Origin of the sequence: Synechococcus sp. CC9311 (genome assembly GCF_000014585.1) — a bacterium.
Classification (GTDB): Bacteria; Cyanobacteriota; Cyanobacteriia; order PCC-6307; family Cyanobiaceae; genus Synechococcus_C.
In genome coordinates this window covers 2,134,628-2,190,065 of the sequence record NC_008319.1, presented here as the reverse complement: position 1 = coordinate 2,190,065, position 55,438 = coordinate 2,134,628, and the positions used below count along the sequence as shown (strand labels likewise).

The window sequence follows — 55,438 nt, the reverse complement described above, 5'->3', positions numbered from 1 at the left end:
CCTGGGGATCTTGAGCGAGGTCACCCGTGGTTGGGACGTAGCTCTCGAGATACACCCTCAATGTTGCTCCCTTGGTGCCGGTGCCAGACAGGCGCAGCACCACCCGGCTTCCATCGTCCAGCAGGATTCGTAGTCCCTGCCCTTTGGTGACGGATTGGTCAACGGGATCGGTGTAGCTGAAGTTGTCAGCAGCACTGATGCTGCGGCCCGCGAAGGGTTGACCAATGAGACTTGGAAGCATGGTTTCCAAGCGGTCATAAAGCCCATGTGCTGCTTCGCTTGCAACAGCTTCGTAGTCATGGCGTGAGTAGTAGTGACGCCCGTAACGATTCCAATGTTCAGTCATGATTTCGGCGACACTGCAGCGTCGTGTCGCCAAGATCTGAAGCCAAAACAACACTGCCCACAGACCATCCTTTTCGCGTACGTGGTTACTGCCTGTTCCGAAGCTTTCTTCCCCGCAGAGAGTGATGTCGCCGGCATCCAGCAGATTCCCGAAGAATTTCCAGCCAGTAGGTGTTTCAAAGCAGTTGATCCCCAAGTCTTTGGCGACAACGTCCACCGCAGCACTGGTGGGCATGGAGCGTGCAACTCCGGCGAGGCCTGAGGCGTAACCAGGGGCAAGGGTGGCGTTGGCCGTCAGGACGGCCAGGCTGTCGCTTGGGTTCACAAAGCAACGGTTGCCCAGAATCATGTTGCGGTCGCCATCGCCATCACAAGCAGCGCCGAATTGATAGGCACCACCGTCCATCAGAAGTTCGGCGAGTTCATGGGCGTAGGTGAGGTTTGGATCAGGGTGCCCACCGCCAAAATCTTCCAAGGGAGTCCCATTGCGGACAGTGCCAGCGGGTGCGCCTAAGACCTCTTCCAGCAATTTTTTGGCATAAGGGCCTGTGACTGCATGCATGGCATCGAAGGCCAACGGGAAGTCGTTGCGAATCAGAGCGCTAATGCTCTCGAAGTCAAATAACTGCTTCATCAACAACACGAAGTCATCGACGCCATCGATGACCTCTACTTGCATCTCGCCGATGAGATGGTGCCCCGGGGCCTGAAGGCTGATGGCAGGTGCCTCCACGATCGAATATTCCGTGAGGGTTTTGGTGCAGCTGTAGACCGCATCCGTAAACGAAGCTGGTGTGGGGCCGCCATTTGCTCCGTTCACCTTGACGCCGAAGTCACCATCAGGGCCACCAGGGTTGTGGCTGGCGGAAAGGATGATCCCGCCGATGGCTTGACGTTGTCGAATTAAATTTGAGGCAGCAGGTGTGGAGAGGATGCCGCCTGTGGTGACGATCACTTTTTGCAACCCGTGGGCAGCACCCATGCGCAAGATCACATCGATTGCGCGGAGGTTTCCGTAGCGACCATCTCCACCAAGAACCAAGGTTCCACCCTCCATGCCAGGGAGGGTACGGAAGGAGGCTTCGATGAAACTTTCTAAGTAGTGGGGCTGTTCAAATTGTTGGCTGCTTTTGCGAAGACCAGAGGTGCCTGGCTTTTGGTCGGTGAACGGCGCCTCGAGTTGCACCTGCCGCTGGGTTGGTTCCGTCGGCATTGAAGGGGTCATTACGAGGCAGCATCGATCTCCCAGAACCTAAGCCTGTGCAGGGGGGGGCATTGCCCTAGGTGAGGCCAGTTATCACAGCTGTTGATGGGTAGCTTGGTTGTTTTGTCCCTGAACGAAGAGAGTGATTTGTCTAGGGGCTAGATGCGTATCAATTTTGCTCAGGGCTTCACGTTTGACTAGCTGGAGATCCCGCTGAAGGGGGCTTGTTCGGCTTTTTGGGCTTTTCTGGATCAGCACAGACGACGGTGAGCCGGCGTGCGGGGCTGTCAATGCTGTCGCGACGTTGAGAGCTGTTGCTCGTAGCTGGCTTTGCTTCTTGCATGAGCTCCCAAACGGCGTCTTTGCAGGCTGTTGGGAGACGAGGATGATCCATGAGTGGATTCGCGATGTCACGAGTGCGAGTACAGCTGTCAACGCTGTTCTCTCTTGAACAGGCGTAGGCCAGCAGCTGCAGGGACCTCAATTCACTCGTTGTGGGAAACGGAACGTATTTCAATTGTGCGCGAACAGCACAAGGCGCCAGGATCGTTAACCCAAGAAGGAGTGGCGAGAGTCGCACGGGCAGAAGCGAAGTCATCGGGCCATTCTGGCCCCAGAATCAGGTTGTGGGCGCACGATGCCGCGCCGACTGTTGTATGAGTGGCGATCGAGCTTTTGGGCCTATGGGTTAGAGCATGAAGGCACAAGGCGTTGTGAAGATGAAGGTCACCCATCGATTGTCGCTGCATCGAAATGACCATCTAAAAGTTGTGTTTAGCGGCTTAAGAAGTCCCAATGCTTGCGATTGAGGTGCCGGTTGTAGGTCAATAAGGACTTTGCGCTTTTCGTAGAATGATTTGAATTGGTAGGAATGGCTCAAGCCCTTGTTAGAAATGCGCGCTGTGCGCCTGGGCTTGCGTCTGGGCTTATTTCAGCTCAGCCTCGGAATCCTCGGGGTTCTGATTCTTGGACTCTTGAATCGTCTCCTGATCACAGAGATTGGCGTCTCTGCCGCTTTGACGGCTTTGGCGATCGGTGCCCAGCAGTTGATGGGCTTTACGCGAGCTTGGTTCGGTAATCGCTCGGATCGAATGTCTTCGGGGCGATTGCGGCGAACCCCTTTCATTGTGATGAGTTCGCTTGCGATTTCGCTGCTATTCGGCTTGACGGGATGGGTAGTGCTTCAGCTAGCCAAAACAATGCCACTAGCCAATCAATCTTTTTTGGGTGGATGGATTGGGCTTCTGTTGTTGATCTCCATCGCAACCGGTACAGCAATTGCTGCTGGAGGCACAGCATTTTCTGCTTTGATTGTTGACCTCACAACAGAACAAGAGCGTCCTCGCGTGTTGTCTGTGGTGTGGGGCATGCGCCTGCTTGGGGTTCTGTTAGGAACCATTCTTGTGAATCAGATTTTTGGTGCAGCCTGTGGAACGCAGGCCAGTGGAGATGGCGTTGTAGCAGGGCTCGAACGGCTGATTGTTGTGACTCCCTTGCTCCTGTTTGGTCTTGGTGTGTCGTCAGTGTTCGGATTGGAGCGGCGTAATGTTGCAGATCAGTACTCCGACTATCAGGCAGTTGAGGGTCATCGAGATGGGCCTGACAACTTCAGAGATGTGCGGGAATCACTGACGGTTATTCAATTGCTAGATCGTTTGCGATCGATCCCTCAGGTCGGACGATTTACGGCTGTCTTGTGCCTGTTCACCTTCAGTATGTTTCTCAATGATGCGGTCCTTGAGCCCTTTGGTGCTGCTGTATTTGGCATGAGTATTTGTGCTACAACGGCACTCAATGCATTCCTTGCTGCGGGCTTTTTTGTTGGACTTGGTCTTAGTGGTTTTTGTTTAGTTGGTTGGATTGGTAACGTCAGTACGGCCAGGCTTGGTGCATTTTTTGCGGCGATTTCTCTCGCCCTGATGTTGTTGTCGGCACCATCACAGTCATTACCATTTTTGCGTTTTTCGCTAACAATTTTTGGCATTTCGCTTGGAATCTGTATCCATTCTTCTTTCACTTTGATGTTCACTTTTGTGGAGAAAGGAAGGGTGGGCTTATTGCTTGGTGTCTGGGGTGCGTTGTATGCCTATTCCAGTGGTTTAGCCACCATCAGTGGCGGTGGTCTTCTTACGCTGTTTAAAACACTCAATGGTGGTGATGTATTCGGAGCTTATAGCGGGGTCTTCTGTTTACAGATTGTGGGTTTCCTCGCCGCTTCTTTGTTGATGCAACGATTAGATGTGACTGGATTCCGTAGAAGTGTGCAATCCCGATTCGGAGATTTATTGCAAGTTGCAATGGATTAGGTTTTCAAGACTTTGGAGATAGTCAATCCTTCTAGGTCTAAGTCTCTGGATTGATGACAATTCCTCCTTGAGGTTCTAGCTGAAGCGTAAGTAGATTTAATTTAAGCTGCCTGCTGTTTGAGCTAAGAGATCATGTATATTCTTTCTTGCTTCTGATTTATTGATGACGGCCTGGAGAGTCAGTTTGTCGTTGGTTAGAGGAGGGAGACTTGCTATCCAGCCGGGCTAGGTGTCTTTGCGTTTCGGTCTAGGTGGTGAAGAGCTGCTCATCCTGTCGCAATTGGTCGTCAAATCAATGTGTCTCGTGAACGAGTGCGCCAACTTGAATCGAAAGCTATGTCGAATTTGAAATTAATGAAGGGGTCATTACTAGGCAGCATCGATCTCCCAGAACCTAAGCCTGTGCAGGGGGGGGCATTGCCCTAGGTGAGGCCAGTTATCACAGCTGTTGATGGGTAGCTTGGTTGTTTTGTCCCTGAACGAAGAGAGTGATTTGTCTAGGGGCTAGATGCGTATCAATTTTGCTCAGGGCTTCACGTTTGACTAGCTGGAGATCCCGCTGAAGGGGGCTTGTTCGGCTTTTTGGGCTTTTCTGGATCAGCACAGACGACGGTGAGCCGGCGTGCGGGGCTGTCAATGCTGTCGCGACGTTGAGAGCTGTTGCTCGTAGCTGGCTTTGCTTCTTGCATGAGCTCCCAAACGGCGTCTTTGCAGGCTGTTGGGAGACGAGGATGATCCATGAGTGGATTCGCGATGTCACGAGTGCGAGTACAGCTGTCAACGCTGTTCTCTCTTGAACAGGCGTAGGCCAGCAGCTGCAGGGACCTCAATTCACTCGTTGTGGGAAACGGAACGTATTTCAATTGTGCGCGAACAGCACAAGGCGCCAGGATCGTTAACCCAAGAAGGAGTGGCGAGAGTCGCACGGGCAGAAGCGAAGTCATCGGGCCATTCTGGCCCCAGAATCAGGTTGTGGGCGCACGATGCCGCGCCGACTGTTGTATGAGTGGCGATCGAGCTTTTGGGCCTATGGGTTAGAGCATGAAGGCACAAGGCGTTGTGAAGATGAAGGTCACCCATCGATTGTCGCTGCATCGAAATGACCATCTAAAAGTTGTGTTTAGCGGCTTAAGAAGTCCCAATGCTTGCGATTGAGGTGCCGGTTATACCTCAATGCATGGAGTTGTAGAGTATGTTAAACCCTAAAAATTTCTATGTGAGGCAAGAAGTTGATTATGGCAATTGTCTGAAAAAGTTTCGTCGCCATTCGTTTCCCATCTCAGACCAAGGAAAATAAGGTGCTGTCAATTCTTTTGACCAAGAGCGTAATTCGCTATGGGAGATTTCACATCCTTTGGATGCGGCTAGTTCGATTATGTGCTTGGGGGTGACTGCTGCCTTTACTTGAGACTGAAGTATTTTGTCTTCATTGAGTAATCTGCAGAATAATATTAATTGGTTTGGATTTGAGGTTGAATCTTCCATTTTGTCTGGTGTCACCTATGATTTTTGCTATGAAAAGAAGTATCTAATATTAGTTGGCTCATATTGCTTTTGCAAGTATCAGGCAATGCACAATGCAATGGCTGCATTGATGCTTTTTATGCGTGATGCGCATTGGGAGTGGTCATTTTTCTCGGGCGTAAGGAGATAATACGTTAGTGATGATGATGCTTGCAATCACAGGGTTTTATCAAAGTTCTTATTGGTTTAGAAGGAAGGAATTAGTTCACTATGAACTTTAGACTTTTCAGTGATTCGTTTCTTCAGGCATGATAAAAGTGATTGAATTTTTTGGTTGTCGATTAATTCCTTCTTCACTACCAAGCTTTCGCCGCTGTTCAGGTTAAGATCATAATTAAGAGTTGAAAGATTCTCCATTACTTCTAGCCCTAGGCATGTTGCATAGCTGAGTGTTACCTCATCTTCAGTTTTGCCTTCCCATAGCTCTTTTTTATACTTTTTCATCTTTGCTTCTGTGCACCACAATCCATGAGATCGTAGCGTCGCTTCAGTGCGTGGAAACCATCCTTTAGGTAGTGACAAAGAAGGAAACACTTCTAAATCTTGCTTGCTAATATTTTTTTTCTTTGCCAATGGGTGATTTTTATTCGCAACTAGCTTTACTGGAGTTTTGCAAAGATCAATGACGGTAAAAACAGGATCATCTTTCTCAGGCATGTCAGGTTGATAACTACTTATCCATGCATCGATAATTCCTTCACGGATGAGATGGAGTGGTCGTTTCATTCCAATATGATCCCAGACGCCATTAATCCATCCTTCTGGAGAAGGAGTTGCCAATGTTGGTCCGGCCCAGAATGTTGCTTCTAATCGAAGTTTCTCTTCATTGTTGTTGCATCTGTAAATCTGATGAATTATCCTTTCCATATCGATAAATTTTGTTTCGCCCTCTATTCTCCATTCGCCAAAATCATCTCTCCTCATTTTGAGTCCAAGTTTTTTTAATGTCTCAGTATTGCGACGAGAAATAGTACTTTGTGCAGTGAATAAGCGTTTTGCGCACTCTTCGCCTGACCTGAGCCAAATTTGACAGTCGAGATATCGTAAATCTTCAATACTTATCAACTTTAATCTCGATTCTGTCGCGATGATAATGATTCCTGTTGTCAAGCGCAATACCTTGGCTGGATTATGCAATTTACGAGTAATGTTTATTTTGCTAACTATTTTGTCCCTTAGCGCAATAGCTATATGAAGTTGATTCTAGTTGATCAAGAGGTTTTATTCTCTAAGCATGCAGCTGATTTCTTGTAAGATTGTTTTTGCCTGAAAATTGTAGCTGTGATTAAGACTCTTCCTTTTCGCCTCTCGTTTTATGGCTTTTAACGCGGCTCAGGCATTAGGTAGTGCTTGACACTAGTCCGATGATTTCCTGATAAGAAGTGGATAATTTATCGAGAAGCGGACGCTTCACCTGATCGTAAATCTTATTAAGATGCGAATTGTGCATAATGCTTTTTACGCTTTAGAGGCTGGGCTAATATAAATATTAGCTTGATTTGAAGATCAATAGCCAATTTTAAGGCTCCCATATGTTTGACACTTTTCGCTTATCTTGCCTTGATTGTCTTGTTTGGTTGCGCTCTGGCCAGGAAGCAGCGCTTCGGTTGAATTGCAATCAGGCGACAGTTTCTCGTAACGCGAAATATGTAGCTGATTTTCTTGAGCTTGATACGCGTAAATTGGAGGGCGAATGGCATTTGGGTGGAAACCTTTCCCTTTTAAATGCTGAGCGTAAGGTTCATCAGATTTATCGTTGGAGTCAGGGTAAATCGCTGAGGATTGACTCCAATTTTGGTGCTGGTGATCCTTATTTTGAAGAATGTTCTATTCCTTGGGTGTGCGGTCGTTCCAATTTCTTGAATACAAGCTATCCACTGACACTCCTTCGCGATTCGATCTTGGATGCTTGGTTGGGTTGCTACCCCGATGTGCCAGTAGATGATGATGAATTTGTTGTAATTAACCTCACTCGATATCCATCCTATTTTTTAGTTGACCGAATGCATCCCCTCTTGGAGCGAGAAGATGAATTGGTATTGGATGACCTACAGGATTACCCGCTCTTGTCACTACTTGATGGGGCTTTGCCTAAGATTCAGCATCATTTGGAAGGGCTGGGCTTTCAATGCTCAAGCGTTGGGGCAATACGGCATGAAGTCGGCTCTTGGGAGGAGCGCACGCAAGACCAGGTATCCATCAGCCATGGATGTATTCATACACTCCGAGGTTTTGCTGGAAAAAGTGTCCCCTTGCCTCTATCCACAGGTCTAACTTTGGGTGATTCGTTGGTGGTCAAGCGCTGCTTCGCGGGTTCTGACAGCTTTCGGCAGCTTCTGCTCTATCTGAGTGAACGCGCTCATTCCATTTCCGTATCTCTACGCGATGTTGAATGTTGTCCTGATCCATTTGACTGGTTATCGAATTCAACTTTCGGTTAGACTCCAGTCACTATATCGAGCCAATTTTGCCTCATTCCTGATACCTCAGTTCCTCTCCTCTCCATTCGCACTTGATAATGCTGACGTCCAATCTTATTGCGTATGTGAGCAGTAATCCCTAATTTGGCGCTCCTCCACAATCGATTTATCTCACGAGTAAAGTGAGTGGAAAGCTTGGGTGAGTGAATCACCAACAATGTTTATAGCAAGTGATTGTGCCCTATCGTTATGTCCATCAAGGAGTACTGAGCAAAAAAGAAATCCAGTAGTTGCTGGTACACCTCAAGACCCATGAGCAAAGGTTTTATCCCTGTCTTGTCTTATTGATGAGTACAGGCCTCGGATATTCAGAATTGAAGTCGAGTGAGATTGGAGGAGTAGGAACTAATGGATGTTTAAAAAATGATCTTCAATCATTTATTCCTGTGTTGAAGTCTGATGCTTCTACTATGAGGAAAACTTTTGAATCAAAGAGAAGTACAGAGGTATACCAATGATTATATTGAATGGAAAGGTCACTCCAAGTGCTGCAGATAGATAAAGACTTGGGTTGGCATTAGGTAAAGATGAGCGCATGGCAGCGGGAACAGCGATGTAAGAAGCGCTTGCGCAGAGAATGACAAATAAGAGTGCATTTCCAGGTTCCAAGCTAAAGAATCTGGCCAAGGCGATTGCAATGAATGCGTTAAAGAGTGGAAACAAAATCGAAAAAGCAATTAAGAATATGCCGCTCTTCCTTAATTCGTTGATCCGCGAGGCGGCAGAAATCCCCATCTCCAGTAGAAACAAGCAAAGCACTCCATAGAAAATCTGGTTGGTGAATGGTGCAATCTTTTCGACGCCCGAGTGATCAAAAAATTCGGACAGTGCGCCAACCACAAGTGCTCCTAGTAGCAAAAATACTGATGTATTTAAAATAGATGTCTGAATAATAGTGGCAAATTTTTTTTTCTTTCCCTGCTCATTATTTGGTGTTTGCTTTGATTTTTCATGCAGTATTAAGCCCATCACAATCGCAGGAGATTCCATCAAGGCGAGTGCGGCAATCATAAATCCGGAGTGTTCAACCGCAAGTTCATTGAGGAATGAACTTGCGGTGATAAATGTTACGGCGCTGATCGAACCAAATGATGCGGCGAGAGCAGCAGAGTCTCCAGAACTAAAGCGCTGCCTGAGGATTGGGAATGCATATACCGGTACTATCACTGCCATAACAAAACAGAGAAGAAGTATTTTTAGGACCGAGCCACTTAGGCCACTCACTATTAATTCCACGCCTCCCTTGAAGCCAATTGATATTAGTAGATAAAGTGATAGTAGCTTTGAGACTGGTTGTGGTATTTCCAGGTTTATCTTTAGGAAAACAGCCAAGGCGCCCAGAAGAAAGAATAAGACAGCGGGCGAAAAAATGTTTTCAAAAATCAAGGCCTGGTTCACCTGTCTAGTGCTTCTTTTTCTATGCTATCACGCTTACTGGTTAAGAGTATGTTTTTGTTGAATGCGATCTGCATCTGCAGTGAATGAGGATTTTGGGATGCAACTTCACTGGTCTTGCCTTGGATCTGTAGCCTGAAAGAGCTATCTTTTGGTATGGAGCAATTCGCTTAATGGTTGTGATGGTGCCACGACTATTGTTCATTGGAATAGGTATGGTTGTTAGAGCTCAGGGGAAGAGATTTGCGTTATGAACGATAATCATTGGGCATGCATTCGTTGAATGGCTACTGCCCACTTCTTGAGCTGCTTTTCAGCTACGTTCAGTCCTCTTCTCCCCACTCCCGCACTTGGCACGCTGACGTTCAAGCTTGTTGCGCATTCGAGCGTTAATTCCTAATTCCGCGCCTCTCCACAAACGATTTATCTCACGCGTGAAGTGTTTGGCGAGCAGGGGTGAATCAATTACTAGCAGGGTTTCATCGTTAGTGTGTGCTGCAGAGGGCGACCAATTGAAGGACCCCGTGATAACTGTTTTGTTGTCGATTACTGCGAACTTGTGATGCAGCTTGTCACCACGCGCGAGGCCGGGCGTGCCGATGCCCTTGAGCGGTTTGGTTAAGGGTTGATTGTCTGTCTCTAATTTGCAGAAGCGATCAGGAATTGCGAGGCCGAGGAGATCCAGCACTTCTGAAAAGGACCGGCTTGCAAATCCAGGGTCAGCAAGCAGGCGCAGTTTCACTCCAGCGGATATTCGCTCTGCAAGTTTGTTGGTGAGCTGCTGCGCAGAGAAGACGAATAAGGCAAGGTCAATCGTTTTTTTGGCGCTTTCTAGTTGATCCTCAATCAAATCAAGCCCATGGCCTTGATTTGATTTTGACTGGGGAGGAAACAGCACGCTGATGTTCATCGTGCCCATCTTGATTGTTTGCTGAGGCTGGGGCACTTTGTTGCGTCCAAAGTGGCTGTCGTTCGATCCGCCAGGGCCATCGCCCCACATCTGTGCAAACTCTTCCTTAAAGAGAGTGGCTAAAGCTGGGTTTTGAATACTGATCAGGTGATTCACGTTCCCGCGTGTTTGCGTGACTCCAGCGTCACCATGCATGCCGGAGTTGGTGAAGTTCGCGCTACCAGTGATCACGCGCTCGCCATCGATAACCACAAATTTGTGGTGCATCAGGCCGCTTCCCTTGCTGCCGTCTTCGGTGTCATCAATCCAAGAAATCTGTCCGGACTGAAGGATGAGTAGTGCATCGCTCTCTCGTTCTTCTTCTGGACTCACAACACCGTTTTGATCTTGATCGGCTAAGGCTTTTAAGCTCTGGAGTCTCTGGCGTTGATGACGACTGAGATCGAGCTCATGATGTTGGCTCCAGGGGGTGCTGTAGTTGTTTTCAAGAATGACTTTCACTTTTACGCCTCGTCGTAAGGCGGCAACAAGACTGTGGGCGATGCGAGGCAGAGATAGTTCTTGGACCGCTACCAAAATTTCTTCTTCAGCGGACTGGATCGCATCGATCAGCATCTGTTCGAGATTGTCGCCATTTCTCCATGCTCCAGTTAACGGACTTCGATATCGTTCACCCGCCCGGTGGTTAAACCCAACTTCGATGCCTACCGGCAAGCCCAGGTCGACCGGCTTCTGACCGAGCACAACTCCAGCTCGACTACAACCGCTGGCCAGCAGACCAGATAAGGCCGACGCAATTAAGCCACTTCGAGGGGCTTTGCGTTGCGATCGATTCACAGGACATGGAGCACACCTCAGAGTGAGGGTTCCACCCTCAGTGAGGCATCTCAGATGTCAGCAACATGGAGGCAAACCAAAGGGTGCTCAGAACGAGGGCGACCCCCACGCCTGCGCCGATCCCCACTTTCGCCATGGTTATTGGCACAAGAATTGGAAAGGCGATGGCGCCTGCCAGAGGAGTGATTGCAACAAGCCAACGCAACATTGAGGTGTTCAGAATTAGAACCACTCAGCGCGGGCTTCGCTGGCTGGATTGCTGTTGTCTTCAGGTGTTACACGCTCAAAATTGAGGGTGATATTGCGCTTCTGTTCCCCATCTGCGGCAGTGGCTTCAATGGCGTAAACCTGCTCGCCATCGCGGAATGGAACTTGAATGCGAAACGTTCCGTCGTTTGAAAGGGGCACATCCTCTTTGCCAATGGTGAGGCGTGCTGATGGATCAGTTGCGCCATAGACGATCAGCTCAGCATCGGCAACGAGCCAGAACGATCGCTGGCGTGGGGCAACTCCACCGAGGCCAGATTCATTGCGTCCGCTGGCCCACAAACCAACTCCTGAATCATTGAGTCCAAGCTGACCTGAGCCCATCGAATCGGCTTCATGAAGGATCTCAGAGCCAACGCGACGACTGCGGAAGTGGGTTGTTGCACTTTGGTAAAGACGCTCGTGCAACTTGCTGTCGGTTGGTTCTGGATCATGACCAGGGGTAGACATAGGCTGCAAGGGAGCTGCAGCTGGTGTGGCATCCAGGCTGAAAGGCACAAACTGATCAAGGATTTGATCGCTGGGGTGGAGTGCTGGCACCCTTGCTACTGAGGAGAAAGCCAGAGAGATCCATTTGTTTTCTGACTTGTATCCAAGTTCAACCCTGTAATCGCGATCGCAAAGAGGAACTGGTAGGTACCACTCTGTGCTGTGGCTATCAACAGGAACTTCCTGGAGGGTGTGAGGGTGGGATGAGCCGTTTTCGAGCCCGGTCACATCGGCGAGGCGCAGGCAAAGGAAAGCTGCTCCTTCTGATTGAGCTTGCCGTCGATCGCTATCGGATATTTCCCAAAAGACATAAGCCCACTGTGGGTCTCTGGGCAGGAAGACCACGCGAGTCGTTGCCTCTCCCATGGAGGGAGCATTGAGCTCTGCCTCCATGGCCACGCGATCGCCCTCACGACGGTCTTGGCGCTCCGCGATAGCGCTGACAAGGTCCTCCTTGCTTTTACGGCTGTAGAGGGTTACCCCCAGATCACTTGCCATCTGGCGGAGCTGACGCAGCGTCAGGCGGGCTAGGGATGAGAGGGCTTGCGTCACGGACAACCAACCGAGTTTCTTCGGGATCAGTTTGCAGCCAACTTCCATTTTTCAGGCACCTTTCTCTTCTGTGGTCAGCATCTTCTGACTCCAGCCCAGGGGCTTGAAGGCTTCAGTTGGCTGCTCCCACGAGCTGGACACACAAAAAAAGGGGGCCTGATGCCCCCTCGTCTTTCGCCGAATTTTTTTGGGTTCAGCGACCGATGCTGCGATAAGGAACCTTGGAGAGGTAATCCATGTCTGCACTTCCACTGGGAGCGATCCCATTGGTATTGGCCAAGCCACGAACCCAAGGGATGTAGTCCTCTGGGAACCCGCCACGCTTGACTTTGGCTCTCTCTGGAATGGTCTTGGCTTTGACCGAGTTTGTGTAGACAAACCGAGGGAACCCAAGGATTCCGCGGTAGTACTCGTCGTAACGAGGGCTTGTGACGTTGAAAGGTGTATCTCCCAGATCCCTGCCTGGAAGCACCCTGTTGCGTTGGAATGGAACTGTGTCGTACCCAAAGGCATCCAGGTATTCCTCGCTATCGAGCAGCGCGTCCACCATCCCGGTGATGCCCTTTGTGGCAATCAGGATGGACCAGGCGATCTCCTCAGATTTGCCGCTTGTTTTGCGACCTAGAAGCTTCTCCACAAGGTGGCGAACCACCTTGTAGTTGCTGTTCATGCCATAAAAGCTTCTCTGGAACGTGTCGGAGAGGCAGAGCCCACGAACAAAGTCGCGGACAGTGATCTGACCGTCTCGCAGTTGGGATTCCAGATTGACGTCCCGATCCGACTTGAAGGCGTGGAAATAAATCTGCCTGTAAGCACCTTCAATAACGGTCTTCAGGTTCTCTGCATCCATGGCGATGTCCATGGAATACGAGCGTGGAACCTCGTCGGATGCGACCCGCAACGCCGCCACCCTTGAGTTTTGGGTGATCGGTGCGTACTGCAATAGAGGAATGGCCACGCAATCTTCAACATCCTTCGCTAGCGATCGTAGAAGAAGAGTCCGTTGCGCCTCTTCCTCACAGGTCAGCACTCACAGTCCGTAATAGTTGCTGCCGGCGGTTCTCACCAGCCGAAAGGGGCTGAAAGTGGTTCCAATGACACATCCTTTGGCCCTGCTGGCGCCTCTGTGATGTCCTCTGTCTCTTCGCTTAAACGCGTTTCCATACAAAAGGATGCGTTGTTCGAAAGGCCTTCCACCGTGCTGGATCGCAGCCTGACGTTCGGGTTTGTGAACCAGAAGCGTTCCCAGACGGTCATGGTTTCGTAGCTGGTGCAGAGGATGAGACCGTCCTGCTGATCCATTTGGAAGGTCGAGGTGGCCGGTGCTTTTTCGGCGTAGCCCAAATCGCGAAGCAGGGTGCCGCTGCGTCCACCTTCCCCATCGGGGATCAGGCCAAAGACCGTTTCGCCGTCATGGGCATCACCGTTCTGATCCCATGCCATGGAGGCGCTCCAGCGCACAAAGCTCCCTCCTGCAATGCTCCCCGGGGAATGACCATGTTGTTTAGCCAGTGTTTGCAGCCGAGGGTCATTCGGATCGAGATCTTCCACAACGATGAGAGATCCACCCGCTTCTGCTCGTCGGTGCAAGAGGTGATGAACGCTGCGTTGTGATCGCCAGCGACCGCAACTCTGTTGAAAGAAATGGACAGCGTTGGTGATGGCCGAGGTCATGAGGGGAATGACTCTTGTATTGGATGATCGCAGTCCAAGGGATAGTTGTGTGGTCTCTCGACCCTGGCTTTGCATGCCTGGGTGCTGGCCTCAATGAGCTCTTCCAGGTTGAGTTCCAAAGGAGAGAGGTCTCGCTGTCTGGCGAGGTCTTCTAGCTGCTGTGCCGCGGCAAGAAATTGATTGAGGAGTAGGTCGCGGAATTGAGGCTCTTCAACCAATTGAGGCTGTTCCAACAGCCATTGCTCGAGCGAGCGTTGGTCTGGAAGTGGACCTGACTGACGTGGATTTGCGATGACTTGAAAGCTGCGTAGGCAGTGAGCTAGGAGGCGCAGGTGGTGGCGATCAAGGTTGGGAAGCAACGTGGCTTCAATCCGCTCGGCATCCGCTCGAGATAAGGGCCCTGAACCGAAGAGCGGCCGTTCAGCCATGGGTCAGTCCTGCTTAGGGGCGATGCTGAAGCCACAGGAATGTCCCGATTCCAGGCGCCAATGGACTCTCTCCACCAGGCAATCGGGAAAGGTGTGTCTGATGAGCTGCAGCTCTTGATCGCAGACCGCTGGGTATTCCTCAGCAATTCTTTGCACAGAGCAGTGAAATTCGCAGATGCACCACCCTGGTCCCGTTGGGGCTGGTTGCATATCGCTGACGTAACCCTCCTTTAGACGGAGGTTCACAAGCGCCCGAACTCTCTCTTCAAGAGATGCGTTCCCCAGTTGTTTCCGGTACTGGGTGGCTTTCTCCAGAGCTTGCTGGCGCAGAAGGTCAGCCATTACCTCAGGCGACAAAGTCGCAGCCATGGACTCCAGCAGACCTAGAGCAAAGTTCTCGCTGCCGTCAGGGAAGTGCTGGTGCCCTTTCGGAGTGAGTCGCCAAAGGTTCGATGGACGTCCTGGCCCCGCTGGCGTGGGGCTGGCCTCCACGAGAGCATCATCTTCGAGGCTGCGCAGATGACGGCGCATGGCTTGCACGGAAATCCCCAGCGTCTCTGCCAATTTCGCCGCGCTGGCTTCGCCCTGCCTCAGAAGCAAGGTGAGCGTGGTTTCGCGGGTAGGGGCCTGAGCCTGAACGCCCATGGGATGAAACTGTTGAACTCACGATGCCACGGGAAGGCCGCAACCGGCGTGAGAGCACCCTGCCGTCTTCGCCAGGATTAACGAAGATTGGACAGATGTCTGCTCAGCGGTTGTTCGCCCCTTAAGAATGATGGCGTCTCCGGACGATGGATCTGTGCCCTAGTCTCCTAGAAACGAAACCTCTATGTTTCGTATCTCGGTTCTGGCCTGACCCTTGGCCGGAGTGTATTCAGGCTTTCGTTCTGACTACGTCCTCTCCTCTCCCCCCTTGAGCCCAATGTCCGATGCGTCCGCTGGCAGCACAGAGCCGACAGCTGAAAGCCTTGAGGTCATTCGCAAATTTGCCGAAACGTACGCCCAACGGACCGGTACCTACTTTTGTAGTGATCCCGGCGTAACGGCAGTCGTTTTAAAGGGTCTTGCCAAGCACAAAGACGATTTGGGTGGCGCTCTTTGCCCGTGTCGTCATTACGAAGACAAGCAAGCAGAAGTCTCTCAGGCATTTTGGAACTGTCCTTGTGTGCCGATGCGAGAGCGGAAGGATTGCCACTGCATGTTGTTTCTCACCGAAGACAATCCTTTCCGCTGCGAGGAGCAGACCATCAGCACTGAAACGATTCACGCCACAGCAGGTTGAAGTCCATGACCAGTACCTCCACACGCGAACTCGTCAGTCAGCCGTACAAGTACGGGTTTGTCACTGATATCGAAACAGAGAAGATCGCAAAAGGTCTTAGCGAGGAGGTGGTGCGACTGATTTCTGCTAAGAAAAATGAGCCGGAATTTCTCCTTGATTTTCGGCTCAAGGCTTATCGTCATTGGCTTAAGTTGCAAGAGCCTGACTGGGCTGCGTTGGGTTATAAAGAAATTGATTATCAGGAGATTGTTTATTACGCTGCGCCCAAGCAGCAGGAGAAAAAGCAAAGTCTCGATGAAGTTGATCCCAAGCTTCTTGACACCTTTGAAAAGCTTGGTATCCCTTTAAGCGAGCAAAAAAGGCTTAGTAATGTTGCTGTGGATGCTGTTTTTGACAGTGTTTCGATCGCAACTACGTACAAAGAAAAGCTTGCAGAGCACGGAGTAGTTTTTTGCTCCTTTAGTGAGGCGGTTGTAGAGCATCCTGAGTTGATCGAGAAGTACCTCGGTTCGGTTGTTCCTAGTAGCGATAATTATTTTGCGGCTTTGAATTCTGCTGTTTTTAGTGATGGATCATTCGTGTTTATTCCTAAGGGGGTGGAATGCCCAATGGAGCTTTCTACTTACTTCCGGATCAATTCTGGTGATACTGGGCAGTTCGAGCGCACGTTGATTGTTGCTGAAGAAGGTGCATCGGTGAGCTATTTAGAAGGTTGTACTGCGCCGATGTTCGATACGAATCAGCTTCATGCTGCTGTTGTGGAATTGGTTGTTTTGGATGATGCCTCTATAAAATATTCCACTGTCCAGAATTGGTATGCGGGAGATGAGAATGGCGTTGGCGGTATTTATAACTTTGTGACGAAGCGCGGTCAGTGCAGGGGAGACCGCAGCCGTATTAGTTGGACACAGGTCGAAACGGGTTCAGCCATTACTTGGAAATATCCAAGTTGTGTGTTGCAGGGTGCTGATTCGGTTGGCGAATTTTATTCAGTTGCTCTCACGAATAATCTTCAACAAGCTGATACCGGTACAAAAATGATTCATGTAGGACCCCGCACCCGCTCCACGATTGTGAGCAAAGGGATCAGCGCTGGTAGGTCCAGTAATAGTTATCGAGGCCTCGTTCAAGTTGGCCCGAATGCGACAGGTGCTCGAAACTACAGCCAATGCGATTCGATGTTGATTGGTGATCAAGCTGCAGCGAACACTTACCCATACATTCGTTCTCAGCAGCCTCAGGCTGCGATCGAACATGAAGCCAGTACTTGCCGCATGTCGGAAGACCAATTGTTTTATCTCCAAAGCCGTGGCATCGACTTCGAAGAAGCTGTCTCGATGATGGTGAGTGGCTTCTGCCGGGATGTGTTCAATCAACTCCCCATGGAGTTTGCGGCTGAGGCCGACAAGCTTCTCGCTCTCAAGCTTGAGGGTTCGGTGGGTTAATCCCAGCTTCAAACTTCTAATACTCGTTTTTTTCTTCGTTTTCTTCTGACGTGATCCGTCCCGACGCTGAGCCGCTCCTCGAAATCACTGATCTGCATGCGTCCGTTGAGGGCAAGCCGATTCTGAATGGGGTGAACCTGCAGGTGAAAGCCGGCGAAATTCATGCCGTGATGGGCCGTAACGGAAGCGGTAAGAGCACGTTGTCCAAGGTTTTGGCGGGTCACCCCGCCTATCGAGTGACGTCTGGGTCTGTGCGTTATCTCGGACGTGACCTTCTGGATTTGGAGCCTGAGGAGCGCTCTCGACTCGGAGTGTTCTTGGGCTTCCAGTATCCGATTGAGATTCCTGGAGTGAGCAACCTCGAGTTTCTTCGTGTCTCTACGAATGCCCGGCGCGAGAAGCAAGGCAAGGAGGAATTCGACACGTTTGATTTCGATGATCACGTGCGTGACCGCTTGCAAGTAGTGCAAATGGACCCTGCATTCCTGGAGCGAAGCGTGAATGAAGGTTTTTCTGGCGGCGAGAAAAAGCGCAATGAGATTCTTCAGATGGCCCTGCTGGATCCCGTGGTCGCGATCCTCGACGAAACCGACTCTGGTCTTGATATTGATGCCTTACGCATTGTTGCTGGAGGCGTGAATCAGCTGGCGAGTCCGGATAACTGCACCTTGCTGATCACTCACTATCAAAGGCTTTTGGATGAGATCACGCCGGATTATGTGCACGTGATGGGGGCTGGGCGCATCCTGAAGACCGGGGGGCGTGAATTAGCTCTTGAACTGGAAAAAATTGGGTACGACTGGGTGGATCAGCTGCTCGCGGCCGAGGGGGTGTCCTAACGATGGCGATGCCCGAGGGTTGGTTGACACAGCTTCCTGCGCCAGCGGGGACACTTGAACCGGTTCAGCGCCGTGGACGATTGGCTCTGTCCGAGCACAGTTTTCCCAGTCGGAGGCAGGAGTCGTGGAGGCTTACTGATCTCAGGCGACTAGAGGCTTTGTTTCAGCTGTCATTGGCTGATCAAAGGCCACATCGCTCCAGTGCTGACAGCTGGCCGAGCGTTCCTGAGCAGGCCCTGAGGCTTGTGATTGATGGCAGCCAGGATCCGTTGCAGGGGGTGAGCTTGCCAGCAGGGATTTCGCTGCTTGAGGGTGCTGAGTTGGAGCAAGCCCTGGGCCACACCTTGTCGCGCTGTCGCTGCGCGTCGGATTGGCCCGTTGAGCTCAATCACGGGGTGAGCCAGCAGATTCTGGCGTTACGCATCCGCGGCAAGGTTCCTCCGGTTGAGTTGGTCATGGTTGCAGCCGACGCCATGTTGGTTCCAACCCGTGTTCTGTTGCTGGTTGAGGAAAAAGCAGAGCTCGATTGTCTCCAGGTTTTGAGCGCTAAGGGCCAGGCTGCCCATAGCCATCTTCTCGAAATTCACCTTGGCCAGGAATCCAAGGTGAATCATGGCCTGCTTGCCTTGGGAGATGGCCAAGAGGCTCTGCTTGCCAATCTTGCTGTGGAGCAAGAGTCACGAAGTCACTATTCCCTGGTTTCGGTGTCGCAGGGCTGGTTGTTTGGGCGACTGGAGCCGAGCCTTGTGCAGGTGGATGGTCAGGCTTCTGCTTCGATTCATGGTCTTTCCGTCACCGCTGCTGATGAGCAGTTTGCGGTTCATACAGCCATGCGTTTTGAGGGTCCTGAAGGCACGCTGGATCAAGTTCAAAAAACGATTGCAGCCGACCGCTCTCACAGCATTTTTAACGGAGCGATTCAAGTGCCGAGGCCGGCACAGCGCACCAACGCCTCCCAGCTCAGCAGGAGCTTGTTGCTCTCGGGACGCGCCCGCGTTGATGCCAAGCCTGAGTTGGAAATCGTTGCTGATGATGTGCGATGTACCCATGGGGCCACCGTGAGCCAGCTTCAGGAGGATCAACTCTTTTATCTGCGTAGCCGTGGCATTACGCAGTCCTCAGCAGCCGCTCTGCTCCTGCGTGGCTACTGCCAAGACGTGCTGGATCGCCTGCCTCTCGATGGCTCGCAGCGCTGGTTAGGAGGCAACTTGCAAGTAGGAGGAACGGCATCATGACAACACTTAATCGTAACGCTGCCGTTACCCTTGCGGAACGGGTGCGTGCCGACTTCCCGATATTCGATCAGGTTTCAAGTTCTGGTCAGCCCCTGATTTATTTGGATCATGCGGCGACCAGTCAGAAGCCTCGTGTCGTGCTCGATGCGATTCAGCACTACTACGCCTGCGATAACGCCAATGTGCATCGCGGTGCCCACCAGCTCAGCGCGCGTGCCACGGAGTCGTTTGAAGCGGCGCGTGCCACGACCGCTGGATTGATCGGTGCATCGAGCTCGAAAGAGATTGTGTTCACGCGCAATGCAACCGAAGCCATCAATCTGGTGGCTCGCAGTTGGGGGGATGCTCAGCTGAAGGCTGGTGATGAAGTGCTGCTCACCGTGATGGAGCACCACAGCAATTTGGTGCCATGGCAATTGCTCGCTGATCGCACCGGTTGTGTGCTCAGGCATGTGGGTGTGACCCCAGACGGCACCCTTGACCTAGCCGACTTGCGCGAACAGCTCTCGGAGAAAACGCGCTTGGTGAGCTTGGTCCACATCAGCAACACCCTGGGGTGCTGTAACCCGATCGAAGAGATTGCAGTCCTTGCCCATGCTGTGGGTGCCAAAGTTTTGGTGGACGCTTGCCAAAGCCTGGCTCACAAATCCATTGCCGTGAAGACTCTCGGGGCCGATTTCCTTGTGGGCTCCTCTCACAAGCTGTGTGGCCCCACCGGAATGGGGTTTCTATGGGCTTCGGAAGAAATTTTGATGGCGATGCCACCCTTCCTCGGTGGTGGCGAGATGATTCAGGAGGTGTTCTTGGATCACAGCACCTGGGCGGAACTCCCCCACAAGTTTGAGGCGGGCACCCCAGCCATTGGTGAGGCGATTGGCATGGGTGCTGCGATTACTTATTTGCAAACGCTGGGACTCGATGCGATTCAGGCGTGGGAGGCAGAGCTCACCACCCATTTGTTTAGTCGGCTTCAATCGATTAACGGCCTGCGTATTCTTGGCCCCACGCCAGAGCAGCAGCCTGAGCGAGGAGCTCTTGCCACGTTTGTGGTGGAGGGTGTTCATGCCAACGACATCGCGGCGATGCTTGATCTGGCCGGCGTCTGTATTCGCAGTGGTCATCATTGCTGCCAACCACTGCATCGGCTCTATGGCGTTACCGGATCAGCCCGTGCGAGCCTCAGTTTTTGTACAACTCATGCCGAGATTGATCGTTTTGCTGATGAACTCGTCAGCGTGATCGACTTTTTTCGTGAAAACGGCTAGCGATTCCTTCTATGGGTTGAAGCAGCGCCACGGCTTCAGCATTGTGTCGACCGGTCCAAGCCCAGCGGAATGACCAACCCGTGGCTTGGGCTTGCAGCTCGAGCCAGTCGCGGTTGGCGGGAAAGTCATAGGTTTGGATGTGTTGAGAGATGGAGTCTCTGTGGGTCTGAGAGAGACCAGGCCATTGGTTGATTCGTTTGCAATATCTTCTGAGGTATTCCATTCGTGATTCTTGATTGGGACGAAAGACATCGGCCCAAACAAACAGTCCATTGGGCTTTATGCGCTTCCTCGCACCCTTGAGAAACAGCAGCTTTTGGTCTTGATTGAGATGGTGTAGAGCGAAGGATGAATGGATGAGGTCAACACGGTTGTTCTGCATGGAACAGGCCCATTTGAAGAGGTCGCCGTGCTCCCAGATACAGGGGTAGGGAACGGATCCCAGATTGCTTTGAGCGAGCGGTAGAACTGCTTTGGTGAGGTCTAAACCGACGTAGTTTTTGAGTGGAAGGTTGCGAAGCAGGGGCGCAAGCTGGCCGAGATCTCCACAGCCCAAATCAACCATGTCAACTGCTTGAGTCTGCTCATCGCGCTGGGCCAGCCATTCATGGATCGCACTGGTTGTTGCATCCGTGATTTCACGGTGCTCCATCAGGTTGTGTTCAACCAGGATTTGGTATGTGGCCCATTGCCTTTCGAACAGATCCACGCATGGTTCACATCTGAACCACACGATGGCACCGTGAATGAGCCCTTTCCACGCCTCGCGTTTGCAACTCCCAACTTTATTTCTGGTGGTACTTGGAGGCCGCACGGATCAAAGTTTGATCGAGCTTCACGATGTGCGCTTTGTCGTCGGTCGTTGCATCGAGGACACCTACCCCGAGCTTCGCCGTCAGTGGTTCGGTCGCCGTCGTGGGTTGCATCTCGACAGCTACATGGCCGTCCATTGCATTGATGGTTGGCGCGTCACTCTTGAGCCGGAGCCTTCTTCGGAAAAGCAGCGGCTGTGGTTCGTCAACCTTGGGGCTTATCAGCCCGACTCCCTTGCGGAATTGCATCGCTTTGGACTCGTGGTGGCCCCTTCGCTGCAGAGCGCCAAAGCAATGGCCAAGAAGCGCTGGTTGTTGGATGCGCTTCAGCAGCACAAGGATGATCTAAGCGCCGTGGATGATTGCTTGCTGATTGAGCAGTTGTCGTTGACAGAGAACAACAGTGTTTACGTGCATCTCCATCGCCAGCTCGATGGTGACAGTCAAAACCAGGTGCCTGACTGGTTTGGATATCGCCCGATTTGATCGGCCGATGTGACCGCTACAACAGGGAGAACGGTTGCGATTTGGCCGATTAACTTCATGGATCGTGCACATCAGAGAATGGAAGAAGCCATACGGCGCTTGCCGTTGATTCGACCATGAACATTGATGGCCAGGCCTGGCGGACGATTTGGCTAGAAGCTGATCAGCGCTCCGTGGGTGTGATTGATCAAACCCTGTTGCCCCATCGCTTGATCACCCGAACGCTGACGAGTTGTGATCAGGCGGCAGATGCAATCAGCACCATGGTGGTGCGAGGTGCGCCATTGATTGGTGTGACCGGTGCCTATGGCTTGATGCTCGCCCTTCAAGACGATGCAAGTGATGCTGGCTTGCGCCAAGCCTTTAATCAGCTCAACGCAAGTCGACCCACCGCAGTGAACTTGCGTTGGGCTTTGGAGCGAGTGCGTGATCTGGTGCAGCCTTTGCCAGAAGCAGAGCGAGCGGCGGCGGCTCGGCGGGAGGCGGCACTGATCGCTGATGAAGATGTAGCGATGTGCGAGGCGATTGGTGAGCATGGTCTCGCTCGATTCCGGGCGCTTGTAGAGCAGCGTCCCAATGCACGCCAGAACGAGCCCTTTCAGGTGCTCACCCACTGCAATGCGGGCTGGTTGGCGACCGTTGACTGGGGTACGGCGTTGGCGCCGATTTATAAGGCCCATCGAGCTGGGCTGAATATTCATGTTTGGGTGGATGAAACCCGGCCGCGCAATCAAGGGGCATCGCTCACGGCCTACGAGTTAGCGCGTGAGGGAGTGCCGCACACCGTGATTGTGGACAACGCAGGTGGTCACCTGATGCAGCACGGACAGGTGGATGCTGTGATTGTTGGGACTGATCGCACGACGCGATGCGGCGATGTGTGCAACAAAATTGGCACCTACCTCAAAGCTCTGGCAGCTCACGACAACAACGTGCCTTTCTACGTTGCACTGCCTTCGTCCACCATCGACTGGCGCCTTGCAGATGGAGTGGCAGAAATCCCGATTGAGGCGCGCTCCAAGGAGGAAGTGACCGCCATTCAAGGCAGGGTGATCGCTGGAACGTCGGCTGGTGACATCGTGCGCGTGCAGCTCACGCCGGATGGTTCTGCTGGGTTTAATCCGGCGTTTGACGTCACCCCGGCTCGACTTGTCACGGCTCTGATCACCGACCGTGGTGTGGCCAAGGCCAGTGAAGTTGGACTGAAGGAGCTTTACAACCGTGTCTGATCCTGGAGGAGAGATGAATGATCGAGGGTTGCGTTGCGAGCTGGTGGACGTGGCCCGTGCGATGAACAGCACTGGTTTGAATCAGGGCACATCAGGCAACCTGTCGTTGCGGATTGAGGGGGGGTTGTTGGTGACCCCCAGCTCCTTGGCCTACGACCAGATGGAGCCGGAGGATCTGGTGGCGATCGATTTTTGCGGCCAACCTTTGCAAACAGGGTTGTCTGGCGACAAACGGAGACCCTCTTCGGAGTGGCGCCTGCATGCCGATGTCTTAGCTGATCGGCCCGATGCCATGGCGGTGTTTCATTGCCATCCCATTCATGCAACTGCGCTTGCATGCCATGACCGCGGCATTCCACCGTTCCACTACATGACCGCGGTGGCTGGTGGTGATGACATTCGCTGTGCTCCCTATGCGACCTTCGGCACCGAGGCGCTATCGGCCCATACGGTGCAGGCCCTGCAGAACAGGCAGGCCTGTTTGCTGGCTCACCACGGATTGGTCAGTTTGGGTCGAGATCTTGATCAGGCGCTGAAGATTGCCATTGAGGTGGAGACGCTGGCACAGATGTATTTACAAGCTCTTCAGCTGGGGGAGCCCCCGCTTTTGTCGGCAGCACAAATGGAAGAGGTGCATCGTCAGTTTCGCGGGTTGGGATATGGCCAAGCCTCTAAAGATTGAGGTGTTGACGGAAAAAGCGCTCTGTCGATTCAAGAACGGCAACCTGCACCTCGCTGTCTCGGAATCCATGGCCTTCCTCAGGGAAGGTATGCACTTCCACGGGGATGGCATTGCGGCGTAAGGCATCAGCCATGCGTTCGGTTTGCTGAGGCAGGACGACCTTGTCTTGGAGGCCCTGAAAAAAGATCACGGGACAGCGGATCTGTTCCACATGCCGTAGCGGCGATCGCTGTTCATAGAGATCCTGCTCGTCGGGCCAGGAGCCGATGAGTCCATCCAGATAGCGGGCTTCAAAGCGATGGGTTTCTGTGGCTAAAGCGCTGGGATCGCTCACGGCATAACGGCAGGCTCCGGCGCGGAATACATCGGTGAAGCAGAGGCAGGCCAGAGTGGTGAAGCCACCGGCGCTTCCCCCTTCGATGGCGATGCGGTTCGGATCGGCACAGTTCTTGGCAATCAAGGTTTTGGCTGCGGCGGCGCAATCGTCAACATCCACCACACCCCAGCCCCCTTGGAGCCGGTCGCGGTAGGTCCGCCCAAATCCTGTGGAGCCTCCGTAATTCACGTCCACGACACCCCAGCCCCGCGAAGTCCAGAACTGAATGGCGAGGCTTAGGCCACGGCGGGCCATCGACGACGGGCCGCTATGACTCTTCACCAGCAGAGGGGACGAGGCATCGGCGCCGCCAACGGGGGGGTAGAACCAGGCATGGGTGCGCTGCCCGCTCGATCCTTCAAACCACAACGCGTTGGCCACGCTGATCGCATTGACCTCCATGACGGCTGTTGCTGCTGGAGTGTGTTGCCAGGTTCCCAAGTCCAAGTCGAGCTCAAGAAGCCCTTGGCCTGTGGTGCTGTTGCTCGCGATGGCGACGGCTCTGCCATTTGCTGCGTTGAGATCGGCGAGATCGTTGAAGGGTTGTTCCACACACTCTGTGGAGCCATCGAGTCCAAGCCGTTGCAACCGCCACTCACCCTGATCACAAACCGCCGCTAACAGCTTTTCTCCATCCCAAGCGGTGGTACTCATCCCAAGCACCCACTGGGGCATGGCCGTCTCCTTGGTCATTGGCCAAAGGCGTTGCCAGTGGTTGCTGAAGCTTTCGGCGCCGGGATGGCGCATCAGATTCCACCAGCCACTGCTGTCCTCTGCAACGACAAGGCTTCCATCCGGCAGCCATTGGGGCTGAAAGACTGAGATTCCCTGAGCTTGTGATTGTTCGCCGCCGGCAATTACATGGCAATCCTTCAGTGCTCCAGTGGCCGTCAGTTGCGCCACAACAAGCTGGGAACAATCCCAGGGCATGAAGGGTTGCTGCCATTCCACCCAAGCAAGCTGGACGCCGTCTGAACTAAGGGCGAGATAGCCCGCGAAATCAGCCGGCTTATGAATGATGACCGGGGTTTGCTCCTGTTGATCGAGGGCAACGCTCACTAAGCGATCACAACCGGCTTCCTCCATCACGCCCAACCAGCGAGAGCGGGCATGGTCGATCACTCCTCCCCCCAGGGCGCTATCGCTGGGAGAGGTCAGCCGATGGGGGGGTGCCAGGGCATTCAGTGATTGGGCGCTAGCCCCATTAATTCCTGTCCAGGCTTGGAACCAGAGACAACCGTCATTGTCATCGACCCAAACCAACTGGAGTGTTCCCTCCTTCAGGGTCGCTGTGAACGGAGCCCCCCCGTAGTCGTGCACTCTGCTGCGCAAATTGATGGGGGCTGGTGTGAGTTCCAGGGGTGTGTTGGCTGTCTCCTTCCAGCGGCGGATCAATGCTGTGGTGCGTCCTTTCTCGTGGGGGCGCTGCTCGAGCCAGAGCACCCAATCCCCAAGTAGTTGCGGCGCTCGCAGCACTGGACTGCGTCCGAGAGCGGTTGTTGCGGGCAGGGGCTGTTGCAGAGACATGTCGAACAGATCAGGCAGAGATCAGGTCTGCCTAAGATCAGGACAACTTCAAGGTAGGAGGGGGTTTGGCTAGGAGCTTTGCCCAGTTGGCACGATCGGCTGAGAAGAGCAGCTCCTCCATCGCTGTGCCAAAGGAGCCTTTAGAAACGGCTCCTCTTGATATCCATACTCTTGGCGACGATGCGTTACGCGGGGATGCTCGCCGAATCGGCAAGGTTGATGAGCGCGTGCGCGACTTGGCTCGCGACATGTTGCGCAGCATGTACACCGCCAGTGGCATTGGCTTGGCGGCTCCTCAGGTTGGGGTGCATCAGCAATTGCTGGTGATCGACCTTGACTTTGAGACACCGAGCACCCCACCTCTCGTGCTGATTAATCCTGAAATCACAACCTGCAGCGCATCGGTTGATACGTACGAGGAGGGTTGCTTAAGCATCCCAGGTGTGTATCTCGATGTGGTCCGTCCAACGGCTATTCAATTGAGTTTCAGGGACGAGATGGGGCGACCCCGCACCATGAAGGCTGATGGGTTGATGGCGCGGTGCATCCAGCATGAGATGGACCACCTTCGTGGGGTGTTGTTTGTGGATCGTGTGACCGATGCGGGGGGGCTCAAGAAGGAGCTAAAGGATCATGGTTTCCTCGCAACGGACGTCCGCCCCATCACGCCTTAAACCGATGCCAATGAAACCCCTTGCTGGCCTGTTCTTGGCCCTGGCGTGCGTGCTCGGAATTGCAGCCACAGGCTCTGTTTTTGAATTGGCATACGGCGATCCTGATCTAGGCGTGAATCCAACGCGATGGATCCTGGGGTTGAGTCTTCCGGCAACGCTTGGGTCACTTTTAGTCGCGATTCGCCTCAACAAACCGGCCTGAGTGCACGTGCTCGGATCCAAAGGGACTAATACGATCTCCTTAATGATCGGATTTGATTGATGGGCCGTCCTTGGAACGCTGCTGTCGCTTTTGCTGTGTTTGCCTCCGCTTTGGCCACAGGTCTCCCGCAAGCAGCGAATGCTCAAGGTTCTGTCTTTACTGCTGCAGACGTGGACGAAAGCCAGTTCGTGATGGTGTCGGCTCCCATCGGTAAAGGTGAGAGTTCCCAGCTGAACATTTACGAGCAGCGCACCAGTGCTCGACCATGTTTTGCCGTTTCGGGAGCTTCCCCTGCAGTGGTTGATCCCCTGTTGGCCAGCTTTGACTTCACCGGAATCTGTAACCGCTACATCGATGGGAATGGATATTCCTTGCGAATTGGTGGAGATGACCTTGGAACGCATTACCGCCTGTCCGTGGTCAAAACCGGCTCCGATATCGAGCTCTTAGCCGTCCCGACGCGTGATCCCTCCCGCCCCACCATGGTGGTGGCTCGTTCTGGAGGTCCTGGAAACGGTTTCCTCAAGTTGAATCTTGAACCAGGCTGGAAGCTGATGAGGCGTCAATACGGCAAGCGCACGCTGGGACATCTTTATGTGTACCGGGAGGGCATGCCCGGATCCCCCGATGCTCTCTGAGCTCATTGCCCATCGCTTGCTACATTGCTTAGCTGGAAATCCTCGCTTGTTGAATGACTCAGGTCACGGTTGGAGAAAACGAAGGCATCGAATCTGCCTTACGTCGCTTTAAGCGTCAGGTCTCCAAGGCCGGGATCTTTGCAGATCTCAAGCGCCTGCGCCATCACGAGACTCCAATCGAGAAGTACAAGCGCAAAGCTCAGCAGCGTCGTCGTCGTCGTTGATCGGTCTGCATTTTTAGTTTTAGCTCCCTAAGCCGTGTCGAAATATCGAATAATCGGTATTTCGACTGTTTCTTTTTTCTGAATGCCTTCCGAGACTTGAAGCATCTCGAATGAGATCTCTTATGGCATTCATGTTTAATTCCCTTCGTGACTGGTTTGCAGAAACCCTGTCGCATGCTGTTGGCAATCCAAGTGAGGAGAAGAAAACGGTCCCTCCTCCGATTGGAGTCCAGCCCTACAGGGATATTCCTCATCACGGATCGCGTTAGTGGGGATTAGCAGAAGTGTTTGCTGAAGGTGTGTGGTCATAGCTACGGAAGCAGATCGCATCTGCCAGCTGTTGTTCGCCCACCTTTGGCAGAGCTTCTAAGTCGGCAATGGTTCGGGCAACGCGCAGAAGTCTCAAGCTGCTGCGCATGCTCAGCTGGCGTTTCGACACCACCTGCTCCCAGCATTGAAAGGCTCGTTCTTCAATCTGGGCGTATCGCCCAAGCTCTAGCGCACTGAGTTGGCTGTTGAGTTGGCCGCCCGGGTTGCGTTGACTCATTCTGATGCGCGCGGTCTGGATGGCTTCGGGTGAGAAACTTCCTTCCAATTGATTTTCTCTTGGATCATCCGTTGTCTTGAAGCAACGGCGTAGTTGGCCTGTCGGTACGGGTTCGAGGCGGCATTGAAGATCAAGACGATCTAAAAATGGACCTGATAAACGATTCCAGTAGCGCTGCCGTTGAAGCTCCGAACAACGGCAGCGATTGGAAGGATCACCATGCCAGCCGCAAGGGCAGGGATTGGTGGCAGCCACCAGGGTTACCCGACAGGGGAAGGCGCAGCGCAATCGGGCTCGGCTGATCCAAAGAACTCCCTCCTCCAGAGGCTGACGTAACTGATCGAGGATGGATCTCGGAAATTCAGTGAGTTCATCCAAAAACAGCACGCCTCCATGGGCCAGGCTCAATTCACCGGGCCGAGGATTGACGCCTCCGCCAAGAAGTCCTGCGGCCGTGGTGCTGTGATGCGGTGCGCGGAATGGTCGTTGCCGAACCAGGCTTGTCACGCTGCCGAGTGTGCCCGCAATGGATTGCAGGCGTGTGAGCTCCAGAGCCTCTGCATCGCTCAACGGTGGAAGAATCTTGGGGAGCTGGCGCGCCAACATCGTTTTGCCACAGCCAGGAGGCCCCACCATCAGGAGGTGGTGTCCCCCAGCGGCAGCAATCGCCAGTGCTTTTCGAGCGAAATGCTGAATCGTTAGGGGTGCTGCAGACAGTGGCTCGGATGCGCTGGCAGGGCTGATTGTTGTTGCAGGCTCTGTCCTTTTGGGTTGAGGGCAACAGTTGTGCTGGATCCCATGCCGTAATTGCTCAACCAGTTGCCTAAGCGTCTTGGCGCTAATGATGGTGAGTCCGGCCACCAGAGACGCTTCTGCCGCGTTGTCTGATGGCACCACAAACGCCTTGGCTTGCTGGATCTTTGCTTGGCAGGCCATGGCCAGAATGCCGCGGCAGGACCTCAAGCTTCCGTCCAGGCCAAGTTCTCCTGCACAGCAGAGCCCTTCCAGCTTTTTGGGATCTAGCTGACCACTGGCGACGAGCAAGGCCAGGGCGATCGGGAGATCGAAGGCTGGTCCCTCTTTGCGTCGATCAGCTGGTGCCAGATTCACGATGACTCGAACGAGGGGCCCGCGAAAGCCGCTGTTGCGAAGCGCTGCACGAACGCGTTCGCGCGACTCTTGAATTGCGGTATCTGGAAGCCCCACAAGTTGAAGGCCGGGAAGTCCTGGGGCCAGATCCACTTCCACCGTGACAGGGAGCGCCTCCATGCCTTGAAGGGATGCGCTGGAGCAGCGTGCCAGCATTGGATGGTTGCGGGGTAAGCATCTGATGCCCCACCCGTCTCATGCACTGTTTTGCCCAGGGTTGTGACCATGGCTGGTGACACGATTTTTGCCCGCATCTTGCGAGGAGAGATTCCATGCGATGAGGTTTATAGCGATGAGAGCTGTTTGGCGTTTCGTGACGTTGCGCCGGTTGCTCCTGTTCATCTTCTGGTCATTCCTCGCAAGCCATTAGAGAGCTTGCTCGAGGCGGAGGCAGGGGATGAGGAGCTTCTGGGGCATTTGTTGTTGGTGGCTGCGAGGGTTGCTAAGCAAGAAGGATTAAGTGATTGGAGGACGGTGATTAACAGCGGAGAGGGTGCAGGACAGACCGTGTTCCACTTGCATGTGCATGTGATCGGTGGGCGTTCCCTGGATTGGCCTCCCGGATGAAGGCTTGGCTTGTGAGAATGGCGTCATGACAGCGTCTACTTCCGGCAGCAGCGGCCCGATTTCAAATCTGCGTAATCAGCTCGCGAAGCTGCGTCACCTGGCCCAACCCTTTTTCTTACCGCTCGATCAGGCCAGCGGATGGCAGTTCATCTGGCTGTTGGTGTGCCTTCTGTTTTGTGTTGGCGGATTGGTGCTTGCGGTTCTTACCGCACTGATCCGAAGCCTGGATCGGTTTCAGCCGGACTTAACTGAGAAATATCTTTCTGGTGTTTCCGGCACGATCGCCACGATTTGGTCGAGTTGGTGGGGAGTGGCTTTTGTCGCTCTGTTTCTGGTTGGTTTGGCCAGCTTCGTTGCTTTTCGTCAGCAATTGCGCCATAGGCGGTGGCTTAATTGGGGCCTGCTGGCAACGATTGTGTTCATGTTGCTTGCTGTTAACGGGATTAATACAGGGATTGGGTTTATTTACCGAGACATTACGAATGCCTTGGTCGATAAAGATCAAGGTGGCTTTTATGGGCGATTAGCGATTTACGGTGCTTGTTTTGTGATCGCTCTTCCTATCCGGGTGACTCAGGTTTATATCACCGCAAAGCTGGGGATTATTTGGAGAGAGTGGCTGTCTAAGTCATTAATTGGCGATTATATGAAAAATAGGGCGTATTATGTTCTTAATCCAAACAGTGAAGACGAAACAGATATTGATAACCCTGATCAGCGTATCACTCAGGATACGGAATCATTTACGGCGCAAAGTTTAAGTCTTGCGCTAGGCCTCTTTGATGCGCTTTTAACGTTTTCGCTCAATATTTTGGTGCTCTGGAGCATTAGCTCAAGGCTTACTTTTGCCTTGTTTGGCTATGCAGCAGTCGCGACTACTTTGCTCATTGTTTCAGGGCGCAATTTGGTTAGGATTAATTATGACCAGCTTCGCTATGAGGCTGATTTTCGCTATGGCTTGGTTCATATCAGGGACAACGCAGAATCAATTGCTTTTTACTCGGGGGAGGGTCAAGAAAAGCAAGAGTCGTTCCGGCGTCTCGGCTCGGTTGTTAAAAACTTCAATCTCCTCATTATCTGGCAGGTGATTATCGATGTTATGCGCAGGTCCGTTTCGTATGCAGGAGTTTTTCTTCCCTTCTTGGTTATGGCGCCTGTGTATTTTGCGGGTGAAATTGATTTCGGCGTGTTCAATCAAGCCAACTTCGCCTTCAACATGGTGGAGGGATCGTTGTTCTTCATCGTGGCTCGAATTGAGCAACTTGCTCAGTTTGCTGCCGGTATCAGTCGTCTTGAAGGATTCCAAACCAAGGTTGAGCAGGTGAGTAAGCAGGCTCCCAGTAGTAACAGTCGTGTTGTCCCTGGAAGTAACGGCATCGTGATTCGGTCTGCTGATCTTTACCCTCCCAATGGAAAGAATCCAGTGATTGAAGATCTCACGATCAATATCAGTGATCACGACAAACTCTTGGTGGTGGGGCCTTCCGGATGTGGAAAGACGTCACTGTTGCGCATGATTAGTGGCCTTTGGGAGCCAAGTCGGGGCAGTGTTGAGAGGCCGTCGATGGGCGATCTCTTATTCATCCCTCAGAAGCCTTATATGTTGTTGGGGTCGTTAAGAGAACAGCTTTGTTATCCAGCAGATGAAAATCGCTTTAGTGATGAGCAGCTCCGAAGTGTGCTTGAACAAGTCAGCTTGCAGAAGCTAGTAACGCGATATCCAGACTTGGACATCAAGCAGGATTGGCCTCGAATCCTTTCCCTTGGGGAGCAGCAGCGATTGGCATTTGGACGGTTGTTGTTGAACTCTCCGAGTTTTGTGGTCCTGGATGAGGCGACCAGCGCTCTTGATGTGAAGACAGAGAAGCAGCTTTATGCGTTGCTTGTAGATCGAGATCTCTCCTTTATTAGTGTTGGCCATCGTCCTTCCCTCAAGCACTTCCATGACAACGTGCTTGAACTGCGTGGGGATGGCGATTGGAGCCTGATCCCTGCCAGTAGCTATCAACCATGAACAAATCTGATCAAACAATTGATCTCACTCCGGAGGAGCCCTCCAAGGCGTCGACCGCTCCAGAGACCAGTGCCACAACCAAAGATGTGCCTGACTTTGGTTGGAGCGCCTACGCAGAGCGGATCAATGGACGTTTCGCCATGATCGGATTTGTAGCTGTCTTGCTCACGGAAGCCCTCAGTCGGGATACTTTTTTGCATTGGGCAGGCCTGATTCCCTGAACTAAGGGAGGCGAATTAAGTCCACATCCCAACGCCCTCTGCGGCTCACTTGAACGGCGAGCAGTCGACCATTTCCATTCAGGCTTACGGAACGGGGTACTCCAGGCGGATTGATGGGCAGTCGTTGCAAAGCGCTGACATTGCGTCGATAGAGCATCAACTCGGTGCGTTCTTCGCGTTGGCGGATCAGGGCGATCCTCTGACCATCCCCACTCACGCTGAGGCTGATGGTCTGGGAGTCGGCCTGATGAATCCCATTCAGGGGCACCGGTGTGTCGTTGCTCAGGTCAATCAGCTCCACGCGCTCTCTTCCGTTGCGACTGGCGAGGCTCGCCAGCCAGCGTTGTCCCATCGATGGAAGGCGCCTGCTTTCGGCGCTGCGACGTAGCGATGCCCCGACCCGGGACATGGGACGGATGCCATTTTGACTGCAACCCAAAACGACGAAACAAAGCAGTAGGCCCGATGTGATGAATCCCTTTCTCATCGGTTGGCTTCGCTGGGTGTGGTGCGTCGCTGGCCTCCCGGTCCGTCGGGCTCCAGCATTCCGCTCAGGTCAATCACTTCCACGCGCCAACGCCCTTGATCCGCGGTTTGTATGGCGAGCTTGCGTGCATCAGGAGCCAGGCTGACCTGAACGGGATCTCGACCGGAGGGCAAATGCAAGGGGTGGGCTTTGCCGGTCAGGCGGTCTTCAATCAAGACCAGCCTGTGATTGCCGCGTTGGGTAATCACAGCCAAATAACGGCCGTTCCAGCTCAAGGACGGTGAGCTGTGGGGCTGATGACGTGAGAGATGGCGCAAACGCAATGAGCCACCTCCTTGTACGTCGCGCAACTGAACGGTCGGTCTTCCGTTTTGGTCTTCGATCACGGCTAACAACCGACCATTGCCGCTGAGAGCAGGGTCTTGTTGTTGTGGTGCAAGCAGGCCAGATGGTGCTCGGGTCGAACGACCTTCACAAGCGACGAGTCCTAGTGCAAGCAGCACCAGGAGGAGGCGTCGGGTCATACGGGAGGGAATGCTCAGCCTGATCAGTCGTCGAAGCGAGAACTGTTATCCCTTGGGCGGGAGCTGCGGGGAGGGGTGCGATTGGTGTCCCTAGCCGTTGCAGGCCTGTCTTCAGGAGTGGAATTGCGTCTGCTCACCGGGGGAGTGGAGGAGGTTTGACGCGTGCTTGGGGAGTAAGCGGCATCTTCGGGCTCGCGTCTCAGAGGACTGCCTTGAGGAATGCCGGGTTTCCCATCAAGACCGCTAGCGCTACGCGCTGACCCTGGAGCGCGTTGGCTTAACCCAGCCGCCCCAGCAGAGGCGCGGGATGAGGGTTCAGGTCTAGATGATGCAACTGGTGTAGGCCTGGACCCTCTGCGCTGATCCTGGCGTTGGCTGCGGCGCTCTCCAAAACTTGGGCCACTCGGTGCAGAGTCCTCACTGCGACCGAATCGAGCCATGCGTCGATCTCGTTCGCTGCTGTCTGACCAATCTGAGGCGGGATCGGAACGCTGACGGCTCCGACTCGCTGCCTGTTCAGGGATTGCAGCTCTTGAGGTGCGACGTGGGCGATAAAAATCTTGTTCAGGTCTTTCTCCCTCATCCGGGCCTTGGCCGCCAAACCTGCGTCGAATCGGCTGAGGTTCGTCGAAACGCTCATAGGGATCGTCATACCCACCTCGCAAACCTCCGGCGGGGCTTCCGACTTCAGGTTCATCATCGAAATAGGCTGAGCGTCTGGCCTGTTCCGCTGAAATCCCCCGAAGTCGAACGCTCTCGTAAGCAAAAAACACGGTGGTTCCAGCCAGCAAAAATTGCCCAAACTGGAGGATTGGATCGAGCCTCCAGCCTTGGAAGAAAAGAATTCCTCCGCAGAGCAAGCCGATCGCCGCAAAGAACACGTCGTAATCACGGGCTAGAGCTGGTTTGAAACTGCGCATGAAGTAGAGCAGTGCTCCACCTACAGCCAGCACAATGCCAACAATGCTGGCCCAATTCAGACTGGCATTAACCACAGTGAAGCTCTCTGATAACGACCTGCGTGGAACCGAAGCTCGGGTCGAGTGAGCTCAGTCTACGGAGCGTGAAAGGGTCTTCAAAGTTTGCGATCAACCTGGTCGGTTTGGCTGAGAAAAAAGAGTCCGATAGAGGCAGGGATCACAACGATCGCGACACCAGCAACGAGGCTGGTCAGAAAATTGGAGAGGGAAGGCGTCATAGGGGTTAGGACCGAATGCGTTCAGAGAGGCCTGATTCGCTGCGATCTTAGGGATCAGGGTCAAGTTTCTACGATGACAGCTCCCATTGCTTAGGGCTTTGTGACGCCAACGCTTGTCGCCATCCTCCCTCTTCTCAACTTGGTACTGGGCTTGCTGTTGGCCGCATGGACCCTCACCTTCCTGGCGCGCATCGTGCTCACTTGGTACCCCCAGGTGGATCTTTCCAAAGGCTTTTGGCCCCTTGTGGCCTGGCCCACTGAGTCGATTCTGGGGTTGACCCGCCGGGTTGTTTCTCCGATCGGGGGCGTGGATGTCACTCCAGTGATCTGGGTTGGGCTGCTCAGTTTGCTGCGCGAACTGTTGGTCGGTCAGCAGGGATTGCTCTCATTGGTGCTGCTCCGCGCCCAGTCCATTGCCTAAGCACTTTTGGAGAGCACGGTGCACCATCGTTGAGCTGATCTAGAGCATCTCTTCTTCGACAAATTTGGTGTGCACGTCGCCCCTTTGGAATTCAGGGCGGTCGAGCATGCGCAGATGGAAGTCCACCGTTGTTGGGATTCCGGTGATTGCGCACTCGTTGAGAGCTCGCTTCATGCGTTCAAGTGCAGCTGGGCGATTGGGGGCCCAGATGATCAGCTTGCCAATCAAGGAGTCATAGAAGGGTGGGATGTCGTAGCCCGTGTACACGTGACTATCAACGCGAACTCCAGGGCCTCCAGGCGGCAACCATCCTGTGATCCGTCCGGGAGCTGGCCGGAAATTGTGCTGTGCATCTTCGGCATTGATCCTGCACTCGATTGCATGACCTCTCATTTGGATGTCTTCTTGGCGCACGCTGATCGGCTCTCCGCCGGCGATGCGTAGCTGCTCAGCAATCAGGTCGATACCCGTCACCATTTCCGTGACTGGATGCTCCACCTGGATGCGGGTGTTCATTTCCATGAAATAGAACCCCCCACTTCGGTCCAGCAGGAATTCCACCGTTCCGGCCCCCTCGTAATTGATGCTGCGCGCTGCTGCAACCGCCGCTTCTCCCATGCGACGTCGCAGCTCTGGGTCAAGTGCCGGGCTTGGTGCTTCCTCGAGGAGTTTCTGATGACGTCGTTGGATCGAGCAGTCTCTTTCGCCGAGATGGACCACGTTGCCATGACGGTCCGCCAGAATCTGCACTTCAACGTGCCGGGGCCGGTCGATGAATTTTTCCATGTACAGCCCTGGATTCCCAAACGCTGCATCGGCTTCCCCTTGAGCCGCTTTGTACAGCTTCACCAACTGATCAGGACTGGGGACGAGCCGCATCCCACGGCCGCCGCCTCCAGCGGTGGCCTTGATCATGACGGGATAGCCCATGGCAGCAGCGAGCTCAGCAGCTGCCTCCGGGTTGGGTAAGAGGCCTTCGCTACCAGGCACCGTTGGCACGCCAACGGCCTGCATGGTTGATTTCGCCGTTGACTTGTCTCCCATCGAGCGGATGGCATGGGGAGACGGACCGATAAAAGTGATGCCGTGGTCGCGGCACATCTCGGCGAAGCGGTCGTTTTCCGCCAAAAATCCATAGCCGGGGTGAATGGCATCCACACCTCGGGAGGTTGCTGCGGCCAGGATGTTGGGGATGTTGAGGTAGCTCTTGTTGCTAGGGCCTTCGCCTACGCAGACCGCTTCATCCGCGAGTTGCACGTGCAGTGCAGTGCGATCCACGGTGCTGTACACCGCAACTGTGCTGATGCCGAGTTCACGGCAACTCCTCAGGATTCTTAGGGCAATCTCGCCGCGGTTGGCGATCAGCACCTTGCCGATGGGCATTCCTCAGCATCCGAGCCAGCGCGGATCGTATCAGCGGTTCGGCTTTTTAGGTCTGTCGGTATACTCATCCATCGACGAACCCTATCGGCAACGTCGCCACGCGGATGTGGTGGAATTGGTAGACACGCACGTCTAAGGAGCGTGTGGCTTCGGCCTTGCGAGTTCAAGTCTCGCCATCCGCATCATTCTTTCCAAGCCCCACCGGCACTGAGTGACGTTACCCACCAAGGACCAAACCCTGGCTGTGGTCTTCGTTTCCAACGGCCCTGGTGAACTCACGACCTGGGTTCGTCCCCTTGCGGAGCAGCTGCATCGCCGTCTGCTGATGCGGCCTCGAGCTCCTGGGTCTTTGTTGAGCCTGCGGCTCGTCTTGGTCCCTTGTCCCAATGCCACTGGCACGGAAGCCGCCGCAGCTTCCCGTTGGGGATTGTTTGATCGCATCACTCTGGCTCGGCAGTTTTGGTTGCTGCTGTTGAAGCCTTCTCGGTTTGGGATCTGGCCAGACAGGGGTGTGGTGGTCTTTTTGGGTGGGGATCAATTTTGGAGTGTGTTGTTGTCGGCTCGGCTGGGCTATCGCCACATCACCTACGCCGAGTGGGTGGCGCGTTGGCCGCGCTGGAACGATCGAATCGCCGCTATGGCACCAACGGTGCGTGACCAGCTGCCCAGACGCTTTCGCTCTCGCTGCCGCGTGGTGGGTGACTTGATGGCGGATCTCTCCAGCCATGCCAAAGAAGAGGCTCCGCTGCCATCGGGTGAGTGGGTGGCTTTGTTACCCGGATCGAAACCAGCCAAACTCAGCGTGGGTGTTCCTTTCTTGCTGGAAACTGCAGACCGTTTGGCTGCTCAACGCCCTGGCTGCCGCTTTTTGTTGCCGGTGGCACCCACCACCACCGTCGAAGACTTGGAACGTTACGCAAGTCGCTCGAATCCCATTGCTGCCTCCTACGACACCGATGTTGCCTCGATTGAACCGGCTCGTGCGGGCGAGGGATTGAGGCGCTTGATCACGCGCAATGGCACAGAGATTCACTTGCAGGAAAATCCTCCAGCCCACGGCGCCTTGAGCCAGTGCAAGCTTGCGCTCACCACCGTGGGAGCCAATACGGCTGAACTTGGCGCTCTGGGTGTGCCCATGATCGTGTTGGTGCCTACCCAGCATCTGGGTGTGATGCAGGCTTGGGATGGTTGGCTCGGGCTGTTGGCCCGTCTGCCAGGTCTGCGGCGTCTGATCGGCTTGCTGCTGAGCGCTTGGCGTCTTCGAAACCATGGATTCATGGCTTGGCCGAACATCAGCGCTGGTCGCATGGTGGTTCCTGAACGCGTGGGTCCGATCACGCCCGAGCAAATTGCACTTGAGGCTGAGTCCTGGCTTGCGACACCCGATAGGTTGCGGGGTCAACGCGATGATTTGCGCGGCCTTCGCGGTGAACCTGGTGCTGTTAGGGCACTTGCTGAGGAAGTTCAGGGACTCTTGCCCTTGGCTCTTTCCGACTAGCGTCCCCGCCAGTCCAATGTTTTAGTCATGACAAGCGCACCCATAGCAGGTGGAGATCGGGTGGAACGCACTCCTGAGGAATGGAAGGAGAAACTCAGCCCCACCCAGTTTCAAGTGGCGCGTCAGGGCGGAACCGAAGCTGCTTTTACCGGTGCCTACTGGAATCACAAGGAAGATGGCATGTATCACTGCGTCTGTTGTGATGCACCCCTCTTTAGCTCCAGCACAAAATTTGAGTCGGGCACGGGCTGGCCAAGCTTCTGGAATGGTGTGACCGAGGGTGCGATTCGCACTCATGAGGATCGCAGCCATGGAATGGTGCGAACAGAGATCCTTTGCGCGCGCTGTGATGCCCATCTGGGACATGTGTTCAACGACGGACCGGCACCTACAGGTCAGCGCTACTGCACGAACAGTGCTTCCCTCGACTTCAAAAAGAAAGCCATCACTTGAGTTGAGGTGCGGATTGATCCTTGGACTTACCAGGGATCATCAAGGGGCTGGCTCTCTTGGTCTTGGTGAGAGTGAAGCTCGATGGGTTCAACATCAAGGGGTTCGCCTGGCCGTTCGATTGGACGACGTGAAGCCGGTCTTGGACGTTGCTCGAAGCGTGGAGCTGCATCGAGTTCCTGAGGTGGAGGTGATGTGCGCTGAGGCGTTGGATAGCGGTCTTCGTCCTGGAAAGACTCGGGTTCGCGAAAACGCTCTGGTTCGTTGTAGAGCTGTTGTTCATTGAATCGTTGTGGCTGATCCAGTGGCTGTCTCTCATCGAACGACCGACGCCCATTGAACGGTTCGGGCTCGCGATACGACGGGGGCTCGTTGTATCTCTCGGGTTCGCGATAGGGCTCTCGATAGGAGCTCTCTCGCTCCTGCATCGGTGCTTCATCGAGGTAGCGACGCTCACGCGTGCTGTCACTGCGCCGATCTTCGAGTTCGACGTACTCGAGCTCCCGTTCCGTTTCGAAGCGTTGTGATTCCGAGGCCTCCAGCATTCGCGGTGCCTCTTCCACCGCTTGCCCTGAACTGAGCTGGTTTTCGACAGGGACGATGTTCATCCTGTAACGCTCCCGCTCTTGCTCTTCCCAACTCGGTCCTCCGACGCCCAGTTTTTCCAGCACCCCACTGCTCAGTTGTTTGAGTTTGTCTTCGGCACCCTCGTAAACAATGATTCGGTCGGCGCCACTGCTAACGATTTCATCGACAGGGATTTCCCAGGTGCTGAGCACGCCTTCCCCTAGAAGGGGAACACCAACGGCTCCCATGACAAGCGTGGTGAGTTCGCCTGTTTCAATGTCGAAGGAGAAGCCCAACACGCGGCCGAGCGTTTGCCCCGATTCTGTGATCACCTGGCAGTTGATGACCCGGCTATAGCGGTCTGGAGAAAAGGCCTCGCTGAGAGAGTCTGCGGAATCAACAAGAATCACATCGCCCACTTGGCGAATGCGATCAAGGGGCATCCAACGGGGGAGTCCCGGTAAGAAACGGGTGAGCGGGTTGTCTCTCAACCCGAGGGCGACCACTTCGCGGCGGTCGATATCCACAACCACTTCGCCGACAACACCCAAGCGTCTGCCGGAATCGCGGGTGATGACTTGGGTCCCCATTAATTCCGACCGAAGCCACAGCCTGTCGCTGGGGACGGTTGCCAGTGGGTCGTTGGGGGACGGGGACGAGCTCAAACGCAGGCCTCAGCCGGAGCAATTCGAATCATTTTGACGCAAGACACGGGAGCTCGCTGTTCAAGCTGCATCGGGTAATCCCACAACCTGGGTGTGAGCGCCACGAGCCTGGGTGACACCAATGGTGCGCTGAGAGGCGCCAATCATCGGTCGCCTGTGGCTCACGACAAGGAATTGGGCTTGCTCGGCTTGACGGGCAATCAACGCTGCAAGCCGTTCCACATTCACGCCATCCAGGAAGCTGTCGACCTCATCAAGGGCGTAGAAGGGTGAGGGACGGAAGCGTTGCAGTGCAAACAAAAAACTAAGTGCTGTCAGTGATTTCTCACCACCAGACATGGCGGCCAGGCGGCGCACGGCCTTGCCTTTCGGGTGAGCAACCAGGGTGAGCCCTCCCTCGAGTGGGTCATCCGGATTGTCCAGTTGCAGCTTGCCATCGCCTTCGGAGAGGCTTGCAAAGATCTCTGAAAAATGTCCATCCACGGCTTGAAAGGCCTCCATAAACGCCTCTTGCCTGAGTGTGGCCACTGTTTCAATCCTCAGGAGCAGTTCTTCGCGCTCCTGGCTGAGCACATCAAGGCGTTCGCCCAGGTCTCCCAACCTTTCTTCCAGCGCGGTTAGTTCCTCGAGGGCAAGCATGTTGACCGGTTCGAGGGCTTCCATCCGTTTCAGAAGTTGCTGCAGCTGGTCTTGCAGTGCCTCAAGGCCGGCATGGCGGATTTCTTCTGGGATCTCTGGAAGGGGGTTGGGCAGTGTTGGCTTGAGCTCCTCTAGGCGGATTCCACCGCTGCGCAGTTGCTCTTGAATCGCTAGGCGCTCCTCCTGTAACCGTTCAAGTTCCCAGCGGGCTTGCTGGAGGTTCTGACGCAGCTCGGCCACGGAAGCTTCTGCTGCATCCCGAGCGCGACGCTCCTCCCCAAACTTGGTTTGGAGGATTTGTTGCTGGCTTTCCAGGGTTTGGCGGCGTTCCTCCAACTCCTTTTGTTCGTCACGCCAGCGTTGATGCGCTTCAGCGAGCGCTGTGACGGCTAGTTGAAGACTGTTTTCTTCCTCTTCGATGGCCTGTTGTTGGTCACCGATTCGGGTTTGTGCGAGCTCGCGGTCACGCTGATGTTGAAGACGCTCATCACGATTGCGGCGGGCCTGTTCCAGGGCGTTATCCGACTGTTCGAGTTCGGCCTGGAGTTGTTGCCAATTCCCTGCATCGGCCTCGGCTTGAACTTCTCGTTCCTCGGTGGAGATTCTCTCGAGTTCGTCCAGCAGAGGCGTGACGGTGGTTTTGAGAACTTGGAGCCGCTGTTCTTGTTCCGTGCGGTTGACTTGGAGGCTGTGGAGACGCTCACTGCGTTGGCGGCACCGCTCCAGCAACGGTCCATGGGCTCGCTTGGCTGCCGTTCTCTCCGCATCGAGAGCCGCTTGCCTCTGCTCCAGCTGACGAAGGAGTGGACGTTCTTGCTCGAGAGATTGAAGCAGCCGGCTTTCTTCGCGTCTACAAGCCGCCAGGGTCTCGCCGAGCTCGAGCAGTCGCTGCCGCAGGGGCTCGGCCTCATCGCTGTCACTGCTGACACCAAAACTCAGTCCACCACCGCGTTGGCTGAAGCTTCCTCCCGTCATCGCGCCACTTTTTTCGAGCAGTTCGCCTTCGAGGGTCACGGCTCGGAAACGCCCGAGTTGTTGTCGAGCACTGCCTAAGTCGCTGAACACCTGAGTGTCGCCAAACACATACCCGAACACATCGCCGTAGATCGGCTCATAGCGGATTAATTCCACAGCGCGACCGATGAGGCCGGCGCCATCGGCTCCCTCCGGTCGGCGGCCACGGGCCATCGCAGCGCCCCCACCAGCGGCCTGGGATCGAATTTTGTTGAGGGGTAAAAACGTTAAACGGCCCGCACGCCGGCTCTTCAGTAAGTCGATGGCACGGGCTGCAATCCGGTCGTCGTCAACGACCACCTGGGCCATGCGTGCTCCGGCTGCGACCTCTAGGGCTAGGCGATGACGATCTTCCACTTCGCCAAGTTGGGCCACCGCTCCATGGATTCCATCCAGTCCCGCTTCCAGCAAGAGGCGCAAGGCTCCCGTCCCTCGTGTTTCCTGTAAGGCTTCCCGTCGACTCTCTAAACGGGCAATTTCCCGTTCCAGACGGGTCTGTTCCTCTTCAAGCCTGGTGCGGGTGCGTTGTTGAATCGCAACGGCTTCAGCGCGTTCTTGAAGCTGTTCTTTGCCGCTTCGCAGGCTTTCCAGAAGCGATTGCCACTCCTGTTCCAGTTGTTCCAGCTGGTCTTGGACTTCACGGTCTTCTGCGCCGGCTTCGTCACGTTCCAGCTTCAGCTCGGATTGACGGGCTTCGTCCTGACGCAAACGCTCTTGTAATTGCTGTTGCTCCTCTTGAAGAGGTTTGAGCGTGGTCTGTAGGTCTGAGCGGCGTGCTGCCCGTTGGCGTTGCTCATCCAGCCAGGCTCCAGATCGCCCGGCAACATCGCCGAGGCGTCTGCGCGAGATTTCAACCGCAGCTTCGGCATCGCGGCAGGCTTGCTCTGCTGCCTGGAGGACCTCTGGGTTGTTGGCTTGTTTGAGTCCTTCGCTGTCTGCTTGAAGTTGTTGACGGCGGGTGGTGAGGTTGTGTCGCAGTCCTTGTAGGCGTTCGCCTTCTTGCTGATGTTGCGTGGCTTGACGTTCAAGTGCCCGGTTCTGGGGGTCGAGACCGGCCAATTCAGCCTGCACGCTGATTAGTTGGTCTTCGCCTAGAGCTTTCACGCTCTCCTGAAGGGTTTGGAGTCGTGTGGCCTGCTCCGACAGGGTGCTCTCTTTCTCCTTAATTGCTGTGCTGTCGCGGACCTCCTGTTCGCTGAGGTGTTGTTGGCGGGTTTTGAGCTGCTTCAGCTCCGCTTCAGCCGCTTCAAAGGCCAGCACCAGCTCTTGCTGTCGGCCACGCTGAACTTGATCGCGTAAATCTTGATAAGCCCGTGCTTTTGCGCAGTCTTTTTCAAGACGTTGTCGCGCTGTGAGCAGTTCTTGTTCAACGATGCGGCAGCGATCTTGTCGCTCTTGCACATCGTCGAGCTTGCGGCGGCTTTGTTCGATTCGAGTGTCGAAGAGTGCCACACCAGCCAGCTCGTCAATGAGGCCGCGGCGGTCCCGATTGCTCATCGAGACAATCCGAGTCACGTCGCCCTGCATCACGACATTGCTGCCTTCAGGATCGATTCGTAATCGGCGGAGCTGGGTTTGCAGCTGCTGCAGATTGCACGGTTCACCATCTGAGCTGTAGGTGCTGCTGTACGAGCCACCAGGCATCACGCGAAGCTTGCGTGTCACCGTCCACTCATTGGCATCAGCTTGTATCCAGGGACCCTCCTCAGGAGGCTCAATCCCCTCTTCTGCTGTGTCTGGCTGCCAGTCGCTCAGGTCAAAACGCACACTGACAGTGGTCTCAGCCGACTTGCCAGCTTTGAGCATGCCGCTATTGACCAGATCGGGTAAGCGATCGGCACGCATGCCTCGGCTATTGGCTAAGCCGAGACAAAAAAGGACTCCATCGAGAATATTGCTTTTTCCAGACCCATTGGGACCGGTCACCACAGTGAACCCGGTCTCGAGGGGGATGGTCATCGCCCCACCGAAGGACTTGAAATGGGTCAGTCCGACCTGATTGATATGGACCAACAGGTGACACAGCTGTCAGCAAACCAAAACTAGCGAAGCTTCTGAAAAGCTCAAGGGCTTTGTGCTGGTCTGTTATCCAGTCGATGTGTGTAGCCGGCATTCGCCATTGGCCAGTTCAAGGGTTAAAGGGTCTGGTAAGTGGATAGCGGCAGTGCCCAGTAGTTCAACCTTGATCAGCTCCTTTGGGTTGTCCGGCAAGACCCCTTGAAAAGTGCCTCCCACAATGCGGCGCCCCCAGCCGCGTCCTCCAGACACAGCCGCTGAGGTTCGCTCAAGCCAGATCAGGCGGTGCCTTGGCAATGGGATGGCCTGGAGGCTGGGGCCGTTTGGAAGGGGCACACTGCTCAGCCGCCAGGTGCGGCAGCTTTCGCCATCTTCGAGGAGTAAATCCACATGTCGGCAAGTTGGATCATCTGGAGCATTCGTGTGTTCCAGGAATAGATATCGAGACAGTTGCTCTTTGATGGGTGTCATCTTCTGGACACCATCTCTAGGCTGAGAAAGGCGTTACCCCTATCCATGGACTCAGCTCCATCCCAAGAGGAAGACAAGGATTTTGCGCAACGGTTTCGGGATCATTTTGAGTCTCTCGTTCCTGAAATCCAGCGTCGTTGGCCCGAGGTGACGCATCAAGCCTTAGAGGCCACCCGGGGCAGTTTTGATGAGGTTGTGCACTTGATTGCCTCCAAAGGCGATCGAGCGGTGCAAACCGTGCAGCAACAGCTGGAAGATCTGATGCATCAGCCCGGTGATGGTGTGCGTCGTTTTGCGGACACCCTTGAGCCCCTCGAGGAGCAACTCGAGCAGCTCCTTGATGATCTCAATGCCACCTTGCGACCCAAGATTGAACGCCCCGTGCGGGAGCGGCCGCTGATGGCGTTGGCCATTGCTGCTGGGGTTGGCGTGCTGGTGGGTGCCCTGCTAACGGGAGGTCGTCGTTCCTGATGAGTGAACTTCCAGGATCTCAAGAGAGCCGCCCAAGGGGCCTCGGAGCGGCGGCTCGAGTCACAGCATTAGCTGGGTCAGTGATGGACCTGCATGTTCGAATTGCTTTGCAGGAGGTTGGTCGCGAGAAGCGTCGCCTGATCAGCGGGGGTGTGTTTTTGGCCATGGGCGGAACCTTGATGCTCTTGGCTCTGGTGGCTGTTGAAACGGCTTTTGTTGTTTGGTCGCAAACCGCTTTCAACTGGACATTGATGCAGTCGTTGCTCACCCTGGCTGTTTTGAATGTGGTGGTTGCGGGTGCGAGCTTGCGAATTGGAGGACAGCTGGCGAAGGGCCCTTATTTGCCGCAGACCCTTGAAGGCTTGTCCAAAACCACCCGTGCCGTGATGGGGCGTTGATCGATTGCGGTTAACGCACCTGGTAGTGCAACCAGCGGCAGTCGATTCCACCATTGTTGATCGGGATACGTCGGGACGCTCTCATTCGGAGGGCTCCCGTGACGCCAGCATTGCCGCTGAGCAACCAAAAATCCCATCCTGAGGCCTGGGTTTTCACCATGACACCGAGATCGCCATACAGCGCCTCAAGATCCTGATCGGCTCCGATGCGTAATCCATAAGGAGGATTGCAAACGATCGTGCCTGGTCCGTCTGGAAGCTGAAGATCTCTGAAATCTCCCGTCTGAATAGAGATCAAGTGGGAAAGACCAGCGGCCTCGACGTTGTTGCGAGCCTGGTTGGCAATCGATGGATCCTGTTCGCAGCCAATGATGATGGGCTGGAATTGGTTCTGCTCTTGGCGTTTGAGCGCGCGTTCTTTCTCGTCTCTCCAAAGGTCGTCATCAAAATCAGCCCAACCTTCAAGGGCAAAGCTGCGGTTCAGTCCCGGGGCATGGCCTGCAGCCAATGAGGCCGCCTCGATCACGAGCGTCCCTGAACCACACAGTGGATCGATCAGAGGAGTTGTTCCTGTCCATCCGCTCAGGCGGATCAAACCAGCAGCAAGATTCTCTTTGAGCGGAGCATCCCCCATTTCTGCGCGATAGCCGCGGCGGTGGAGACTGCCGCCTGATCCATCGAGACTCAGGACCCCACCCTCTCGATCGAGATGCACATGCAGTGAAACATCAGGTTCTTCGAGATCGATTGAGGATCGTTGCCCCCAGATATCGCGCTGTCGATCAACGATCGCGTTCTTAATTTGTAGCGCGGTGTAGTGGCTGTGATTGAGGCCTGGAGCCGTGCCGGTGACATCCACCCGAAAACTCATTGAAGGATGCAGCCAGCGTTCCCAGTTCAGTCCTTCCTGAATCCCTGAATACAGCGTCTCGCGTCCATCGCATGGGAATCGAGCCATTTCTCGAAGCAATCGAAAAGGAAGACGGCATTGCAAATGAAGCCGATACAAACAAGCCATATCGGCCTCAAATGAAGCGGCCCTGCGCAGCGGTTTAACCGCTTTGGCGCCGAGGGCCACAAGCTCAGCCACCCCTGCTTCCTCTAATCCTTGAGGAAGCACGGATACGCCTTTGATGCGATCAGATTTTGCTTGCTTCTTCACTGTGTGTTCTTGTTTAATCACCAATGTTTGAAACAGTATTCGAATCCCAATCGGCAGGTTTTGTGCTTGGTCCAGAGATGATGATCGGCAGAAACAATTCCATTGAGATCAGGGTAAAAATCACTGCCGTTAAATTCACACTCCACCCTAGGATGAAGAGCAAGGTAAGGGCGATCGGTGCGAGGGATTCGGGTGAAATGGAGCTTTTTAAAAAGTCAAGAGAAGCATCGAATACTGCCATTAATGAAGCTGTAAACATCATGCTTGATGCCCGGTAACAGCGACATGCTGGTGCAAATTTCTTGAGAGAGATGTAAAGTCGTGAAACGCTTGATTGGTAGCTTGCTAGGATGAATAAAATAGCAAATATTGCTATGTTTGAGAGTTGCTTGGTTGCTACGAATTCGCGGGCTTCAATGAAGAGGTACCCGGTTCCCATAAGCCAAATAACGACTCGTAGATAGAACCGACTAAATCTGGTCAAATGCGTTGTCAATCAGTGCTCTTAGAATAATCACTTGTGTTGAGGGGGTAGCCAGTTGTGGGATTTTCTTTGGATTTTCTATTTTGTGTGTTGCCAAAAGTTTTCCTTTGAAGTAGAGCCCTAGGCTTTGTTTTTGATTGATACATTTGGTGTTCATATTCTCTTTTGATCTCATGCTTTTTCTTTGAGATGATGCGCATTTTGGTTGTTTTTAGTTGTGACATCGGGATCGAAAAGTGTATTGCTGACTCTTTATTTGGTTTTGACGGCGAATTCGTTAAGGCTGCCAGGATGATTCGAGGGGAGGTCAGTGATGGTCCTAGTCGCCTGCAAGTTTGTGCGTCCAGGCCTTCTTCGCTAATGGTTCGAGGTCATTAGCTGCGCGTTCCTCGTTTCTTAGGCGGGGATGAGGTGTTGTGTTAGTGCTCACTCAGCTGGGATCTATGAAGAGGTTTCAGCGCCTTCTTCGATAGTCCCCTAACAGTTTTGTGCAATAACTTGTTGCATCTGAGGATCGCTTGGTCAAGCATTGCATCGCTCTTGATGCCAGAATGACAAAGTCCGTTCTTGAACGGACTAGGTGGTCCACACCGGTGTTTCGGACAGCGGTTCGATTCCGCTCAGCTCCATTCTCCCTTCGGGGCTGCAATGGTTTCGACGGGGCATAAGGAGGGTGACTGAAGCCTGCTCGGTAAGAGCAAATCCCGTAACTGCGAACAACATCGTACGTTTCTCCCGTCAAGCAGCCCCTGTTGCTGCCTGACCCTATTAAGGGAGATGGGGTGAAGTCAGCCTTATCACCCAAGTGACTCGTGGGGGTGGAATGCCCCCTTAAATCATTCCAGCGCAGCGGATCTAAAGGGTCCGCTTTTTATTGCTCAGGCACCTGTATGCATCGGGCGGCTGTCATAACCGGCGTTCAGCCCATACATCCAAAAGCGGTCACCATTTTGGCAAAGGTAACCAAGTTGTGATGAGACTGGAATGGAGACCCGCGTTATGAATTCCAGTAACAAAGGCGTCACACGCTCAATAGCAGAATGCCCCTCCCCCCCATCATCATTAATTAATGTAATGCTCGCTCGATGTCAAAACAAAAACACTTTCAAAGGTTTAGGTACCTTGTAAGACTTAGAGAAGTAACTTTTGTTGCAGTAAGTCTTGGATTAATTGGAATTAATTCAGCACACGCTCAGGTAGATGTAGACCTTCCTCTTGGCATTGTCCTCTCAACCGGCGGCCCAGGCGATTTCTCAATCATTGGTTCATCTGGGACTGTTCTTACAATTGAAGATAACGGAAACATCACCGGCGATGCCTTTAACTCTATTGAATTTGCAACTGATGGCGACCCATCTGTGGGAGCAGAAGCAATATTCAGGTCTGAAGGAGCAGCTGGTGCGTTCACAGAGGTTCAAGCAGTTTCAATTCTTGATGCGGTAACACAAGTCTCTGCAGAAGCTGCTGGCATTGCACAATCCAGCCTAGTTTCAGACGCTGATGGGGTTGCTTCAACTAGGCTATTAGCTATAAGCGACGTAGAGTCAAATATAGATATTCAGTCTGATTCGCTCTCTGATAGCAACATAGATATACTTTCTGACGGACTTCAATCTTCCTCCATAAGCCTCGAAGCTAACAGCCCTACTGGCAACGGCGAAATAGAAATTTCTTCAGATGGGCAAATTACTTTAGAAGCTATCGGCACAAACGCAGCACTTAATTTAACTTCTGACGACAATGTTATCATAGATTCTCAACAGGATATTAATAATGTTGCGGGCAATGACTTTAATGTTACCGCTAACAATGATGTAAGCTTAAATTCTCAACAGGATATTGATAATGTTGCGGGCAATGACTTTAATGTTACCGCTAACAATGATGTAAGCTTAAATTCTGGGCGTAATGTAGAAATCATCGCTCCAAATGGCTCAATTACTCTACGAGCTGGAACTAACTCAGGAACACTTACACTTACAGATCAAAGTGCAACCCTCGCCGCACCAGATGTTGTACTTGGTGCATCTGATGGATCTTCTACGGTGAGTATTCCTGGACTTGCAGGTGGAGACGAAACTGAGGTCTTAACTATTGATCCCAACGGAGTAGTCGGTAAAGCACAATTACCCATCATACCCAGCATTCGCAAACTTGAATCAAAAGTCAATGATATCGAAAGATCTTTGAAAGAAGTTGATTCCGCAGTTGAATCAGTGGGTGCTTTGGCTTTAGCAGTATCTGCTATTCCCAACCTCACAACTGGCAACAAGAAGTATGGTTGTGGCCTTGGCACGGGTGTTTTCGGGTCAAAATGGGCTGGAGCTGCTGGTTGCGTAGCCAAGGTTAATCAAGACATTTGGATCAATGCTGCGATCTCTTACACCCCAGGTACGAACACTGACTATTACTCCACTCCTTCCGTTGGTGGGAGACTTGGCGCATTCTGGCAGTTCTAACATAAGTTCGTTTAATAGACATAAAATACGATTTTAGATGATATGACTCTCTTTAGACAAAAAATGCTTCGACATGTTTTTTGCTTTTTCACTAGACAGAACGATCATTTAAAAATAAATTAATATTAGCGGATGTTAAATTAGTGGCGAGAAAGAGGTTGAAGCAGCACGCAATGAAAAAGAAACGAACACTCATCGCAGCTTTAAGCATAAGCTTGATTTTATTGTCTCCACTTGCAACGAAATCAGCAGTACGTAACCAACGCTCTAAATCACTGCCTACAAACCTCAAGAGCGATCAGAGTCCGAAAAGCATCAATGGTCTGATTGCTCAATCCAAAAAAAGCAAAGATCTTGAAGAGGGTATCTCACTCTTCAACGCAGGAAAATATACAGACGCAATTTCATCATTCAGCAGAGTAATCACAACAGACTCTCCACGAAAAGTCAAAAACAAAGCCTTACTTGGAAGAGCACAAGCCTATTTGGTCGTCAAACAGCCAGCCTTAGCTATCTCAGACCTAAAAAAGATAGAGTATACCCCCGATGAAAAGGAAGAACAAAGCAAGAAAGATTTAGTATTAGGCGTTTGCTTCATCCAACTAAAAAGTTACGACTTGGCAATTAAATGGCTAACAGATTCAATCACATTAGTTCCAAATCAGGCTTCTGCATACTCAAACAGAGCAGTGGCGTACCAATCTAAAGGTAATTTACAAGCAGCATTCAAAGACTTGCAATTGTCTTTGAAACTAAATCCAACACCCTCAACGATTTATAATTTAGCTGTTCTTGAAAAGAAAAAAGAAAACTATCAAAGCTGCTATGAGCTGCTATCAAATCTAGAGAAGTCAGAACAAACCTACCCAGGAATCTTTCTACAAAAAGGGCTATGTGCTTCAAAGCTAAACAAAAGGGATCAAGCCCTTAAAGATTTAATTAAAGCAGCATCATTAGACAAGAATAATGCTTTCACTCTAGAAAGTATCGGATCAATCCTGGCCGAAGCAGGTAAGACCAAAGCAGCAATAAGTTATCTAGAAAAAGCTGAACAACTATATCTCATTAATGGAAAAACCGAAGAATACGCAAAAGTCTCAAATATGATTGCCAATCTGAACAATCAGTGAGTCATGAGCACAGTCGAACTCAACCTTCGATTCGACGCCAGCTAAATTGTAGCCAACCAATTGTACTTAGAGAATAAATAATTTGTTCTGTTGAAATTTATCGACGAACGATAACCTTGCATTTGGCCGCTTCCGGACTTAGCAACAACGCAATAATACCATTACTATCATTGAATTCTGCAGACCACTTGTTAATAGCAATCAACTCCGTAATAGTGTATCGATTATCGTAGGCTTTTGCATAACATTGGCAGGCAATGGCCTTGTCTTTTTTGTTTTTTACTGGTGCTGTGCGATTGCAAGTTTCAAATACAGCTTGAAAAACTTTTTGGCGATAGAGTTTTTCATCTTGCGCTCTCTGAGCAGGCATGCTCTTTGAATCCTGTGCATGCAATGCTCCTGCAGAGCAAACTACCAAAGTAGAAGTGATGAGAGCAAGAGAAGGCAGAGATTTCACACAACTAGAGCAATTTCTATCAGCTTACATGAAATTTGCATCAAAAAATCATTTCTAACCCTTAAAACGCTCAATAGCCTCAATAAGCCTGTTGAACTAGCTGGAATAATCTAGTAGGCTAATTCGTAGATGATTAAATTTTATTTCTAAAATATCTGAAACATGCAATGCTTGAATGAAGTTGTATTTTGCAGAATAATGTCACGGCCCAAACATTGCAAATGCTAATGAATTGTGGGAGTCGATTATCACCACAGCGAACAAAGTTAAAAGATTGTTTGGCAAATCTCGCAGATCACCATAAAGAAAACCCCCTCCAAAGATATCAATGCAACAAGCAACTATCCCAATTTCAAGTTCCGCAGAAATCCGGCTGAGCAAGTCCCTTAGTTTCAGTCGATTGACTGTTCTGCGGAATTTCCTCAACATTTGCTCAGCTACCTTCTCACAAGGTTGGCTCTTCACGCCCCCCAAAGAAGGCTTAGTCGCCTTCTTTCTTTATGTCTTGATTAGTCTTCTAGCGTTATGGGTCTCAGCCCAATAGGCAATTTCGCCAAACTGCTTTGATTTGATAGCAACATCCTAACCACTCCCGACACAAGGAGAAGCTCAACGGTGAGTGTTGAGTGGAAATTGCAGAAGGTGTGGGATGGACTTTTTTTAGCTGAGTCGAAAATGATGATAAGCATTCTTGATCTTCAGCCGCTGACACGATATTTATTCAGCCGATCCAAATTCCAAGCAGGATTCCTATGATCAATGCCGAAAACCAGACAAGGGCTCCCATCTGGTACTCGCTAAGACCAAGCTTCTTTTTGATCCAGAAATAAGCATCACGATCTGCGCCAATAATTGACGTTAAGGGGTTTTTAGCCATGCAATTTAGGTTCAACTGTTCAGATACTTGCACATCCAGACAATGGATGCCAGAGGTAGCCATCAGCTCTGCCCTTCGGGGCTAGAACCTGCGTGTCTGTAAGAAAACCATCGGTTCGATCCGTCCCTCTCCACTTCGCAATCCAGTAAGCCCCGCTAAGTGAGGGTTTTTTAATACCTACTGAATAGCGGTACAGCTGTACTGCCTGGCTGCATAAGGGACGCGGGGAGTTATTTGCAATAATGAGAATCGTTCTCATAATTCAAATGCCAAGTATTGCCTTAAAAGCGGGATTGGTGGGAATTGTCGTCCTTGTTTCTCTTGCGACTGGAAGACCTGCTCTACGAACTAAACCTTCCGATCTTCACAAAGCAGCCCTTGGTTTTGGAGAAGCTTTCGCTGCTGGGATTTTTCTTGGAGCTGGACTTATCCATATGCTTGGAGATGCTCAAAGTGCTTTTGATGCTGCAAACGTCAACTATCCCTTCGCGATGGTGACCTGTGGGGCGGTGATGTTACTACTACTTTGGATCGAACATCTAGCTAATCAGAGAAGTGAAAACCCAGCAGGTAACAAAAAGCTTGTAGCTTTTTCAGCTGTACTAATGCTTTCTATTCACTCGTTGTTGATGGGGGCTGCTTTCGGAATTTCAACATCAGTCACATTGACAATTGTAATTTTTATTGCAGTTCTTGCTCATTAAGGCTCTGCAAGTTTTGCCTTAGGTCTTGAGCTAAGTAGATCCAAATTTTCTACATCATCTGCCATGTACTTGTTTTTGATATTTGTTGCAATGTTTCCACTTGGTGTCTTGCTCGGCCAGTCAGTCAGCGGTGCATCAGAAACGCATCCATTAGTTGAAGCCTCGATTAGTGCTGTAGCAGCTGGAACATTTTTATTTTTTGGAACATTGCATGGTTTGGCAACCAGTCCAATGATTGTTCGTTGCTGTAATCAGAGGGAATTTGTTGGAGCTGTTGCTGGATTTGTCGTTATGGCAGTTGTTGCTATATGGACATAATAAAACGATTGTTTTACTTCAAAGCCTGTCTACCAGATTTAGAAAAAGTTGTGTGGAAGTAGTGGATTGGCGCTACCTCCAGCGAATCAGATATAAAAAATTATTCTGGAACAGAAGATGGCTGACATTCAATCCAAAGAAGCCAAAGGGCTCCAATAATTGGAATAAATCCTATAAAAATCCATTGCCATTGACGACCAGTGTCACGAATACGGCGAACATTCATTGCTATGCCTGGGCAGATTGAAGCAATCACAAATAGGTAATAGAGAGGCTCAACGAATTTCGCAGTAACAAACCCAAGAACTATGTTTACAAGCAGTATCTTCCAAAAATCAATTCGCTTTGTACGCCCTTCGAAATCAAAGGCTTTCGTCCAGAACTGAGGATAAAAATCAAGCATTGCAAGCTTGGCGAACACATCTCATTCTGTATCCATTTTTACTGTTAGCAAGGTTTGTAATAACTGCTTTACTGCCCACCCGATTTAGAGAAAGTTATATGGAAGTAGTGGGGTGGCACCACTTCCACAGAATCAGGACGGGAGTTTCGGCTGGGCAGGCTGGCCGGAACGCCACCATCCACGCTGACGATCTCCGTTGACGGCCTTGCGCTCGTGGGCAAAACCAAGCGCCCTCATGACATTGGCAATACTTTGGTCGTTCTCCTTACTGCAATCGATGGCCGCAGCTACAACATCAGAGTGCCAAGGCCTTCCTTTGCTGTGGCTTGATAGCTGAGAAGCCCACCAAGGAAGAGGATGCTTTACATCTCGTTACAAAGGGTGTAACATTTCGTCATTCGATTCAATCAAGATGACGTCTTCGACCTCAACCGACAGTTGGTTTCAGGAAGCCGCTGCTGCACAAATCCGTTCTGAGCGCTTTCTAAAAGCGGAGCTTCTGAATGGACGTGCTGCGATGCTCGGCTTTGTTATCGGGGTTCTCACAGAAGCCATCACTGGCCATGGAATCGTGAGCCAGATCACTTTCGGAATATTTGGTGCCAGCTGAGGGCTGAAAGATGTCAATCGACAGCCGATGCAAGGAGCAGCTTCGCATCTCTGATCAGATGTTCATGGATTTCAAATACACGAGTCCTGGTTCAAAGGAGCAGGTTCGCGCACTGAATACCCTGAGCTTCTTAGTTGGTATGTGGGCTGATTTCCTTTCAAGAGAAGAAAAGCGGATGAATGCTGCTTTGTCCCTCAGCTCAAGCCACTGAATCAATAGGACACACTCTTTTCAGAGAGTGTGTTCTCATATCAATTTTAAATCGCTACAGGACAACGCAGTAGATCGCGTGAGCACGTACGCGAAGAGGCCGTCGTGAATGGGACAGGACTCTCGGGCTACGATTCATTGTTTTGTAGGCTTTGATGATGAATGTTATGAGGTTGGTTGTAAGATCGTTTTTTATGTTATTTAGTACTGCATGAAGCAGGACTTAGGCACGGAGAAGGTGGATGCACTTAAAAGCATTTGACACTAATTTTTTTTGATGAATTAATGGCAGATAGCAATCTTGCCAAGACATAATCTATCCAATGAAACTATTCACAGCACTTGCTACAGCTTCAATATGTATTTCTGCCATGCCTGCTTTTGCGGATGATGAGTATGAATTTTTCACTATGCCATCTAAAAATATTTGGTGTGTTAGAAGGTATGACCTTTCGAGCAACATCCCCCTGTCTGTCGAATGCGATGTTGCCAATCATGCCTGGAAGAATTGGATTCAAGGAGATCATGATGGTTCTCATGGGAATAGGTTTATGATCCCAGGCAATGGCCCTGCAGAAGCCATAGGGAGTTCAGATACTTTGGTTGATAGTGCAGGTACTGTTTTGCAATATGGAAGTAAGCTTACCTTTGAACTTCGTCCTGAAGATGGGAAAATTACCTGCATTTCCGAAAAGATTGGACTTACATGTACCAATAAGAGTGGCGGTTTGTTGCATTTAAATCGTGAGTTCTATGTCCTTAATAAGCCAGTACCTAGATGAGTATGTTGTCTTTTTATGATGCCACTGAGGGCTAATGCTCTCATGGCTACAAGTGTTGGCTTGCACTCTCTGTTGAAGAGCTTGGAAGAGATGTAGGTACAGAGGTCGAGTCGGAATGGGTGGCTTCCTTGTTGGTTGAAGTAGAGAAAGACAAATTGATGGATTAGCCGCTACGAGTGAGCCTCCATAGCTGTTTGCGGAGTTAACTACGTCTCCAACCACCATTAGGTCTTCCCGAAGCTACTTCTCTAAGAGCGCAAGCTCAACGATCCCGATCTGCCAAAGCTCTGCTTGAACTTCCTTTCTACTTTGAGAAGTAATGTTCTAAAAAGCCCATGAGTGCTTTCAAAGTCTTAAAACTTTTCGGTTGGCTGAATAGTGCTTAGTCACAGAACAAACCTATTGATTACAATGCAAGCATTATAGTTAATTCAAGGATTACTATTCCGACTAAGAGCGAGTACACCCATCGCTTAATCCATGGCTGAATGGCAATTCTGGCTGCCCACCATGAGCCAGCAGAACTCCCGATGGCCAGAATGATGCCAGGAGTCCATGCAATTTGCCCCTGCAAAAAAAAGATTGGTATAGATAGCACACAGGCTATTAATAGGAATACGGCCTTGATTGGATTGGCCTGAGTTACATCCATGGACCCAAGCATTACCAAGGCAAGTATCATGTATGTTGCAGAATCTAGAACTATAAAGCCGGTCCAAAATCCAACCAAAGCCAAAGCAGGAGCTATGTAAAGACTTTCAGGCTCTTGATTTGTACTTTTTTCGCTAATAAAACGTTTAGAGCCAATTACAAGTACAGCCAATGCAAGCCCTATCGCAATATTGATTATCATTTGAATGTTGTTGTCATTTAGCTGAGTGGCAATGCCAGCTCCGAGAATTGCTCCTGCTGCAAGAGGTATTGATAGCCTAAGTGTCTTCTTCCAAGGGATAGATCCAGTCTGCTGAAAACTTATCACAGCTGAAAATGATCCTAACAAAACTGATAACCTGTTAGTGCCATTAGCGATTCCAGGTGGAATGCCTAATAAAATTAAAAGGGGCAGAGTAATCGCTGATCCACTGCTAGCAAGTGTGTTCAGTGCTCCAGCAATAGCTCCACCTGCCAATAGTGAAATCATCGCCAAAATACTCATGAAATAAATTAGTTATGTCTCCCTATTGATTAGCAGCATCTGTGGCTTTTTGCTAATTTGCAGCGATTTTCTTTGGAGTCCAAGGCTTTTTCGTTTTGCCGGGCTAGGCCTTAACCGCTCTTGGCTGTGAGCTTTGTGTACGTCATTTTCAGGCATAACGTCATCGAAGAAAATGTTGTTAAGATACTCTTATACTGCTTTCATCATATATGCACAGAATTTGGCCAGTTGTGGGTGAGATGCTATTTGCTGAAAAGTTCCAGAAGAAGAGGATTCAATCTCTACTGTTTATTGTCGCTGGTATCTCTGTATCGGCTATTTCATTTCAAAGTGTTGGTAAGGCCACTCCTGATAATAGTTTAATTGTGGTGATTATTCGGCACGGAGAGAGAGCATCAAGTAACCACAACCTGTCATGCAAGGGGCTGAATCGCGCCCTGCAACTCCCGGCAGTGCTTGACAAGAGATTTCCAAAAATTGACCATGCGTTCGTTCCTGCCTTGGGTCGCGACAAATATACAAGTCACGCAAGAATGTTTCAGACAGTTTCTCCATTTGCGATTAAGAACAAATTGCTAATCAATAGTAAGTTTGGCTCAAAAGATCATGATGGTATGGTTAAACACATACTTAAAAAAGATGGCACAGTCCTACTGGTT

Annotated in this window: 59 protein-coding genes, 1 tRNA gene and 2 pseudogenes (2 of these 62 cut by a window edge); 31 read left to right on the top strand and 31 right to left on the bottom strand. The window is 52.2% G+C overall.

Annotated features, from left to right (window positions below; genetic code table 11):
* Positions 1-1,570 carry the 5' portion of an alpha-D-glucose phosphate-specific phosphoglucomutase gene (locus SYNC_RS11450; RefSeq protein ID WP_041426726.1) on the bottom strand. Its footprint begins 89 nt before the window's first position, so only the first 1,570 of its 1,659 coding nucleotides appear in the window; its start codon is at positions 1,568-1,570; the stop codon falls past the left edge of the window.
* Between the two features lie 166 nt (positions 1,571-1,736).
* Complete coding sequence (locus SYNC_RS11445; RefSeq protein WP_011620398.1) at positions 1,737-2,147, bottom strand: hypothetical protein; 411 nt, start codon at positions 2,145-2,147, stop codon at positions 1,737-1,739.
* 295 nt (positions 2,148-2,442) lie between these two features.
* On the opposite strand from SYNC_RS11445, the gene SYNC_RS11440 reads away from it, so the two are divergent.
* Together SYNC_RS11440 and SYNC_RS14050 are read left to right on the top strand one after the other, a co-directional pair.
* Positions 2,443-3,855, top strand: coding sequence for an MFS transporter (locus SYNC_RS11440; protein ID WP_041426725.1), 1,413 nt, complete (start codon positions 2,443-2,445; stop codon positions 3,853-3,855).
* 235 nt (positions 3,856-4,090) lie between these two features.
* Positions 4,091-4,281, top strand: a pseudogene (locus SYNC_RS14050) (sigma factor-like helix-turn-helix DNA-binding protein); the annotation flags it as partial.
* A gap of 107 nt (positions 4,282-4,388) precedes the next feature.
* Here the strand turns inward: SYNC_RS14050 and SYNC_RS11435 are convergent.
* Together SYNC_RS11435 and SYNC_RS11430 are read right to left on the bottom strand one after the other, a co-directional pair.
* Positions 4,389-4,799 carry a hypothetical protein gene (locus tag SYNC_RS11435; protein WP_011620398.1) on the bottom strand — a complete coding sequence of 137 codons (411 nt, stop codon included), beginning with the start codon at positions 4,797-4,799 and terminating at the stop codon, positions 4,389-4,391.
* A gap of 766 nt (positions 4,800-5,565) precedes the next feature.
* Entirely contained in the window at positions 5,566-6,495 is a 930-nt protein-coding gene (locus tag SYNC_RS11430) for a LysR substrate-binding domain-containing protein (RefSeq protein WP_237699217.1), read from the bottom strand.
* 461 nt (positions 6,496-6,956) lie between these two features.
* Between SYNC_RS11430 and SYNC_RS11425 the strand changes: the two genes are divergently transcribed.
* Positions 6,957-7,820, top strand: coding sequence for a hypothetical protein (locus SYNC_RS11425; protein WP_193328831.1), 864 nt, complete (start codon positions 6,957-6,959; stop codon positions 7,818-7,820).
* A gap of 447 nt (positions 7,821-8,267) precedes the next feature.
* Here the strand turns inward: SYNC_RS11425 and SYNC_RS11420 are convergent, their stop codons facing one another.
* From SYNC_RS11420 to sufR, 8 genes are all read right to left on the bottom strand, one after another.
* Positions 8,268-9,257, bottom strand: a complete 990-nt coding sequence (locus SYNC_RS11420; protein WP_011620394.1) for a sodium-dependent bicarbonate transport family permease — start codon at positions 9,255-9,257, stop codon at positions 8,268-8,270.
* Between the two features lie 310 nt (positions 9,258-9,567).
* Positions 9,568-11,001, bottom strand: a complete 1,434-nt coding sequence (locus SYNC_RS11415) for a phosphatidylserine/phosphatidylglycerophosphate/cardiolipin synthase family protein (RefSeq protein WP_011620393.1) — start codon at positions 10,999-11,001, stop codon at positions 9,568-9,570.
* Between the two features lie 37 nt (positions 11,002-11,038).
* Positions 11,039-11,209: a hypothetical protein gene (locus SYNC_RS14820; RefSeq protein ID WP_167897229.1), complete on the bottom strand. Its 171-nt coding sequence runs from the start codon at positions 11,207-11,209 to the stop codon at positions 11,039-11,041.
* A 14-nt stretch (positions 11,210-11,223) separates the two neighbouring features.
* A complete protein-coding gene (locus SYNC_RS11405; RefSeq protein WP_011620391.1) occupies positions 11,224-12,357 on the bottom strand; it encodes a DUF4912 domain-containing protein in 1,134 nt (377 codons plus the stop codon).
* A 145-nt stretch (positions 12,358-12,502) separates the two neighbouring features.
* On the bottom strand, positions 12,503-13,267 hold the full coding sequence (locus SYNC_RS11400; protein WP_011620390.1) for a phycobilisome rod-core linker polypeptide: 765 nt from the start codon (positions 13,265-13,267) through the stop codon (positions 12,503-12,505).
* 104 nt (positions 13,268-13,371) lie between these two features.
* Positions 13,372-13,983: a phycobiliprotein lyase gene (locus tag SYNC_RS11395; protein ID WP_011620389.1), complete on the bottom strand. Its 612-nt coding sequence runs from the start codon at positions 13,981-13,983 to the stop codon at positions 13,372-13,374.
* The gene (locus SYNC_RS11390; protein WP_011620388.1) at positions 13,980-14,411 is read right to left on the bottom strand and encodes a hypothetical protein; all 432 of its coding nucleotides are present in this window, start codon (positions 14,409-14,411) and stop codon (positions 13,980-13,982) included. The genes SYNC_RS11395 and SYNC_RS11390 overlap by 4 nt, the downstream gene beginning before the upstream one ends.
* Positions 14,412-14,414: 3 nt before the next feature.
* Entirely contained in the window at positions 14,415-15,056 is a 642-nt protein-coding gene (gene sufR / locus SYNC_RS11385) for an iron-sulfur cluster biosynthesis transcriptional regulator SufR (protein WP_011620387.1), read from the bottom strand.
* A gap of 277 nt (positions 15,057-15,333) precedes the next feature.
* Here sufR and SYNC_RS11380 point away from each other — a divergent pair, with 277 nt between their 5' ends.
* The 5 genes from SYNC_RS11380 to SYNC_RS11360 are packed head-to-tail and all read left to right on the top strand — an operon-like array spanning position 15,334 to position 20,477.
* The gene (locus tag SYNC_RS11380) at positions 15,334-15,693 is read left to right on the top strand and encodes a ferredoxin-thioredoxin reductase catalytic domain-containing protein (protein ID WP_041426724.1); all 360 of its coding nucleotides are present in this window, start codon (positions 15,334-15,336) and stop codon (positions 15,691-15,693) included.
* A gap of 5 nt (positions 15,694-15,698) precedes the next feature.
* Entirely contained in the window at positions 15,699-17,138 is a 1,440-nt protein-coding gene (gene sufB, locus SYNC_RS11375) for a Fe-S cluster assembly protein SufB (RefSeq protein ID WP_011620385.1), read from the top strand.
* Positions 17,139-17,188: 50 nt separating this feature from the next.
* Positions 17,189-17,977: a Fe-S cluster assembly ATPase SufC gene (sufC, locus tag SYNC_RS11370; protein ID WP_011620384.1), complete on the top strand. Its 789-nt coding sequence runs from the start codon at positions 17,189-17,191 to the stop codon at positions 17,975-17,977.
* A 2-nt stretch (positions 17,978-17,979) separates the two neighbouring features.
* The gene (locus SYNC_RS11365) at positions 17,980-19,212 is read left to right on the top strand and encodes a SufD family Fe-S cluster assembly protein (RefSeq protein WP_011620383.1); all 1,233 of its coding nucleotides are present in this window, start codon (positions 17,980-17,982) and stop codon (positions 19,210-19,212) included.
* On the top strand, positions 19,209-20,477 hold the full coding sequence (locus tag SYNC_RS11360; protein WP_011620382.1) for a SufS family cysteine desulfurase: 1,269 nt from the start codon (positions 19,209-19,211) through the stop codon (positions 20,475-20,477). Before SYNC_RS11365 ends, SYNC_RS11360 begins: the two co-directional genes overlap by 4 nt.
* Here SYNC_RS11360 and SYNC_RS11355 read toward each other — a convergent pair.
* Positions 20,443-21,186 (bottom strand): class I SAM-dependent methyltransferase, encoded by a 744-nt coding sequence (locus SYNC_RS11355; RefSeq protein WP_041426723.1) that lies wholly within the window; start codon positions 21,184-21,186, stop codon positions 20,443-20,445. The genes SYNC_RS11360 and SYNC_RS11355 overlap by 35 nt on opposite strands.
* A 37-nt stretch (positions 21,187-21,223) precedes the next feature.
* Here SYNC_RS11355 and SYNC_RS11350 point away from each other — a divergent pair, with 37 nt between their 5' ends.
* The 3 genes from SYNC_RS11350 to SYNC_RS11340 all read left to right on the top strand — a co-directional run bounded on the left by SYNC_RS11350 (position 21,224) and on the right by SYNC_RS11340 (position 23,686).
* A complete protein-coding gene (locus SYNC_RS11350) occupies positions 21,224-21,775 on the top strand; it encodes a DUF1543 domain-containing protein (RefSeq protein WP_011620380.1) in 552 nt (183 codons plus the stop codon).
* A gap of 116 nt (positions 21,776-21,891) precedes the next feature.
* Complete coding sequence (gene mtnA, locus SYNC_RS11345) at positions 21,892-23,004, top strand: S-methyl-5-thioribose-1-phosphate isomerase (RefSeq protein WP_011620378.1); 1,113 nt, start codon at positions 21,892-21,894, stop codon at positions 23,002-23,004.
* A 13-nt stretch (positions 23,005-23,017) separates the two neighbouring features.
* Positions 23,018-23,686: a class II aldolase/adducin family protein gene (locus SYNC_RS11340; protein ID WP_011620377.1), complete on the top strand. Its 669-nt coding sequence runs from the start codon at positions 23,018-23,020 to the stop codon at positions 23,684-23,686.
* Here the strand turns inward: SYNC_RS11340 and SYNC_RS11335 are convergent.
* On the bottom strand, positions 23,676-25,589 hold the full coding sequence (locus SYNC_RS11335) for a S9 family peptidase (RefSeq protein ID WP_011620376.1): 1,914 nt from the start codon (positions 25,587-25,589) through the stop codon (positions 23,676-23,678). The genes SYNC_RS11340 and SYNC_RS11335 overlap by 11 nt on opposite strands.
* A gap of 65 nt (positions 25,590-25,654) precedes the next feature.
* Between SYNC_RS11335 and def the strand changes: the two genes are divergently transcribed.
* The 4 genes from def to rpsU are packed head-to-tail and all read left to right on the top strand — an operon-like array spanning position 25,655 to position 27,327.
* Complete coding sequence (def, locus tag SYNC_RS11330; protein ID WP_011620375.1) at positions 25,655-26,263, top strand: peptide deformylase; 609 nt, start codon at positions 25,655-25,657, stop codon at positions 26,261-26,263.
* 4 nt (positions 26,264-26,267) lie between these two features.
* Positions 26,268-26,465, top strand: a complete 198-nt coding sequence (locus SYNC_RS11325; RefSeq protein WP_041426722.1) for a hypothetical protein — start codon at positions 26,268-26,270, stop codon at positions 26,463-26,465.
* Positions 26,466-26,524: 59 nt separating this feature from the next.
* On the top strand, positions 26,525-27,103 hold the full coding sequence (locus tag SYNC_RS11320; protein WP_011620373.1) for a DUF3747 domain-containing protein: 579 nt from the start codon (positions 26,525-26,527) through the stop codon (positions 27,101-27,103).
* 53 nt (positions 27,104-27,156) lie between these two features.
* Positions 27,157-27,327, top strand: a complete 171-nt coding sequence (gene rpsU, locus SYNC_RS11315; protein WP_006043142.1) for a 30S ribosomal protein S21 — start codon at positions 27,157-27,159, stop codon at positions 27,325-27,327.
* A 265-nt stretch (positions 27,328-27,592) separates the two neighbouring features.
* Here rpsU and SYNC_RS11310 read toward each other — a convergent pair whose 3' ends face one another.
* Positions 27,593-29,179, bottom strand: a complete 1,587-nt coding sequence (locus SYNC_RS11310) for a YifB family Mg chelatase-like AAA ATPase (RefSeq protein WP_011620371.1) — start codon at positions 29,177-29,179, stop codon at positions 27,593-27,595.
* 69 nt (positions 29,180-29,248) lie between these two features.
* Between SYNC_RS11310 and SYNC_RS11305 the strand changes: the two genes are divergently transcribed.
* The 3 genes from SYNC_RS11305 to SYNC_RS11295 are packed head-to-tail and all read left to right on the top strand — an operon-like array spanning position 29,249 to position 31,825.
* Positions 29,249-29,590 (top strand): histidine triad nucleotide-binding protein, encoded by a 342-nt coding sequence (locus SYNC_RS11305; RefSeq protein WP_011620370.1) that lies wholly within the window; start codon positions 29,249-29,251, stop codon positions 29,588-29,590.
* A 25-nt stretch (positions 29,591-29,615) separates the two neighbouring features.
* Complete coding sequence (locus SYNC_RS11300) at positions 29,616-31,604, top strand: ATP-binding cassette domain-containing protein (RefSeq protein ID WP_049750410.1); 1,989 nt, start codon at positions 29,616-29,618, stop codon at positions 31,602-31,604.
* On the top strand, positions 31,601-31,825 hold the full coding sequence (locus SYNC_RS11295; protein WP_011620368.1) for a chlorophyll a/b-binding protein: 225 nt from the start codon (positions 31,601-31,603) through the stop codon (positions 31,823-31,825). Before SYNC_RS11300 ends, SYNC_RS11295 begins: the two co-directional genes overlap by 4 nt.
* A gap of 1 nt (position 31,826) precedes the next feature.
* Here SYNC_RS11295 and SYNC_RS11290 read toward each other — a convergent pair whose 3' ends face one another.
* The 4 genes from SYNC_RS11290 to psbX all read right to left on the bottom strand — a co-directional run bounded on the left by SYNC_RS11290 (position 31,827) and on the right by psbX (position 34,034).
* Positions 31,827-32,312 (bottom strand): hypothetical protein, encoded by a 486-nt coding sequence (locus tag SYNC_RS11290; RefSeq protein WP_011620367.1) that lies wholly within the window; start codon positions 32,310-32,312, stop codon positions 31,827-31,829.
* Positions 32,309-32,836: a hypothetical protein gene (locus SYNC_RS11285; protein WP_011620366.1), complete on the bottom strand. Its 528-nt coding sequence runs from the start codon at positions 32,834-32,836 to the stop codon at positions 32,309-32,311. Before SYNC_RS11285 ends, SYNC_RS11290 begins: the two co-directional genes overlap by 4 nt.
* A 23-nt stretch (positions 32,837-32,859) precedes the next feature.
* Complete coding sequence (locus tag SYNC_RS11280) at positions 32,860-33,831, bottom strand: Ycf66 family protein (protein ID WP_011620365.1); 972 nt, start codon at positions 33,829-33,831, stop codon at positions 32,860-32,862.
* An 80-nt stretch (positions 33,832-33,911) separates the two neighbouring features.
* Positions 33,912-34,034, bottom strand: coding sequence for a photosystem II reaction center X protein (gene psbX, locus SYNC_RS11275; protein ID WP_011620364.1), 123 nt, complete (start codon positions 34,032-34,034; stop codon positions 33,912-33,914).
* A gap of 100 nt (positions 34,035-34,134) precedes the next feature.
* On the opposite strand from psbX, the gene SYNC_RS11270 reads away from it, so the two are divergent.
* Complete coding sequence (locus tag SYNC_RS11270) at positions 34,135-34,455, top strand: YggT family protein (protein WP_011620363.1); 321 nt, start codon at positions 34,135-34,137, stop codon at positions 34,453-34,455.
* 39 nt (positions 34,456-34,494) lie between these two features.
* Here the strand turns inward: SYNC_RS11270 and accC are convergent, their stop codons facing one another.
* Positions 34,495-35,838, bottom strand: a complete 1,344-nt coding sequence (gene accC / locus SYNC_RS11265) for an acetyl-CoA carboxylase biotin carboxylase subunit (RefSeq protein ID WP_011620362.1) — start codon at positions 35,836-35,838, stop codon at positions 34,495-34,497.
* Between the two features lie 100 nt (positions 35,839-35,938).
* Between accC and SYNC_RS11260 the strand changes: the two genes are divergently transcribed.
* The 3 genes from SYNC_RS11260 to msrB all read left to right on the top strand — a co-directional run bounded on the left by SYNC_RS11260 (position 35,939) and on the right by msrB (position 37,789).
* A tRNA-Leu gene (locus tag SYNC_RS11260) sits at positions 35,939-36,020 on the top strand.
* A 29-nt stretch (positions 36,021-36,049) separates the two neighbouring features.
* Positions 36,050-37,336: a hypothetical protein gene (locus tag SYNC_RS11255; RefSeq protein WP_011620361.1), complete on the top strand. Its 1,287-nt coding sequence runs from the start codon at positions 36,050-36,052 to the stop codon at positions 37,334-37,336.
* A gap of 27 nt (positions 37,337-37,363) precedes the next feature.
* Positions 37,364-37,789, top strand: coding sequence for a peptide-methionine (R)-S-oxide reductase MsrB (msrB, locus tag SYNC_RS11250; protein ID WP_011620360.1), 426 nt, complete (start codon positions 37,364-37,366; stop codon positions 37,787-37,789).
* A gap of 26 nt (positions 37,790-37,815) precedes the next feature.
* On the opposite strand, the gene SYNC_RS11245 is transcribed toward msrB, so the two are convergent.
* The 3 genes from SYNC_RS11245 to SYNC_RS11235 form a co-directional block, all read right to left on the bottom strand.
* Complete coding sequence (locus SYNC_RS11245; protein ID WP_011620359.1) at positions 37,816-39,018, bottom strand: PRC-barrel domain-containing protein; 1,203 nt, start codon at positions 39,016-39,018, stop codon at positions 37,816-37,818.
* A 60-nt stretch (positions 39,019-39,078) separates the two neighbouring features.
* Entirely contained in the window at positions 39,079-42,630 is a 3,552-nt protein-coding gene (gene smc, locus SYNC_RS11240) for a chromosome segregation protein SMC (protein WP_237699215.1), read from the bottom strand.
* A gap of 126 nt (positions 42,631-42,756) precedes the next feature.
* A complete protein-coding gene (locus SYNC_RS11235) occupies positions 42,757-43,158 on the bottom strand; it encodes a hypothetical protein (RefSeq protein WP_011620357.1) in 402 nt (133 codons plus the stop codon).
* A gap of 45 nt (positions 43,159-43,203) precedes the next feature.
* Here SYNC_RS11235 and SYNC_RS11230 point away from each other — a divergent pair, with 45 nt between their 5' ends.
* Positions 43,204-43,629 (top strand): hypothetical protein, encoded by a 426-nt coding sequence (locus SYNC_RS11230; RefSeq protein WP_041426721.1) that lies wholly within the window; start codon positions 43,204-43,206, stop codon positions 43,627-43,629.
* Positions 43,629-44,027: a phage holin family protein gene (locus SYNC_RS11225; protein ID WP_011620355.1), complete on the top strand. Its 399-nt coding sequence runs from the start codon at positions 43,629-43,631 to the stop codon at positions 44,025-44,027. Before SYNC_RS11230 ends, SYNC_RS11225 begins: the two co-directional genes overlap by 1 nt.
* A 10-nt stretch (positions 44,028-44,037) precedes the next feature.
* On the opposite strand, the gene SYNC_RS11220 is transcribed toward SYNC_RS11225, so the two are convergent.
* The 4 genes and pseudogenes from SYNC_RS11220 to SYNC_RS15085 form a co-directional block, all read right to left on the bottom strand.
* Positions 44,038-45,147 (bottom strand): class I SAM-dependent RNA methyltransferase, encoded by a 1,110-nt coding sequence (locus tag SYNC_RS11220; RefSeq protein ID WP_237699214.1) that lies wholly within the window; start codon positions 45,145-45,147, stop codon positions 44,038-44,040.
* Positions 45,148-45,202: 55 nt separating this feature from the next.
* A complete protein-coding gene (locus tag SYNC_RS14430; RefSeq protein WP_148201906.1) occupies positions 45,203-45,628 on the bottom strand; it encodes a hypothetical protein in 426 nt (141 codons plus the stop codon).
* Between the two features lie 621 nt (positions 45,629-46,249).
* Positions 46,250-46,396 carry a hypothetical protein gene (locus SYNC_RS15235; protein ID WP_284498664.1) on the bottom strand — a complete coding sequence of 49 codons (147 nt, stop codon included), beginning with the start codon at positions 46,394-46,396 and terminating at the stop codon, positions 46,250-46,252.
* A 161-nt stretch (positions 46,397-46,557) separates the two neighbouring features.
* Positions 46,558-46,659: pseudogene (locus SYNC_RS15085) on the bottom strand (carbamoyl-phosphate synthase); the annotation flags it as partial.
* 99 nt (positions 46,660-46,758) lie between these two features.
* On the opposite strand from SYNC_RS15085, the gene SYNC_RS11205 reads away from it, so the two are divergent.
* Entirely contained in the window at positions 46,759-48,132 is a 1,374-nt protein-coding gene (locus SYNC_RS11205) for a DUF2345 domain-containing protein (protein WP_011620353.1), read from the top strand.
* A gap of 173 nt (positions 48,133-48,305) precedes the next feature.
* Positions 48,306-49,262 carry a tetratricopeptide repeat protein gene (locus SYNC_RS11200; RefSeq protein ID WP_011620352.1) on the top strand — a complete coding sequence of 319 codons (957 nt, stop codon included), beginning with the start codon at positions 48,306-48,308 and terminating at the stop codon, positions 49,260-49,262.
* A gap of 97 nt (positions 49,263-49,359) precedes the next feature.
* Here SYNC_RS11200 and SYNC_RS11195 read toward each other — a convergent pair whose 3' ends face one another.
* Both SYNC_RS11195 and SYNC_RS14420 read right to left on the bottom strand, forming a co-directional pair.
* Complete coding sequence (locus SYNC_RS11195; RefSeq protein WP_148201905.1) at positions 49,360-49,719, bottom strand: hypothetical protein; 360 nt, start codon at positions 49,717-49,719, stop codon at positions 49,360-49,362.
* 721 nt (positions 49,720-50,440) lie between these two features.
* Positions 50,441-50,659 carry a hypothetical protein gene (locus SYNC_RS14420; RefSeq protein WP_011620349.1) on the bottom strand — a complete coding sequence of 73 codons (219 nt, stop codon included), beginning with the start codon at positions 50,657-50,659 and terminating at the stop codon, positions 50,441-50,443.
* Between the two features lie 203 nt (positions 50,660-50,862).
* Between SYNC_RS14420 and SYNC_RS14045 the strand changes: the two genes are divergently transcribed.
* Positions 50,863-51,300, top strand: a complete 438-nt coding sequence (locus tag SYNC_RS14045; protein ID WP_011620348.1) for a transporter ZIP family protein — start codon at positions 50,863-50,865, stop codon at positions 51,298-51,300.
* A gap of 63 nt (positions 51,301-51,363) precedes the next feature.
* The gene (locus SYNC_RS14040; protein ID WP_011620347.1) at positions 51,364-51,618 is read left to right on the top strand and encodes a hypothetical protein; all 255 of its coding nucleotides are present in this window, start codon (positions 51,364-51,366) and stop codon (positions 51,616-51,618) included.
* 100 nt (positions 51,619-51,718) lie between these two features.
* Here the strand turns inward: SYNC_RS14040 and SYNC_RS11180 are convergent, their stop codons facing one another.
* Positions 51,719-52,039 (bottom strand): DUF805 domain-containing protein, encoded by a 321-nt coding sequence (locus tag SYNC_RS11180; protein ID WP_011620346.1) that lies wholly within the window; start codon positions 52,037-52,039, stop codon positions 51,719-51,721.
* A gap of 394 nt (positions 52,040-52,433) precedes the next feature.
* Between SYNC_RS11180 and SYNC_RS11175 the strand changes: the two genes are divergently transcribed.
* Entirely contained in the window at positions 52,434-52,631 is a 198-nt protein-coding gene (locus SYNC_RS11175; protein ID WP_011620344.1) for a chlorophyll a/b-binding protein, read from the top strand.
* A 581-nt stretch (positions 52,632-53,212) separates the two neighbouring features.
* Positions 53,213-53,623 (top strand): hypothetical protein, encoded by a 411-nt coding sequence (locus SYNC_RS11165; RefSeq protein WP_041426716.1) that lies wholly within the window; start codon positions 53,213-53,215, stop codon positions 53,621-53,623.
* A gap of 406 nt (positions 53,624-54,029) precedes the next feature.
* Here the strand turns inward: SYNC_RS11165 and SYNC_RS11160 are convergent, their stop codons facing one another.
* On the bottom strand, positions 54,030-54,779 hold the full coding sequence (locus SYNC_RS11160) for a sulfite exporter TauE/SafE family protein (protein WP_011620342.1): 750 nt from the start codon (positions 54,777-54,779) through the stop codon (positions 54,030-54,032).
* Between the two features lie 239 nt (positions 54,780-55,018).
* Between SYNC_RS11160 and SYNC_RS11155 the strand changes: the two genes are divergently transcribed.
* Positions 55,019-55,438, top strand: the 5' portion of a protein-coding gene (locus SYNC_RS11155) for a histidine phosphatase family protein (protein ID WP_041427107.1). The gene runs 171 nt beyond the window's last position; 420 of the gene's 591 nt are visible here — the first part of the coding sequence; its start codon is at positions 55,019-55,021; its stop codon lies beyond the right edge, outside the window.

Excerpts from the sequence above, each read along its gene's own strand:
- SYNC_RS14045 (WP_011620348.1), top strand. The coding sequence starts at position 50,863 with ATGCCAAGTATTGCCTTAAAAGCGGGATTGGTGGGAATTGTCGTCCTT.
- sufB (WP_011620385.1), top strand. The coding sequence starts at position 15,699 with ATGACCAGTACCTCCACACGCGAACTCGTCAGTCAGCCGTACAAGTAC.
- SYNC_RS11390 (WP_011620388.1), bottom strand. The coding sequence starts at position 14,411 with ATGGCTGAACGGCCGCTCTTCGGTTCAGGGCCCTTATCTCGAGCGGAT.
- mtnA (WP_011620378.1), top strand. The coding sequence starts at position 21,892 with ATGAACATTGATGGCCAGGCCTGGCGGACGATTTGGCTAGAAGCTGAT.
- SYNC_RS11395 (WP_011620389.1), bottom strand. The coding sequence starts at position 13,983 with ATGACCTCGGCCATCACCAACGCTGTCCATTTCTTTCAACAGAGTTGC.
- msrB (WP_011620360.1), top strand. The coding sequence starts at position 37,364 with ATGACAAGCGCACCCATAGCAGGTGGAGATCGGGTGGAACGCACTCCT.
- SYNC_RS11340 (WP_011620377.1), top strand. The coding sequence starts at position 23,018 with ATGAATGATCGAGGGTTGCGTTGCGAGCTGGTGGACGTGGCCCGTGCG.
- SYNC_RS11295 (WP_011620368.1), top strand. The coding sequence starts at position 31,601 with ATGAACAAATCTGATCAAACAATTGATCTCACTCCGGAGGAGCCCTCC.
- SYNC_RS11320 (WP_011620373.1), top strand. The coding sequence starts at position 26,525 with ATGGGCCGTCCTTGGAACGCTGCTGTCGCTTTTGCTGTGTTTGCCTCC.
- SYNC_RS11350 (WP_011620380.1), top strand. The coding sequence starts at position 21,224 with ATGAGCCCTTTCCACGCCTCGCGTTTGCAACTCCCAACTTTATTTCTG.
- SYNC_RS11225 (WP_011620355.1), top strand. The coding sequence starts at position 43,629 with ATGAGTGAACTTCCAGGATCTCAAGAGAGCCGCCCAAGGGGCCTCGGA.
- sufR (WP_011620387.1), bottom strand. The coding sequence starts at position 15,056 with ATGGGCGTTCAGGCTCAGGCCCCTACCCGCGAAACCACGCTCACCTTG.
- SYNC_RS11290 (WP_011620367.1), bottom strand. The coding sequence starts at position 32,312 with ATGAGAAAGGGATTCATCACATCGGGCCTACTGCTTTGTTTCGTCGTT.
- SYNC_RS14820 (WP_167897229.1), bottom strand. The coding sequence starts at position 11,209 with ATGTTGCGTTGGCTTGTTGCAATCACTCCTCTGGCAGGCGCCATCGCC.
- SYNC_RS11165 (WP_041426716.1), top strand. The coding sequence starts at position 53,213 with ATGCCTGCTTTTGCGGATGATGAGTATGAATTTTTCACTATGCCATCT.
- SYNC_RS11405 (WP_011620391.1), bottom strand. The coding sequence starts at position 12,357 with ATGGAAGTTGGCTGCAAACTGATCCCGAAGAAACTCGGTTGGTTGTCC.
- SYNC_RS11365 (WP_011620383.1), top strand. The coding sequence starts at position 17,980 with ATGGCGATGCCCGAGGGTTGGTTGACACAGCTTCCTGCGCCAGCGGGG.
- SYNC_RS11175 (WP_011620344.1), top strand. The coding sequence starts at position 52,434 with ATGACGTCTTCGACCTCAACCGACAGTTGGTTTCAGGAAGCCGCTGCT.
- SYNC_RS11440 (WP_041426725.1), top strand. The coding sequence starts at position 2,443 with ATGCGCGCTGTGCGCCTGGGCTTGCGTCTGGGCTTATTTCAGCTCAGC.
- SYNC_RS11230 (WP_041426721.1), top strand. The coding sequence starts at position 43,204 with ATGGACTCAGCTCCATCCCAAGAGGAAGACAAGGATTTTGCGCAACGG.
- SYNC_RS11305 (WP_011620370.1), top strand. The coding sequence starts at position 29,249 with ATGGCTGGTGACACGATTTTTGCCCGCATCTTGCGAGGAGAGATTCCA.
- SYNC_RS15235 (WP_284498664.1), bottom strand. The coding sequence starts at position 46,396 with ATGTTGTTCGCAGTTACGGGATTTGCTCTTACCGAGCAGGCTTCAGTC.
- SYNC_RS11435 (WP_011620398.1), bottom strand. The coding sequence starts at position 4,799 with ATGACTTCGCTTCTGCCCGTGCGACTCTCGCCACTCCTTCTTGGGTTA.
- SYNC_RS14040 (WP_011620347.1), top strand. The coding sequence starts at position 51,364 with ATGTACTTGTTTTTGATATTTGTTGCAATGTTTCCACTTGGTGTCTTG.
- SYNC_RS11205 (WP_011620353.1), top strand. The coding sequence starts at position 46,759 with ATGTCAAAACAAAAACACTTTCAAAGGTTTAGGTACCTTGTAAGACTT.
- SYNC_RS11325 (WP_041426722.1), top strand. The coding sequence starts at position 26,268 with ATGCCAATGAAACCCCTTGCTGGCCTGTTCTTGGCCCTGGCGTGCGTG.
- SYNC_RS11200 (WP_011620352.1), top strand. The coding sequence starts at position 48,306 with ATGAAAAAGAAACGAACACTCATCGCAGCTTTAAGCATAAGCTTGATT.
- SYNC_RS11360 (WP_011620382.1), top strand. The coding sequence starts at position 19,209 with ATGACAACACTTAATCGTAACGCTGCCGTTACCCTTGCGGAACGGGTG.
- SYNC_RS14430 (WP_148201906.1), bottom strand. The coding sequence starts at position 45,628 with ATGGGAACCGGGTACCTCTTCATTGAAGCCCGCGAATTCGTAGCAACC.
- SYNC_RS11300 (WP_049750410.1), top strand. The coding sequence starts at position 29,616 with ATGACAGCGTCTACTTCCGGCAGCAGCGGCCCGATTTCAAATCTGCGT.
- SYNC_RS11380 (WP_041426724.1), top strand. The coding sequence starts at position 15,334 with ATGTCCGATGCGTCCGCTGGCAGCACAGAGCCGACAGCTGAAAGCCTT.
- SYNC_RS11235 (WP_011620357.1), bottom strand. The coding sequence starts at position 43,158 with ATGACACCCATCAAAGAGCAACTGTCTCGATATCTATTCCTGGAACAC.
- SYNC_RS11160 (WP_011620342.1), bottom strand. The coding sequence starts at position 54,779 with ATGAGTATTTTGGCGATGATTTCACTATTGGCAGGTGGAGCTATTGCT.
- SYNC_RS11310 (WP_011620371.1), bottom strand. The coding sequence starts at position 29,179 with ATGCTGGCACGCTGCTCCAGCGCATCCCTTCAAGGCATGGAGGCGCTC.
- accC (WP_011620362.1), bottom strand. The coding sequence starts at position 35,838 with ATGCCCATCGGCAAGGTGCTGATCGCCAACCGCGGCGAGATTGCCCTA.
- rpsU (WP_006043142.1), top strand. The coding sequence starts at position 27,157 with ATGACTCAGGTCACGGTTGGAGAAAACGAAGGCATCGAATCTGCCTTA.
- SYNC_RS11335 (WP_011620376.1), bottom strand. The coding sequence starts at position 25,589 with ATGTCTCTGCAACAGCCCCTGCCCGCAACAACCGCTCTCGGACGCAGT.
- SYNC_RS14420 (WP_011620349.1), bottom strand. The coding sequence starts at position 50,659 with ATGGCTACCTCTGGCATCCATTGTCTGGATGTGCAAGTATCTGAACAG.
- SYNC_RS11285 (WP_011620366.1), bottom strand. The coding sequence starts at position 32,836 with ATGACCCGACGCCTCCTCCTGGTGCTGCTTGCACTAGGACTCGTCGCT.
- psbX (WP_011620364.1), bottom strand. The coding sequence starts at position 34,034 with ATGACGCCTTCCCTCTCCAATTTTCTGACCAGCCTCGTTGCTGGTGTC.
- SYNC_RS11445 (WP_011620398.1), bottom strand. The coding sequence starts at position 2,147 with ATGACTTCGCTTCTGCCCGTGCGACTCTCGCCACTCCTTCTTGGGTTA.
- smc (WP_237699215.1), bottom strand. The coding sequence starts at position 42,630 with ATGACCATCCCCCTCGAGACCGGGTTCACTGTGGTGACCGGTCCCAAT.